This is a genomic window from Streptomyces sp. NPDC043427, from assembly GCF_056436655.1.
In genome coordinates this window covers 49,752-91,127 of record NZ_JBWKCC010000013.1, presented here as the reverse complement: position 1 = coordinate 91,127, position 41,376 = coordinate 49,752, and the positions used below count along the sequence as shown (strand labels likewise).

Annotated in this window: 39 protein-coding genes and 1 tRNA gene; 21 read left to right on the top strand and 19 right to left on the bottom strand. The window is 69.9% G+C overall.

Translation table 11 applies throughout. From position 1 onward, the window contains the following. Positions 1-122 precede the first annotated feature (122 nt). The gene (locus AC067M_RS21745; protein WP_478698656.1) at positions 123-827 is read right to left on the bottom strand and encodes a DUF5324 family protein; all 705 of its coding nucleotides are present in this window, start codon (positions 825-827) and stop codon (positions 123-125) included. A gap of 317 nt (positions 828-1,144) precedes the next feature. Here AC067M_RS21745 and AC067M_RS21740 point away from each other — a divergent pair, with 317 nt between their 5' ends. Further along, a complete protein-coding gene (locus AC067M_RS21740) occupies positions 1,145-1,678 on the top strand; it encodes a peptidylprolyl isomerase (RefSeq protein WP_478698655.1) in 534 nt (177 codons plus the stop codon). Between the two features lie 107 nt (positions 1,679-1,785). Beyond that, complete coding sequence (locus AC067M_RS21735; RefSeq protein ID WP_478698654.1) at positions 1,786-2,694, top strand: rhomboid family intramembrane serine protease; 909 nt, start codon at positions 1,786-1,788, stop codon at positions 2,692-2,694. Between the two features lie 267 nt (positions 2,695-2,961). Here AC067M_RS21735 and crgA read toward each other — a convergent pair whose 3' ends face one another. After that, the gene (gene crgA / locus AC067M_RS21730) at positions 2,962-3,216 is read right to left on the bottom strand and encodes a cell division protein CrgA (protein ID WP_478698653.1); all 255 of its coding nucleotides are present in this window, start codon (positions 3,214-3,216) and stop codon (positions 2,962-2,964) included. 141 nt (positions 3,217-3,357) lie between these two features. Between crgA and AC067M_RS21725 the strand changes: the two genes are divergently transcribed. From AC067M_RS21725 to AC067M_RS21700, 6 genes are read left to right on the top strand one after another with little or no spacing between them, the layout of a single operon-like run. Then, complete coding sequence (locus AC067M_RS21725) at positions 3,358-4,137, top strand: DUF881 domain-containing protein (protein ID WP_478698652.1); 780 nt, start codon at positions 3,358-3,360, stop codon at positions 4,135-4,137. Between the two features lie 20 nt (positions 4,138-4,157). Then, positions 4,158-4,856, top strand: coding sequence for a class E sortase (locus AC067M_RS21720; protein WP_478698651.1), 699 nt, complete (start codon positions 4,158-4,160; stop codon positions 4,854-4,856). A gap of 52 nt (positions 4,857-4,908) precedes the next feature. Then, the gene (locus tag AC067M_RS21715; protein WP_393627480.1) at positions 4,909-5,070 is read left to right on the top strand and encodes a hypothetical protein; all 162 of its coding nucleotides are present in this window, start codon (positions 4,909-4,911) and stop codon (positions 5,068-5,070) included. Further along, positions 5,067-5,705 (top strand): aminodeoxychorismate/anthranilate synthase component II, encoded by a 639-nt coding sequence (locus tag AC067M_RS21710; RefSeq protein WP_478698650.1) that lies wholly within the window; start codon positions 5,067-5,069, stop codon positions 5,703-5,705. The genes AC067M_RS21715 and AC067M_RS21710 overlap by 4 nt, the downstream gene beginning before the upstream one ends. Further along, entirely contained in the window at positions 5,702-6,754 is a 1,053-nt protein-coding gene (locus AC067M_RS21705) for a class E sortase (RefSeq protein WP_478698649.1), read from the top strand. The genes AC067M_RS21710 and AC067M_RS21705 overlap by 4 nt, the downstream gene beginning before the upstream one ends. 13 nt (positions 6,755-6,767) lie before the next feature. Then, a complete protein-coding gene (locus AC067M_RS21700; RefSeq protein ID WP_478698648.1) occupies positions 6,768-7,511 on the top strand; it encodes a class E sortase in 744 nt (247 codons plus the stop codon). A 90-nt stretch (positions 7,512-7,601) separates the two neighbouring features. Here AC067M_RS21700 and AC067M_RS21695 read toward each other — a convergent pair whose 3' ends face one another. From AC067M_RS21695 to AC067M_RS21665, 7 genes are all read right to left on the bottom strand, one after another. Beyond that, positions 7,602-8,534, bottom strand: coding sequence for a restriction endonuclease (locus AC067M_RS21695; protein ID WP_478698754.1), 933 nt, complete (start codon positions 8,532-8,534; stop codon positions 7,602-7,604). Between the two features lie 297 nt (positions 8,535-8,831). After that, positions 8,832-10,826, bottom strand: coding sequence for a Stk1 family PASTA domain-containing Ser/Thr kinase (pknB, locus tag AC067M_RS21690; RefSeq protein WP_478698647.1), 1,995 nt, complete (start codon positions 10,824-10,826; stop codon positions 8,832-8,834). 169 nt (positions 10,827-10,995) lie between these two features. Continuing rightward, complete coding sequence (locus AC067M_RS21685) at positions 10,996-12,471, bottom strand: penicillin-binding transpeptidase domain-containing protein (RefSeq protein ID WP_478698646.1); 1,476 nt, start codon at positions 12,469-12,471, stop codon at positions 10,996-10,998. Next, complete coding sequence (locus tag AC067M_RS21680) at positions 12,468-13,907, bottom strand: FtsW/RodA/SpoVE family cell cycle protein (RefSeq protein ID WP_478698645.1); 1,440 nt, start codon at positions 13,905-13,907, stop codon at positions 12,468-12,470. Before AC067M_RS21680 ends, AC067M_RS21685 begins: the two co-directional genes overlap by 4 nt. Positions 13,908-13,934: 27 nt before the next feature. Next, positions 13,935-15,476 carry a Stp1/IreP family PP2C-type Ser/Thr phosphatase gene (locus AC067M_RS21675; RefSeq protein WP_478698644.1) on the bottom strand — a complete coding sequence of 514 codons (1,542 nt, stop codon included), beginning with the start codon at positions 15,474-15,476 and terminating at the stop codon, positions 13,935-13,937. Positions 15,477-15,616: 140 nt separating this feature from the next. Next, on the bottom strand, positions 15,617-16,129 hold the full coding sequence (locus tag AC067M_RS21670) for an FHA domain-containing protein FhaB/FipA (RefSeq protein ID WP_133928060.1): 513 nt from the start codon (positions 16,127-16,129) through the stop codon (positions 15,617-15,619). Positions 16,130-16,139: 10 nt separating this feature from the next. Beyond that, complete coding sequence (locus AC067M_RS21665) at positions 16,140-17,006, bottom strand: FhaA domain-containing protein (protein ID WP_478698643.1); 867 nt, start codon at positions 17,004-17,006, stop codon at positions 16,140-16,142. 465 nt (positions 17,007-17,471) lie between these two features. On the opposite strand from AC067M_RS21665, the gene AC067M_RS21660 reads away from it, so the two are divergent. Continuing rightward, a tRNA-Leu gene (locus AC067M_RS21660) sits at positions 17,472-17,558 on the top strand. A gap of 94 nt (positions 17,559-17,652) precedes the next feature. Here AC067M_RS21660 and AC067M_RS21655 read toward each other — a convergent pair. The 9 genes from AC067M_RS21655 to AC067M_RS21615 all read right to left on the bottom strand — a co-directional run bounded on the left by AC067M_RS21655 (position 17,653) and on the right by AC067M_RS21615 (position 25,019). Further along, positions 17,653-19,209 (bottom strand): AMP-binding protein, encoded by a 1,557-nt coding sequence (locus tag AC067M_RS21655; protein WP_478698642.1) that lies wholly within the window; start codon positions 19,207-19,209, stop codon positions 17,653-17,655. After that, positions 19,206-19,631 (bottom strand): acyl-CoA thioesterase, encoded by a 426-nt coding sequence (locus AC067M_RS21650; RefSeq protein ID WP_478698641.1) that lies wholly within the window; start codon positions 19,629-19,631, stop codon positions 19,206-19,208. Before AC067M_RS21650 ends, AC067M_RS21655 begins: the two co-directional genes overlap by 4 nt. Further along, positions 19,628-19,981 (bottom strand): holo-ACP synthase, encoded by a 354-nt coding sequence (locus AC067M_RS21645; protein WP_478698640.1) that lies wholly within the window; start codon positions 19,979-19,981, stop codon positions 19,628-19,630. Before AC067M_RS21645 ends, AC067M_RS21650 begins: the two co-directional genes overlap by 4 nt. After that, positions 19,971-20,945 (bottom strand): ferritin family protein, encoded by a 975-nt coding sequence (locus AC067M_RS21640; protein WP_478698639.1) that lies wholly within the window; start codon positions 20,943-20,945, stop codon positions 19,971-19,973. The genes AC067M_RS21645 and AC067M_RS21640 overlap by 11 nt, the downstream gene beginning before the upstream one ends. A 41-nt stretch (positions 20,946-20,986) precedes the next feature. After that, positions 20,987-21,247: a hypothetical protein gene (locus AC067M_RS21635; RefSeq protein WP_478698638.1), complete on the bottom strand. Its 261-nt coding sequence runs from the start codon at positions 21,245-21,247 to the stop codon at positions 20,987-20,989. 64 nt (positions 21,248-21,311) lie between these two features. Then, positions 21,312-21,914: a TIGR03086 family metal-binding protein gene (locus AC067M_RS21630; RefSeq protein WP_478698637.1), complete on the bottom strand. Its 603-nt coding sequence runs from the start codon at positions 21,912-21,914 to the stop codon at positions 21,312-21,314. Positions 21,915-22,042: 128 nt separating this feature from the next. Further along, the gene (locus tag AC067M_RS21625; RefSeq protein WP_478698636.1) at positions 22,043-23,377 is read right to left on the bottom strand and encodes an aminotransferase-like domain-containing protein; all 1,335 of its coding nucleotides are present in this window, start codon (positions 23,375-23,377) and stop codon (positions 22,043-22,045) included. A gap of 3 nt (positions 23,378-23,380) precedes the next feature. Continuing rightward, positions 23,381-24,331, bottom strand: coding sequence for an alpha/beta hydrolase (locus AC067M_RS21620; RefSeq protein WP_478698635.1), 951 nt, complete (start codon positions 24,329-24,331; stop codon positions 23,381-23,383). Continuing rightward, positions 24,321-25,019: a TetR/AcrR family transcriptional regulator gene (locus tag AC067M_RS21615; protein WP_478698634.1), complete on the bottom strand. Its 699-nt coding sequence runs from the start codon at positions 25,017-25,019 to the stop codon at positions 24,321-24,323. Before AC067M_RS21615 ends, AC067M_RS21620 begins: the two co-directional genes overlap by 11 nt. A 157-nt stretch (positions 25,020-25,176) precedes the next feature. Here AC067M_RS21615 and AC067M_RS21610 point away from each other — a divergent pair, with 157 nt between their 5' ends. Continuing rightward, positions 25,177-26,277, top strand: a complete 1,101-nt coding sequence (locus AC067M_RS21610) for an alpha-hydroxy acid oxidase (RefSeq protein ID WP_478698633.1) — start codon at positions 25,177-25,179, stop codon at positions 26,275-26,277. Positions 26,278-26,610: 333 nt separating this feature from the next. Continuing rightward, positions 26,611-27,978: a class I adenylate-forming enzyme family protein gene (locus AC067M_RS21605; protein WP_478698632.1), complete on the top strand. Its 1,368-nt coding sequence runs from the start codon at positions 26,611-26,613 to the stop codon at positions 27,976-27,978. Here AC067M_RS21605 and AC067M_RS21600 read toward each other — a convergent pair. Further along, positions 27,919-28,587 (bottom strand): 4'-phosphopantetheinyl transferase family protein, encoded by a 669-nt coding sequence (locus tag AC067M_RS21600; RefSeq protein ID WP_478698631.1) that lies wholly within the window; start codon positions 28,585-28,587, stop codon positions 27,919-27,921. The two genes, AC067M_RS21605 and AC067M_RS21600, sit on opposite strands and share 60 nt — an antisense overlap. A 30-nt stretch (positions 28,588-28,617) precedes the next feature. On the opposite strand from AC067M_RS21600, the gene AC067M_RS21595 reads away from it, so the two are divergent. From AC067M_RS21595 to AC067M_RS21550, 10 genes are all read left to right on the top strand, one after another. After that, positions 28,618-28,884 carry a phosphopantetheine-binding protein gene (locus tag AC067M_RS21595; protein WP_478698630.1) on the top strand — a complete coding sequence of 89 codons (267 nt, stop codon included), beginning with the start codon at positions 28,618-28,620 and terminating at the stop codon, positions 28,882-28,884. A gap of 195 nt (positions 28,885-29,079) precedes the next feature. Next, entirely contained in the window at positions 29,080-30,729 is a 1,650-nt protein-coding gene (locus tag AC067M_RS21590; protein WP_478698629.1) for a class I adenylate-forming enzyme family protein, read from the top strand. Then, on the top strand, positions 30,726-32,009 hold the full coding sequence (locus AC067M_RS21585) for a beta-ketoacyl-[acyl-carrier-protein] synthase family protein (protein WP_478698628.1): 1,284 nt from the start codon (positions 30,726-30,728) through the stop codon (positions 32,007-32,009). Before AC067M_RS21590 ends, AC067M_RS21585 begins: the two co-directional genes overlap by 4 nt. Beyond that, entirely contained in the window at positions 32,006-33,070 is a 1,065-nt protein-coding gene (hppD, locus tag AC067M_RS21580) for a 4-hydroxyphenylpyruvate dioxygenase (RefSeq protein ID WP_478698627.1), read from the top strand. The genes AC067M_RS21585 and hppD overlap by 4 nt, the downstream gene beginning before the upstream one ends. 72 nt (positions 33,071-33,142) lie before the next feature. Beyond that, on the top strand, positions 33,143-34,060 hold the full coding sequence (locus tag AC067M_RS21575; protein ID WP_478698626.1) for a phytanoyl-CoA dioxygenase family protein: 918 nt from the start codon (positions 33,143-33,145) through the stop codon (positions 34,058-34,060). Further along, positions 34,060-34,956 (top strand): prephenate dehydrogenase, encoded by an 897-nt coding sequence (locus tag AC067M_RS21570; RefSeq protein WP_478698625.1) that lies wholly within the window; start codon positions 34,060-34,062, stop codon positions 34,954-34,956. Before AC067M_RS21575 ends, AC067M_RS21570 begins: the two co-directional genes overlap by 1 nt. A gap of 241 nt (positions 34,957-35,197) precedes the next feature. Beyond that, positions 35,198-37,153 carry an FAD/NAD(P)-binding protein gene (locus tag AC067M_RS21565; RefSeq protein ID WP_478698624.1) on the top strand — a complete coding sequence of 652 codons (1,956 nt, stop codon included), beginning with the start codon at positions 35,198-35,200 and terminating at the stop codon, positions 37,151-37,153. Further along, entirely contained in the window at positions 37,150-38,559 is a 1,410-nt protein-coding gene (locus tag AC067M_RS21560) for a nitrosuccinate lyase (RefSeq protein ID WP_478698623.1), read from the top strand. Before AC067M_RS21565 ends, AC067M_RS21560 begins: the two co-directional genes overlap by 4 nt. A 201-nt stretch (positions 38,560-38,760) precedes the next feature. After that, a complete protein-coding gene (locus AC067M_RS21555; protein ID WP_478698622.1) occupies positions 38,761-40,212 on the top strand; it encodes an MFS transporter in 1,452 nt (483 codons plus the stop codon). Between the two features lie 58 nt (positions 40,213-40,270). Further along, positions 40,271-41,242: an acyl-ACP desaturase gene (locus AC067M_RS21550; RefSeq protein ID WP_478698621.1), complete on the top strand. Its 972-nt coding sequence runs from the start codon at positions 40,271-40,273 to the stop codon at positions 41,240-41,242. Positions 41,243-41,376 lie beyond the last annotated feature (134 nt).

Genomic DNA, 41,376 nt, shown 5'->3' with positions numbered 1-41,376 from the left:
GGGAGGAAAAAAACCCCCCCCCACCCCCCCCCCCCCCACCCCCCCGCCCACACCCCCCCCCCCCCCCCCCCCCCCCCCCCCCCCCCCCCCCCCCCCCCCCCCCCTGTGCGGCACTCCGGGCGTCAGTCGCGCTCGTCGCGGTCCGCTGCCTCGTCCTCGGCCTGCTTCGCCTGGACCTCGGGATCGAGCACGGACGGGTTGCCGCTGCCGTCCACCGACGTCAGCCCGCCGGCCTCGGGCACCTCCGTCGCCGCGGGGGGCTCGACCAGCCAGTCCGGGTTGGCCTGCTTGTCCCACCACTTCCAGGCGGCGAAGGCGCCACCGGCGAGCACGCCCATGGCGGCCAGCATTTTCGCCGCCCGGCCCGCCCGCGCCCGCCGCTTGTGCTTGCGGGCCAACTTCTCGATCTCCTTGGCCGTCACATGGCTGCGCAGTGCGGCCAACGCGGCGGCACCGCGCGTCGCGGCCTCGTCTGCGACGGGCACGGCCACGGCCACCGCCTGCTCGATCCTCGGCTTGGAGTACTCGGCGGCCTGCCGGGCAGCAGCTCGGGTGCGAGCGGCGGCCTCCTGGGCGGCCTGGTCGACCTTCGGCGGCACATGCGAACGGGCCTGCTCCAGACGCGGCGCGACATGCGTGCCGTACTGGACGCGAGCCTGGTCGGCGGCCAGCGACACCTTGGGCGCGAGCCGTACGCGTGCCTCGTGTGCGTAGTGCGCGGCCCTGTCCTTGGCCGTGTCGGCGTAGGGCGCCACCACTTCCGCGGCGTGCAGCACGCTGTCCTTGGCCGAGCCGGTCGCGGCGCGCACGCTTTCGATGCGGGTCACGGGTTTCCTCCTCCTCGGTGGCGTACGGTATTTCGACTTTCCACCCTTTTACGGATCATGCCTGTCGACGAACGCTGGGGCATGCGAGGACGGGCATCCGGGTCATGAGCGTTGAAATAAGGGGCAACGCGAGCTTGTCGTCGACAATGCCACGGATCCTCCCTTCGCGCCCGCAGCCCGACGCCACGCGCCCCGATATCCGCTCGGAATCCGCTCGGATGGGGACGCGACATCCGCTCAGATGAGGTCGCCGGGCGACGTAGGGCGTGGACCGTGCGAGGATCAGGGGGTCACAGGAAGACAACGGAAGGCAGATCGTGGCCGAGCAGCTCTACGCCACCCTGAAGACCAATCACGGCGACATCGAGGTCCGGCTCTTCCCGGACCACGCCCCCAAGACGGTCAAGAACTTCGTCGACCTTGCCCAGGGGCAGCGTGAGTGGACCAACCCGGAGACCGGTGAGAAGTCCACGGCCAAGCTGTACGACGGCACGGTCTTCCACCGGGTGATCAGCGGATTCATGATCCAGGGCGGTGACCCGCTGGGCAACGGCACCGGTGGTCCCGGCTACCAGTTCGAGGACGAGTTCCACCCGGACCTGCGCTTCGACAAGCCGTACCTGCTGGCCATGGCCAACGCCGGCCCGGGCACCAACGGCTCGCAGTTCTTCCTCACCGTCTCCCCGACGGCCTGGCTGAACCGCAAGCACACCATCTTCGGCGAGGTCACCGACGCGGCCAGCCAGAAGGTCATCGACTCCATCGCGACGACGCAGACCAACCCGCGCACCGACCGCCCGCTCAACGACGTGGTCATCGAGTCGGTCGTCGTGGAGACCCGCCAGGGCTGAGCCCCGATTCCGCCTGAGCCCAGGCACCTCGACGGGAACCAAATGCCCCGCTCGTCCGTAAGGATGAGCGGGGCAAATGCCGTGCGTACGACGACTTAGGGGATCTCATGGACCAGGCGCCAGGCAGTCCGAAGGGGCCGGACGACCAGGATTCCCAGCCTGCCCAGAGCCTGCCCGTCTGCTACCGCCACCCCGGACGCGAGACGGGCATCCGCTGCACCCGCTGCGAGCGCCCGATCTGTCCCGAGTGCATGGTCAGCGCGTCCGTCGGGTTCCAGTGCCCGTCGTGCGTCCGCGGCGACTCCGGTACGGGGCACGCGCCGGACGCCTCCCGACCGCGCACCCTGGCCGGTGGCACCGTCACGGCCGATCCCCGCCTCCTGACCAAGATCCTCATCGGGATCAACCTCGCGGTCTTCCTCGTCGGCCAGATCCGCCCGTCGTTCCTGGACGACCTGGTCCTGGTCGGCCAGTGGCCGCCGGCGCCGTTCAACCCCACGCAGGGTGTCGCCGAGGGCCAGTGGTGGCTGCTGTTCACCTCGATGTTCGCGCACGAGGCCATCTGGCACATCGCCTTCAACATGCTGAGCTTGTGGTGGCTCGGCGGCCCCCTGGAAGCCGCCCTCGGCCGGGTCCGCTACCTCGCGCTCTATCTGGTCTCGGGGCTCGCGGGCAGCGTCCTGACGTATGTGCTGGCCAGCCCGAGCAGCGGTTCGCTCGGCGCCTCCGGCGCGATCTTCGGCCTCTTCGGCGCGACCGCTGTCCTGATGCGCCGCCTCCGGTACGACATGCGGCCGATCATTGCCCTGCTGGTGATCAACCTCATCTTCACCTTCGGGGCAAGCAACATCGCCTGGCAGGCCCACATCGGCGGACTGGTGGCGGGTGTCGTGATCGGCTACGGCATGGTCCACGCCCCGCGCGAGCGGCGGGCCCTCGTCCAGTACGGCAGCTGTGCCCTGGTGCTGGTGGCCGTCGTGGTGATGACGCTCCTGAGAACCGCCCAGCTCACCTGAGCGCGCTGTTGTCCACAGCGTGTGCCCGATCTTGTGCACACTGTGCGGGAACAACTGTGCCCCCTGTCACCGATCCGCGTTTGCGCAGGTCAGGCAGGGGGCGCATAGTCTTGTGGCAACCGGTGTGTCAGTCGTACCGGCGTCAACACCCGCTGAGTTATCCACAGATCGTCGTCTTTTCCCCAGGCGGGTGTGGAAATTCTGCCTGGGCTGTGGATAACTCAGCGGATAGTCCTGGGCAGAGCTGTGTTCACCGCCGGGTCGCCCTTACTTCCACTGCGTGGAGACGCCGAATCCCGCCGCGATGAAGCCGAATCCCACCACGATGTTCCAGTTGTCCAGCTTGTCGATGGGCAGCGAACCGTCGGTCACATAGAAGACGACGATCCAGGCGAGCCCGACCAGGAACATGGCCAGCATGACCGGCGCGACCCAGGCGCGGCTGTTCAGCTTGATGGTCGCGGCCTGCTTGGCGGGCGGCGGCGTGTAATCGGCCTTCTTGCGGATACGTGACTTCGGCACGAGGGTCTCTCCTGTCGATGCGCTGCGTGGCCGCGCAGGGTTCTGGGTCGGGCTCGGGGCAGCGTACAAGGGGACACTTAGCGCTCCCCCGGGCGTCCGTTAGCGTAGTGCTTCCGTGGCGCCGAAGGAGATAAGGGTACGTTGAGCAATTCTGCCGACTCCCCCGGGACGGGATCCAGCCCCCCGCGTGGTCGACGCCTGCGACCGGTGCGGGTGCTCACGGCGGGCGTCTTCGCTCTCGCGGGACTCATTTTCTTCACCAGCTTCAACACGGCCAAGGGCACCAACATCCGTACGGACACGTCCTTGCTGAAGCTCTCCGACCTCATTCAGGAGCGCAGCCACAAGAACGGTGCACTCGACGAGTCCAACGCGTCCCTGCGCGACGACGTCGACTCCCTCGCCGAGGCCGATGACGGCAGCACCAAGGCCGAGGACGAGAAGCTGGCGCAGTTGGAGAAGAGGGCGGGCACCCAGAAGCTGACGGGCAAGGCGATCACGGTCACGCTGAACGACGCCCCGCCGAACGCCACCGCCAAGCTCCCCGGCTATCCAGAGCCGCAGCCCGACTACCTGGTCATCCACCAGCAGGATCTCCAAGCCGTGGTGAACGCGCTGTGGAAGAGCGGGGCCAAGGGCATCAAGGTCATGGACCAGCGGCTGATCTCCACCAGTGCGGTGCGCTGCGTGGGCAACACCCTGATCCTTCAGGGCCGCGTCTACTCACCGCCGTACAAGATCACGGCGGTAGGGGACCCGGAGGCGATGCAGAAGGCGCTCGCGGACTCCCAGGCGATCCAGAACTACATGGTGTACGTGAATGTCTACGGCCTCGGCTGGAAAGTCACTGAGGACGGGACGGTGACTCTGCCGGGTTACTCCGGCACAGTGGACCTGCACTACGCGAAGCCCGTGGAGTAGCCCGCTTTCAGGAGCCGCCGGTGCGCGTGATCGTCAGGACGTTCAGCGAACTGTGCATCACCGTCGGCGCCCTGATCGTGCTCCTCGTCGTCTACGTGCTGTTCTGGACCGGTGTGCAGGCGGACCGGGTCATGGACGACCAGATCGACGACCTCCAGGACCAGTGGGCCCGGCAGGACACAAGGCCCGCCTCCGCGCCGAGCGCCGCCGCCCCCCGCGCCACTGCCCCGAGCGTCACAGCCGCATACAGCAGCGGCAAGCCCTTCGCGATCATGTACATCCCACGTCTTGGTTTCACGTGGAACAAGCCGGTTCTGGAGGGCACCACCACCGGCACCCTGAAGAAGGGCCTTGGCCACTACGCGAACACCGCGCAGCTCGGTCAGGCGGGCAACTTCTCCGTCGCCGGTCACCGGCGCACCTATGGCGACCCCTTCAAGGACTTCCCCAGGCTGCGTAGGGGTGACGCGGTGGTGCTGACCGACGGGACCACATGGTTCACGTATCGGATCGACAAAGGGCCCTACAAAACAGTGCCCTCGGACATTGAAGTGATCGACCCTCTGCCACGTAAGTCGGGGTACACACGTCCAGGCCGCTATCTGACGCTGACCACGTGCGATCCCGAGTGGGGGCACAGTCACCGGCTGATCGTCTGGGCGCACCTGGACTCCACACAGCCTGTGGAGGCAGGCAAACCTGAGGCTCTGCGCCGTTAGTCTGGTGCGGTACGGCGTGAGTCTGGTGCCGTGGTGCGAAGGAAGGGACGGCATGTACGGCTGGATCTGGCGGCATCTGCCGGGAAACGCGTGGTTGAAGGCGCTGATCTCGATCATGCTGGTGCTGGCCGTGGTCTACGTGCTGTTCCAGTACGTCTTTCCGTGGGCCGAACCGCTGCTGCCCTTCAACGATGTGACGGTGGACAACCAGTGAGCGCGCGTATTCTCGTCGTCGACAACTACGACAGCTTCGTCTTCAACCTGGTCCAGTACCTGTACCAGCTGGGTGCCGAGTGTGAGGTCCTGCGCAACGACGAGGTCTCGACGGCACACGCCCAGGACGGCTTCGACGGCGTCCTGCTGTCGCCGGGCCCCGGCACCCCCGAGGAGGCGGGTGTCTGCGTGGAGATGGTGCACCACTGCGCCACCACAGGGGTCCCGGTCTTCGGTGTCTGCCTGGGCATGCAGTCGATGCAGGTGGCGTACGGCGGTGTCGTCGACCGGGCGCCGGAGCTGCTGCACGGCAAGACCTCCCTGGTCGAGCACGAGGGCAAGGGTGTCTTCGCCGGGCTGCCCTCGCCCTTCACTGCGACGCGCTACCACTCCCTGGCGGCCGAGCCGGCCACGGTCCCGGCGGAGCTGGAGGTCACGGCCCGTACGCACGACGGGATCGTCATGGGCCTCCGGCACCGGGAGCTCCCCGTCGAGGGCGTGCAGTTCCACCCCGAGTCTGTGTTGACGGAGCACGGCCACCGGATGCTGGCCAACTGGCTGGTGGAGTGCGGCGACCAGGGCGCGGTGGCGAGGTCGGCGGGGCTCGCCCCGGTGGTGGGCAGGGCCACGGCGTGACCCAAGTGCGCCCAGAGCGCGAGGACACCTCCGGCGGAGCGCCGTACGAACCGTACGGCGCTTCGCCGTACGTCCCGCCCCCCGACGAGGAGACGGTGGCGCTGCGGATCCCGGCGCTGCCGGCGCAGACGGTCGGCGGCGAGTCCACAAGCGCCTCTGGCGCCTCCTCCCCTTCGTCAGCACCCCGAACCACTCCGGGTGGGCGGGCGGCCCGTAGAAAGGCCGCCAAGCGCCGTCGTGGGCGGCACGGCGGCACCTCGGAGGCGTCGGAGGCGTCGGAGGCGTCGGCGCGGGGTGACGATGGCGAGAAACCGCGCTCCGCCGATGCGCGGCCCCTCTCCCGAGTGGAGGCCCGTCGGCAGGCGCGGGCACGCAAGCCGGGCCCCGCCGTGGTCGCCAGCCGCGCCATCGGTGAGGTGTTCATCACGACCGGTGTGCTGATGCTGCTGTTCGTCACCTACCAGCTGTGGTGGACGAACGTACGGGCGCACGCGCAGGCCGGCAGTGAGGCGAACAAGCTCCAGGACGACTGGGCGAACGGCACGCGCAACCCCGGGACGTTCTCGCCGGGCCAGGGCTTCGCGATCCTGCACATCCCCGAGCTGGACGTGGTCGTGCCGATCGCGGAGGGCGTCAGCAACAAGCAGGTGCTCGACAAGGGCATGGTCGGGCACTACGGCGAGGACCCGCTGAAGACGGCGATGCCCGACGCGAAGGCCGGGAACTTCGGGCTCGCGGGGCACCGCAACACACACGGCGAACCGTTCCGGTACATCAACAGGCTCAAGCCGGGCGACGCGATCGTCGTCGAGACACAGGACGAGTACTACGTCTACAAGACGGCGTCGATGCTCCCCGTGACGCCACCGAGCAACACGAGCGTCCTCGACCCCGTCCCCCCGGGATCGGGTTTCACCGGACCGGGCCGCTACATCACGCTGACGACGTGCACGCCGGAGTTCACCAGCAAGTACCGGTTGATCGTCTGGGGCAAGATGGTCGAGGAACGGCCGCGCAGCAAGGGCAAGCCGGATGCGCTAGTCGAGTAAGGGCAGATGAACAGTGGCAGCGACCACCGACGGCACCGCAGAGCACACCGACGCGTCCGCGTCCCGGCCCGCACCGCGGCGCCGTGGCGGCCGGATCGCGATGGCGGTCAGTGTCTTCGGTGAACTCCTCATCACGGCGGGCCTGGTGCTCGGCCTGTTCGTCGTCTACTCCCTGTGGTGGACGAACGTTGTCGCCGACCGCGCGGCCGACAAGCAGGGCGACAAGGTCCGCGACACCTGGGCCCACGACTCCGGTCCCGGCGCGCTGGACACCAAGGACGGCATCGGCTTCCTGCACGTGCCCGCGATGAAGAACGGCGAGGTCCTGGTCGAGAAGGGCACCTCGTCCAAGATCCTCAACGACGGCGTGGCCGGCTACTACACCGAACCCGTCAAGGCGACCCTGCCGACCAGCGGCAAGGACGGAAACTTCTCCCTGGCCGCCCACCGCGACGGCCATGGCGCGAAGTTCCACAACATCGACAAGCTGGAGAAGGGCGACCCGATCGTCTTCGAGACGAAGGACGACTGGTACGTCTACAAGGTCTTTGCGATCCTGCCCGAGACCTCGAAGTACAACGTCAAGGTCCTCACCACGGTCCCCAAGGAGTCCGGCAGGACGAAGGCCGGCCACTACATCACGCTGACGACCTGCACGCCGGTGTACACGAGCCGGTACCGGTACGTGGTGTGGGGGGAGCTGGAGCGGGTCGAGAAGGTGGACAGCGAGCGGACGCCGCCGAAGGAGCTGGGGTGACTGAGCTCCTTGCGGGAGCTCAGTCACCTAGCATGGCGGAGGCCCGAAGCCGCAACTTGCTCTTGCGGCTTCGGGCCTCGTGCGTAACGCCTATCCCAGGGCTTTCAGGCGCACTCCGGCGCTCCATGCCTCCACTTCGTCGCGGTTGACGGTGACGACCCCGCTCAGGTCGGCGACGGCCTGCGCTTCGAGGCTGAAATTGGACGTGGAGACGAACAGGGCGATGTCCACGCGGTTGACGACTCGTGCCGCACCGGCGAACTTCTGCATGTCGGCGCTGGGGACCGACCAGCGGCCGGCGCGGTTCTTGCACTGGACGGCGACGGTACGCCCGTCGGCCGTGCGTGCCGTGATGTCGATGCCCCGGTCGGTGCGGGCCTGCCGTACGACGACTTCCGTGCAGCCGTCGCGGCGCAGCAGCTCGGCGACGTGACGCTCGAAGGCCTGCCAGGTCATGGCACTGATGGAGGCCCTGACCTGGTCTGTCGGTGCTTCACCCTCCAGGCTTCGGATGCGCTGGTGGTGCCAGCACAGCTTGCGTTCGACGTTCTGGATGTCCTGGCGGAGTTCGATGAGCTCGCGGCGGTGTTCGCTGGAGGAGGCGATGAGGGCGTTGAACAGGGGGACGACGTTCTTGCCGAGGATGTGGGCGATGCGTCGGTCGATGTGGTCGTCGAGGGAGACGGTGTCCCGGTGGACGGGGTTGTCCACAGGCTGTGCGCGGGCCACGTACTCCATGTCCAGGAGGTACACACGCACCTGTCGTGCGACTTCGCTGTCCCTGAGGAGCATGGCCACGTTGAGGACGGATCGGCGAGAGTAGATGGTGAGACTGCGGCGGGCTTGTGGATAACTTCCCAGCGAGAGTGACATGTTGTCACTCTCGAATTTCCGGAGGTCAGCGCCCCGCAGTACCGCCATGCCGTTGGCTTCCAGTTCTTCGCGATGGCGCTTGGTCAGCTGTCGGACGACTTCGACGGTGACTCCGAAGTACGTCGCCACCATCGCCGTAGTCACGTGCATTCCGTCCGGCAGAAGTGACAGCGCCTTCACCCTGTCGAGTACGCCCGTCCGTTCCAGCACGCTTTCACGCAGGCTCCTGGATTCCATCAGCGCCGATTCGTTGATCACGTTCTGCCCTTCTGTTGGTGGTCGGGCCGTATGGCCGTCAGGGCAGAGCTGTGACACCCCACCCCAATCGATCAACGAGGACTGGCGTGCGAAGACACGTCGGCGAAAGGGCACGCCGGTTCACGACGAGAGCCCCGGTCCCTTGAGTAAGGGAGCCGGGGCTCTCGTCGTGGAGTGCGGTCGGGCGGGTCAGCCGAAGACTCCGCCACCGCCGTCGTTGCCGCCGTCGTTGCCGCCGTTGTTGCCGCCGTTGTTGCCGCCCACGGTGATCAGGTTCACCGCGGTGCCCTGGTCGACGGTGCTGCCCTGGCCCGGGTCGGAAGCGAAGACGAGGGCGTTGTCGTCGTTGCTGCCCTGGATGTTCCCGACCTTCAGACCGACCTGCTGGAGCAGCTGCTTGACGGTCCCCAGGGTCTGGCCCTGGATGTTCGGGACCTGCACCTGCTGCTTCTTCGCCAGCTTGCCGACCTGGATGTTGACCGAGGAACCCTTGTCGGCCTGGGAGTTCGCCGGCGGCGTGGTCGAGATGACCTTGCCGTCCTGGTTCGGGTCCTGGACCTCCACCTCGGTGCAGCTGCCGACCAGGTTGTTCTGGGTCATCTGCCCCTTGGCCTTTTCACAGTCCTGGCCGATGACGTCGGGGACGGTGGCCTTCTCCTCGGCCTTGGCGATGGTGAGGGTGATCGTGGTCCCCTTCTCCACCTCTTCGCCGAGACTCGGGTTCTGGTTCGTGACGGTGCCCGGTGTCTCCGTGGAGACCTCTTGCTTCGTCTCGACGTCGAACTGGTACTTGTCGTCCTCAAGGATCGACTTCGCCTCGGCGACGGTCTTGCCGAGGACGGTCGGCACCGCCACCTTCGGCGCGCCCGTCGAGACCACGATGTTGACCGAGGTGTTCTTCTTGACGTCGGTGCCGGCCTTCGGGTCCTGCTCGCAGACGCTGCCCTTGGGGGTGTTCTCACAGGGCTTGTTGGTCGGTACGAGGGTCAGTTCGGCGTTGGTCGCCAGCTTCTGGGCGTTTGGCAGGGTCTCGCCCACGAAGGCCGGTACCGGCACTGTGTCATTGGCCACACCGTCGCCGTCGAAGGCCCACTTGCCGATCAGGATCGCGCCGACGAGGACCAGGGCGGCGGCGACGACCAGGAGGATCGTCGAGGTGTTGGACTTCTTCTGGCGGCGCCGGTCGCTGCGGTCGCCGTAGCCGTAGCCGCTGTCGTCCGGGGGCATCGGCGGCAGCATGGTCGTGGCGCCGCCGCCCGCGTCGGCGCGCAGGGCCGTCGTCGGCTGGTCGTCGGGGTAGCCGCCGTAGCCGACGGAGCCCATGGCCGCCGTGGCCGCGACGGGCTGGCCGTCGAGGCAGGCCTCGATGTCGGCGCGCATCTCGTCGGCGGACTGATAGCGGTAGTTCGGGTCCTTGACGAGCGCCTTCAGCACGATCGCGTCCATCTCGGGCGTGATCTCGGGGTCGAAGACGCTGGGGGACTGCGGCTCCTCCCGTACGTGCTGGTAGGCCACCGCGACCGGGGAGTCGCCCACGAACGGCGGGCGGACGGTCAGGAGTTCGTAGAGCAGACAGCCCGTCGAGTACAGGTCGGACCGGGCGTCGACCTGCTCGCCCTTGGCCTGCTCGGGCGAGAGGTACTGGGCGGTGCCGATGACGGCCGCCGTCTGGGTCATGGTCATGCCGGAGTCGCCCATGGCGCGGGCGATGCCGAAGTCCATCACCTTGACCTGGCCGTTGCGCGTCAGCATGACGTTCGCCGGCTTGATGTCGCGGTGGACGATGCCGTTGCGGTGGGCGTACTCCAGGCCCTGGAGGATGCCGATGGTCATCTCCATGGACCGCTCCGGCAGCAGCTTGCGGCCGCTGTGAAGAAGCTCACGGAGGGTGGATCCGTCGACGTACTCCATGACGATGTACGGGATCGACACGTTGTCGATGTAGTCCTCGCCCGTGTCATAGACCGCGACGATCGCGGGATGGTTGAGCGAGGCGGCCGACTGGGCCTCCCGGCGGAACCGGGCCTGGAAGGACGGGTCGCGCGCGAGGTCCGCGCGCAGCGTCTTCACCGCCACCTGGCGTCCCAGTCGGGTGTCATGCGCGTGGTAAACCTCCGCCATGCCACCACGGCCGAGCACCGGGCCCAGCTCGTACCGGCCGCCGAGGCGACGCGGCTCTTCCATAGCTTCCTACCAGCCCTCTCCGTCGGTCCCGACCGGCACACGTGTGCGGTCGGAGGCTGCCGTCCGGGCCTACCGTACCCGGCTCGCTCTGTGTGACCTGGCCTAGCCCGTCACCCGATACAGGACCGGTATCGCAACGTGCACCGATGTGAGGGGGACGTGATCGGGGTCACTTCTTGCTGTTGATGACTGCCTCCATCACGCTCTTCGCGATGGGTGCTGCCAGACCGCCACCCGAGATGTCGTTACGGACGGCGTCTTTGTCTTCCACGACCACGGCCACGGCGACCGGCGCGCTGCCGTCGCTGAGCTTGGCGTAGGAGATGAACCAGGCGTACGGCTTCTCGCTGTTGTCGACGCCGTGCTGGGCGGTACCGGTCTTGCCGCCCACGGTGACACCGCCGCCGATCTGCGCCTTCTTACCGGTGCCCTCCTTGACGACGGTCTCCATCATCGACTGGAGGATCTGCGCGTTCTTCTCCGAGAGCGGTTGGCTCATCTCCTCGGGGTCCGTCTTCTCGAGGGTGTCGACGTTCGGGGCCTGGAGCTCGTCGACCATGTACGGCTTCATCAGCTTGCCGTCGTTGGCGACCGCGGAGGCGATCATGGCCATCTGCAGCGGGGTCGCGGCGGTGTTGAACTGGCCGATCGAGGACAGCGCGGTCTGAGAGTCGTTCATGTCGTCGGAGAAGACCGAGGCGGTGGCGCGGACCGGGACGAACTGCTCGGAGGTGAAGCCGAACTTCTTGGCCTCCTCCAGCATCTTCTCGTTGCCGAGGTCGGCGCCGACCTTGCCGAAGACCGTGTTGCAGGAGTAGCGCAGGGCGATGCGCAGGGTGGCGTTCTCGCAGGGGATGTTCCCCTCGTTCTTCAGCGGGGTCGTGGTGCCCGGCATGATCCACGGCAGCGGCGACCGGGTCTTCTGGTCGGCGCTCGTGTAGAGGCCGTTCTCCAGCGCTGCGGCCGCGGTCAGCACCTTGAAGGTGGAGCCGGGCGGGTAGACCTCGCGCAGCGCCCGGTTGAGCGACGGGTCGTCGGGGTTGTTCTTCTTGTCGAGGGCCTTCCACGCCTTCTCGTCCGAGGCGCCGCCGCCGGCGATCGTGGACGGGTCGTACGACGGGTAGGAGGCCAGCGCGAGGATCTTGCCGGTGGACGGTTCGATGGCGACCGCGGCACCCTTGCCGCGCGCCTTCAGACCGTCGTACGCGGCCTTCTGCGCGGCGGCGTTGAGGGTGGTGACGACGTTGCCGCCCTCCTTCTTCTTCCCGGTGATCATGTCGAGGGTGTTGCGGAAGAAGAGCCGGTCGTCGTTGCCGGTGAGGATGCCGTCCTCGATGTTCTCCAGCTGGGTGGCGCCGTAGGCCTGGGAGACGTAGCCGGTGACGGGCGCCCACATCGCGCCGTCCTTGTAGGTGCGCTTGTACTTGAAGTCGCTGCCCGACGTCGTGGTGTGCCCGGTGATGGCCTTGCCGCCGACGATGATGTCGCCGCGCGGGGTGGCGTACCGCTCGATGGCGACGCGGCGGTTGTCGGTGTCGGTGGCCAGGGTGTCGGCCTTGACGTACTGGAGCCAGTTGTCGCGGAGGAGGAGCGTGATGATCAGGAGGCCGCAGAAGATCGCGATCCGGCGCAGGGGCTTGTTCATGACGGGCGGACCACCTGGGTCATCTCGGCGTCGGGGTTGGCGGCGGGAGCGGGCGCCGGGCGGCGCGCGGTGTCGCTGATCCTGATGAGGATGCCGACGAGCGCCCAGTTGGCGATCACGGAGGAACCGCCGTACGCCAGGAACGGCATCGTCATACCGGTCAGCGGGATGAGGCCCATCACACCGCCGGCCACGACGAACACCTGGAGGGCGAAGGCGCCGGACAGGCCGATGGCGAGCAGCTTGCCGAACGGGTCACGGGCGGCGAGGGCGGTGCGTACGCCGCGCTCCACGATCAGCCCGTAGATGAGCAGGATCGCCATGATGCCGGCGAGGCCCATCTCCTCGCCGAAGGTGGCGAGGATGAAGTCGGAGTTGGCGGCGAACCGGATGAGGTCGGAGTGGCCCTGGCCGAGGCCGGTGCCGAGGGTGCCGCCGGAGCCGAACGCCCACAGCGCCTGCATCGCCTGCTCGGAGTGGCCGCCGACACCCTGCCGGGAGAGCGCGTACTCCTTCATCGGGTCGAGCCAGGCCTGGACGCGCTGCTGGACGTGCGGTTCGAAGCTGGCCACGCCGACCGCGCCGGCCGAGGACATCAGCAGACCGAAGACGATCCAGCTGGTCCGCTCGGTGGCGACGTACAGCATGATGACGAACATTCCGAAGAACAGCAGCGACGTACCGAGGTCGGTCTCGAAGACCAGGATCAGGATCGAGATGAACCAGACGACCAGGATCGGGCCGAGGTCGCGGCCGCGGGGCAGGTACAGGCCGATGAAGCGGCGGCTGGCCAGGGCGAGCGCGTCGCGCTTCACCATCAGATAGCCGGCGAAGAAGATCGCGAGGACGATCTTCGCGAACTCACCGGGCTGGATGGAGAAACCGGCGACGGAGATCCAGATCTTGGCGCCGTAGATGTTCTGGCCGAGGCCCGGCACCAGCGGCAGCAGCAGCAGGAACAGCGCGCCGACCATGGAGATGTAGGTGTAGCGCTGCAGGACGCGGTGGTCCTTGAGGAAGATCAGCACCACGATGAACAGGGCGATGCCCAGCGCCGTGTACAGCAGCTGCCGTGGCGCGGCCGTGCCGGCCTGCTGGATGGACTGCAGCAGCTTGGACTGGTCGAGCCGCCAGATGACGACGAGACCGAGCCCGTTCAGCAGCGTGGCCAGCGGCAGCAGCAGCGGGTCCGCGTACGGCGCGAACTTGCGTACGACGAGATGGGCGACGCCGGCCAGGAGGCCGAGGCCGAGCCCGTAGCTCAGCAGGCCGGACGGCACCTCGTCGTTGATGGCGAGGCCCACGTTGGCGTAGGCGAACACCGGGATGGCGACGGCGAACACCAGGAGCGCGAGCTCGGTGTTGCGTCGGCTCGGCGTGCCGATCGAGCCGATCGTGGACGTGTGGTGCGTCGACGGGTTGGTAGTACTGCTCATCGTGTGACGGGGCCTCTCACGGCTTGCCTACTGCTTACCGCACAGCGAGACGACCTTCTGCTCTTCCTCCGAGAGAGTGGGGCCGGGGCTGGGTGTGGGCGCGGTCGGGGTCGCGGACGGGGACGGAGGCGTGGACGGAGATGTCGCCGAGGGACTCGGTGACGCCTTGGACGTGAGGGAGGCGGGTGTGGTTCCCGTGGTGCCGCCGGCCTGGCCCTCGCCGGCCTTGGAGCTGCTCTTTTTCCCGGCGGTGGTGCGTTCGGCCTGCTTCTTGCACGCCGAGGCCTGGACGGCCAGCTCCGTGATCTTCTTCTGGGCGTTGTTGAGGTCGCCCTCGGCGATCGTGGCCTCGACCAGCTTCTGCTGGTACTGCGGCAGGTACTTGAGTTCGATCTCGGGGTGGTCCTTCTCGACCTTCGACAGCGACACCCACGCCAGGTCCTGGCTGATGCCCCGGTACAGCGCGACGTGCTCGTCCTTGGTGCCGACGTAGTACTGCGACTGCGTCCAGCGCCAGCCGCCGTAGAGGCCGCCGCCGATGACGGCGAGCGCGAGGATGCCGTAGAAGGATCTCTTCAGCCACCTGCCGCCCTTGCGGGGCTTGACGAAGTCGTCGTCTCCGTAGTCGAGGGAGCCGCCGAATCCCCCGGCGGGGACGTAGCCGGTGGTGTCACCGGAGCCGGGCGGGCCGAACTCGCCGCCGCCGTGGCCGTGCCGGCCGAGGCCCGAGGCGCGGCCCGCGGGGGTCTGCATGATGCCGTTGTCGTGCAGCTGGAGCTGGTTCTCGGCGACGGCGCCGACCACGACCGGGGTGTCGGACAGCTGCCCGGCGAGGGTGTCGCCGGTGTCGAGGTCGAGGACGTCCGCGACGATGACGGTGATGTTGTCGGGGCCGCCGCCGCGCAGCGCGAGCTGGATCAGCTCCTGCACGGTCTCCTGCGGGCCCTGGTAGCTGGCGAGGGTCTCCTCGAGCGTCTGGTGGGAGACGACCCCGGACAGTCCGTCGGAGCAGATCAGATAGCGGTCGCCGGCGCGGACCTCGCGGATGGAGAGGTCGGGTTCGACGTGGTCGCCGCTGCCCAGCGCGCGCATCAGCAGGGAGCGCTGCGGGTGGGTGGTGGCTTCCTCCTCGGTGATGCGGCCCTCGTCGACCAGCCGCTGCACCCAGGTGTGGTCCTGCGTGATCTGGGTCAGCACGCCGTCGCGCAGGAGGTAGGCGCGCGAGTCGCCGACGTGCACGAGACCCAGCCGCTGGCCCGTCCACAGCAGCGCGGTGAGGGTGGTCCCCATGCCTTCGAGCTGGGGGTCCTCCTCGACCATCGAGCGCAGCTGGTCGTTGGCGCGCTGGACGGCGATGCCGAGCGAGGTGAGGACGTCGGAGCCGGGGATGTCGTCGTCGAGGGCGACGATGGTGGAGATCGCCTCGGAGGAGGCGACCTCGCCGGCGGCGGCACCGCCCATGCCGTCGGCGATGGCGAGCAGGCGCGGACCGGCGTAACCGGAGTCCTCGTTGCCCTCCCGGATCATGCCCTTGTGCGATCCGGCGGCGAAGCGCAGTGACAGGCTCATGCGCACCTCGCCAGTCGGCTCCGGGTACAGCCGGTCGTGTCGAGCCACACTGCCCACCCTCCGGTCGGGAGCGCGCCGGGGCCCGGGGTGCCGGCCGCCGCTGCGTGCTCGCTCCGCTCGCGCTCACTCATGATGTAGCACTACTTCCGAAGCTCGATGACGGTCTTGCCGATGCGGATCGGCGCGCCCGGCGCGATCGGCGTGGGCGTCGTCAGCCGGTTCCGGTCGAGGTACGTGCCATTGGTGGAGCCCAGGTCCTCGACGATCCACTGGCCGTCTCGGTCCGGGTAGATCCGGGCGTGACGGCTGGAGGCGTAGTCGTCGTCCAGCACGATCGTGCTGTCGTGCGCCCGGCCGAGCGTGATGGTCTGGCCCTGGAGCGCGACCGTGGTGCCCGTGAGGGTGCCCTCGGTCACCACCAGCTTGGTGGGGGCGTTACGGCGCTGGCGGCCGCCGCCGGACTGCTGGCGTTGTGGCGGTGGGGCCTGGCGGGCGGCCTGCTGCTGCGGGCGCGCGGCCTCCCGGCGCGCGCCGCGCTGGGTGACGCGCGTACCGAACAGGTCGCTGCGGATGACCTGCACGGCCACGATCACGAACAGCCACAGGACGGCCAGGAAACCCAGCCGCATCACCGTGAGGGTCAGCTCTGACATTGCCCCCGCTTCACCCTTCGGCTTGCCGGTAAATGATGGTGGTACTGCCCACGACGATCCGCGAGCCGTCGCGGAGCGTAGCGCGGGTGGTGTGCTGCCCGTCCACCACGATGCCGTTGGTGGACCCGAGATCCTGGATCGTCGAGGGCGTTCCGGTCCGGATCTCACAGTGCCGACGCGAGACGCCGGGGTCGTCGATCCGCACGTCGGCGTCGGTGCTGCGGCCCAGCACCAGCGTCGCGCGGGAGATCTGATGGCGTGTGCCGTTGATCTCGATCCAGTGGCGGGTGCGTCCGCCGGCCGCGGGCGCGGCCGGGGGTCGCTGGCCGCCCGCGGGCTGCGGGTAGCCGTACCCACCGGGCCGGGCGCCGGCCGGCGGCGCGGAAGGCATGGGGGGAGCGGCCGCGGGGGCGGGCCGGGCGGACTGGCCCTGCGGCGGGTAGCCGTACCCGCCGCCGCGCCCACCGCCTGCCGCCGGGGCGCTCTCGGGGCTCTGGCTGCTGGAGGAGGCGAGCGTACGGCTGCGCACCCGGTACAGGCCGGTGTCGAGGTCGTCCGCCTTCTCCAGGTTGACCTTGATCGTGCCCATGAAGGTGTAGCGCTGCTGCTTGGCGTAGTCGCGCACCATGCCGGCGAGCTCGTCGCCGAGCTGGCCGGAGTAGGGGCTGAGCCGCTCGAAGTCCGGCGTGCTCAGCTCCACGATGAAGTCGTTGGGGACGACCGTGCGGTCGCGGTTCCAGATCGTGGCGTTGTTGTCGCACTCGCGCTGCAGCGCTCCGGCGATCTCCACCGGCTGGACCTCGGACTTGAAGACCTTGGCGAAGGTGCCGTTGACCAGACCTTCGAGACGTTGCTCGAACTTCTTCAGGACTCCCATGAGGCACCTCCCTGGTCGTTGTCGTCCTGTGTACTGCTTCTTCTGCTTCTTCTGCTGCCTTGCGTACTGCTTCTTGCCTGGTACTGCTTACTGATCGTATCCACGCGCCGGTGAATCGGCTGGTTCCCCCTGTCGGCCCGGTCGACCGGGTGTCGAGGCCCTCCTCGACCCCTTACCCCGAAGCTCGCCCGTACGTACTCCTGCCCAGGATCGTAGAGGGGGCCGCAGACCAGTGTCCCGCACCTGACTGTGGACCTCGAACGGCTCCTGGGCAGATGGCCGGGACCGGTACGAGGTTGATACGTGAACCGGCCCCCGTTGATACGTGGTGGGGGCGCCGGCGTCTCCGCGGGGGCCCGGGGGCGGCGAACAAGCGATGTGAATCCTCCCCGCCCAGCGTGCTAATGTTCTGCATGTCGGAAGGCGCCAGCCCCACAGGGGAAAGAGCCCGAGGACACACCCAATGCGCGGGTGGCGGAATAGGCAGACGCGCTGGATTCAGGTTCCAGTGCCCGCAAGGGCGTGGGGGTTCAACTCCCCCCTCGCGCACCAGCGGAACGGGCGGCATCGTGATCACGGTGCCGCCCGTTCTGGTTTGTCGGGATCCCACTGTTTCTGTGCGGCCGTTCTCTCTGTGAGGAACGTCTCAGGGGTGGGCGGTCGTCGCCACCTGCGGGAGCAGTCCTCCTTCTTCGAGTCGGGCCGCCATGTACGTGCGTGCCGGTTTGCCGCTCGCGGTGCGCACGACGGCGCTGTGCGGGACCTCGATGACGCTCTCCGGGGCGACGGCGAAGTCAGCGGTGACGCGGGCCGCGACGCGGTCGGTGTCGATGTGCAGGCCCCGCTCCGGTACGACCACGACGGCGAACGAGGCGCCGTGCGGGAGGACGACGCACTCCGCGACGCCCGGTTCGGCCGCCGCCACCTGTTCCACGTCGGCGGCGAACACGTTCGTGCCGTTGACGGAGACCCGGTCGGAGCGCCGGCCGCTGAGGTAGAGCAGGCCCGCCTCCAGGCGGCCCAGGTCGCCGGTGTCGAACCAGGTGGTGCGGTGGTCGGTGGCCCCGTCGTACCCGTTGAACAGGGTGTCCCCGCGCAGCTGGACACGGCCCGTCTCCGCGTCGGCGCAGGGGCGGCCCGACTCGTCCACGACGCGCAGGTCGAGGCCGGGCACGGCGGTGCCGAGGCAGGCGGTCGCGACCGGGCCCCGGCCACGGAATCCCGTACTGAGGTCCCGCAGGCGGTGCGAGGTGGCCATCAGGACCGCTTCGGCGAGGCCGTAGCAGAACACCAGCGCCGAGGGGTCGAAGCCCCAGGGGGCGGTGGTGTCGAGGAAGGTGCGCACCGATTCCCTGCGGATGGGTTCCGCGCCGCAGTAGACGGTGCCCCAGGCCCGTAGCAGCTGGGAGTCGGGGGCTTCCTTGTCCGCCGCCTCCGTGATCCGTGCCGCCAGGTAGCGCAGCATGAAGTCGGGGAAGGCGCTGTGGACGCGCTCGGCGTCCCGTACGAGGCGCAGGGCCGCCATGGGTCTGCGCAGGAAGGTGCCGGGATCTTCTAGGACCACGTCGGCGCCCTGGACGAGCGCGGTGAGGGTGCCGATCAGGCCCATGTCGTGGTGGAGCGGCAGCGTCATCAGGCCGACGTGGCCCGGCCGCATGCCGGACACCCCGCGGATGGCCTCGATGTTGCCGAGGACCGCGCGGTGACTGAGCGGGATCGGGCGGGGCATGCCGGTGGAGCCGCTCGTGTACTGGATGAACGCGAGGTCCTCCGTGGCCCCCGGCGCGGGCTCGGGCGCCCGGCCCGGGCGCGGGTCCAGCAGCAGTTCGTTCAGGCCGTGCCCGGCGATCCGGAAGGCGTGGCGGGCGTGCTGCTGTCGGGTCACCGCGGCCAGGTACTGCTCCACGACCGCCCCCGGCACGCGCGGCTTCACGGAGACGGGGACCGCGCCCAGGTGCATCAGCGCCAGCAGGGCGAGCACGCTCTCGCGTGAGTTGCCGATACGGAGCATCACCCGGTCCCCGGGGTGCACCCCCTGCGCGGCGAAGCCCCCGGCCGCCGCCGCGATCTGCTCCGCGAACTCGGGGTACGTCAGGGTCTCCCGCCGGGCGGAGGTGCCGAAGGTGACGGTCGCGTCGGCGCGGTGGGCCTGGGCGGCGAGGGCGTGGGGGAGGGTGGGCGCGAGGGGTGTGATGTCTGTCATGTCGCGCTCCCGGGGGCCTTGAGCATCGCGTCCAGGTTGACCCGGTGGATGCGCTTGGTGTGGCGGTCGACGAGGCCGAGACGGACGCGGCCCCGGGCCACCACCGTGCCGTCGGGCCGTTCGACGTCCTGGGCCAGGGTGAAGCTGTAGGCCGACTGTTCCGCGAGGGACGTGCGGACGACGAGGCGGCCGACCGGGTCCCAGTCGACCGACTGGAGGTAGTCCAACTGGAGTTGGAGCACCATGGCGACCACGGAGTCCTCGCGGGCGTCGACGCCGTGGGCGAGCCCCCACTCCCAGCGGCCGGTCTCCAGGAGCTGGACGTACACGCTGTTGTTCAGGTGCCCGGCCCAGTCGAAGTCGTTGGGGCGCAGGGCCACTTCACAGGTGTGTTCGAGGTCCGGCGGTGTGACGGTTGTCATGAGGGATGGCCTCCGCTCGTCGTCGGCTCGGCCAGGAGGACGACCACGGCACCGGCCATGCCGCCGGTGTGGCTGATCGACACCTCCGCCGAGATGTTGCGCTCCTGGCACCAGCGGGCGACGTCTCCGTGCAGCCGCAGCAGGGGCTGCCCGGCGGGGCCGTGCCCGACCTCGATCTCGGGGAAGGTGCACTCCGGTGCGCCTTCCACCGAGCTGAGGGTCATCGAGCTGAGGGCCTTGATGAAGGCCTCCTTGGCCGACAGCAGCCCCGCCAGGGACGCGTCCGGGTCGGGACGGGAGCGGCAGTGCGCGCGCTCCCCCGCGGTGAAGACCGCCCCGCTATCCCGCAAGTGCCGCCTCTGAGCGAGCTCCGCGACTGACTGCAGATCGAATCCGGTCGACATCGTTCGTCCGGAGGCTGGCGAAGTAGGCACGCTTCAGGTCCTCGTAGGATCGGGTCTCGATGCCGGTGACTTCCCGTACGAGTGCGAACACGCTGCTCAACTTGCGTGAGTGCACCGACCCTTCGTGCAGCGCGTCGTCGCCGAGGGCGAAGTCGTCCTCGTCGGTCCGGATCCGCTCCCACCAGTTGACGAAGCCCTGCCGCTCGGTCTGGGCCTCGCGGGTCGAGCCGAAGGTCTCGCCGCCGTCGGGGCGGATCCAGGTGTACGCCATCGACAGGACGTCCTTGACGGGGTAGACCCCGGACTCGATCAGGGCCTTGGCGAAGGCGGCGAAGTACTGCCGGTGCTGCACCTCGTCCTTCATGATCGTGTGGAAGACGTCATGCACGAGCTCGTCGCCGCTCGTGCGGGCCGCGTGCTGGTAGGAGACACAGGCCTCGATCTCCACGCAGGCCTGGAGGATGCAGACGCGGGCGTAGTTGTCGGTGGGGAAGGCGCCGCGGTGCTCGACGACCTCCTCCACGTCGATGGGGTCGATGTCCGCCATCTCCATCAGGCGCCCGAAGGAGACCTCGTGGTGGGCCTCCTCCTCCAGCCAGTAGCGGGCCGACCAGGCGGCGGCGACGTGCAGGACGTCGCTGCCCAGCGGGTTGGACTCGCGGATCTCGTTGGCGAGTTTGACGCCGTCCACGGCGAGCCGGATGCCGGCCGGCTGGGTGGTGAGCTCGGCCCGGGCGGCGTGCCACAGGGCGGCCTTGTCGCTCTCGCCGGGACGTGTGAGGCGGCGGCCGTCGAAGAGTTCGTCGGACGACCAGCGGCGCTGTTCGTGGTAGCTCTGCTGGGCGCGCAGCACATCGGTGATGGTGGCCCCGGAGCGGAGTTCCTTGACGATGTCGGTCATGATCAGCATGTGTCTCGCCTTCCGTTCAGGAGGAGCTGAGGAGCTTCCGTTCAGGAGGAGCTGGCTGCGAGCTGCTTGCCGAGGGCCTGGACGACGTCCTCCGCGGTGTGGTCGAGGGTCATCGTCGGCAGTTCGACGTCCTCGTCGAAGCCGGTGTCCGCGAGTGCGCCCGCGAACGCGTCCAGCAGGTCGATGGAGTTGATCGCGGTCGGGGACGCGACGAGGACCGCCGACAGCGGCTGCCCGGCGAACACCTCCTCCTCCGTCAGGTTGAGGCGCCGTGCGACATGCTGCTTGAGTTCAGTGAGCAAGGTGTCTCCCTGTGCGTGTCGGGCGTGGGACGTTTACGGGCCGTTGACGTGGGCGGGCCGGTGACTACAGCGCCGCCGCGGCGGACCAGTCGGGGGACCTGCCGAGCGTCGTCAGGACGAGGTCGAGGGAGCTCGCGCCGGGTGCCGCGGGCAGGGCGGGGCGGAAGAGAGGTTCGGGTACCAGCCTGCGTTCGTCGTCCGGCACACGCAGGGCGAAGGCGAGGGCGGCCTCGGCGATCTGCTCGTCGAGGTCCAGGGGCACGCCGAGCGTGCGGGCCACGTCCCAGCCGTGGACCACGTAGTCCAGGAAGTGGAACCCGATCGCGACCGAGGCCGGGAAGCGCCTGGTGGTGCTGATCTCGGGGAGCGTGAACTCCCGGGTCAGGACGCTCGGTCGGGCGAAGGCGTCGATGGCGGTCCAGGCGGCGTCCCGGTAGGTCGTCGACGGGTCGTCGCCGAGGGTGCTCGGTTGCCATACGGCGAGGTCGTCACCGCTTCCCGCGGCGGCGGCCGCGAAGCCGTGGTGCTGGCCCGCCATGTGGGCCACGAGCTGACGGAGCGTCCATCCGGCGCAGGGTGTCGGCAGGTCCCAGTCCGTGGGGTCGGCCTGCTGCACGAGGCGTACGGTCTCCAGCACAGCCGTCCGGTCGAGTTTCCGGATATCCATGCGGGCCCTTTCGCGAGTGGGTTGTCCGGGCCAAGACATTAGCACGACCGTGCGTTCAGTTTTGAGATCATGGAGGGAAAAAGGGCCCGCCCGAAGTCCGGTCGGGCCCTCGGCGTCGTACCGCTTCGTCAGGGGCGTTCGGCCGCTTCGGCGGCCCGGGACTCGATGAACCGCGCCAGTCTGCGGACGCCCTCGACGATCTGGTCGGGCGTCAGGGCGCTGCAGGAGAGCCGGAGTCGGTGCTCGCCGCCGCCCTCCGCGTAGAAGTCGCTCATCGGCGTCCACAGCACGCCGAAGGTGCGCGCGGAGTCCTCGAGTGCCTTGGTGTCGGCGACGAACGGGACATCGACGACGAGGAAGAAGCCGCCCGTCGGCTCGTTCCAGCTCAGGCCCAGCTCGCGGCGCCGGTCCTCGGGGAAGTGCCGCTCCAGCTCGCCGAGCAGGGTGGCCAGGTTGGTGGCGTAGTAGGCGATGGCCTCGGCGTTGGCCTCGCGCAGCCGGCAGTCGCACTCCACGAGCAGTCCGCCGATGACGGCCTGGCCGATGGCGGAGGTGTTGACCGTCGTCATGCTCTTGATCTTGGAGAGCTCGTCGGCGAGCAGGGAACGCCTGCCGTCGGGGCCGACGACCTCCTGGTCGGCGACGACGTAGCCGACGCGGGCGCCGGGCAGCGCGGTCTTGGCGAACGATCCCAGGTGCAGCACCCGGCGTTCGCGGTCCATCGACTTCAGCGTGGGGCGGGCTGATCCGGTGCGGACGAAGAACCCGTAGGGATCGTCCTCCAGGATCAGCAGGTCCTCCTCCGCCGCGATCTGCAGCAGCCGTTCGCGCGCGGCCAGGGTCATGCTCGTGCCCGACGGGTTGGCGAAGTCCGGCACCACGTACACGGCGCGCGGCCGCCGGCCCTCCTGCCGCAGCCGGCGGGCCGCGGCGAGGAACGCCTCCGGGTCCGGGCCGTCGGTGCCCTCCGGCACGGGGTGGGTCGCGATGTCGAGCAGGCGGGCCGCTCCGGTGATGCCGACGTAGCAGGGCGAGCTGACCAGGAGGGTGTCCTCCCTGGCCGCGAACAGCGCCCGCAGGGTGAGCAGCATGGCCTCCTGGCATCCGGTCGTCACGACGATCGACTCCGGGGGCACGTGGATCTGCTCGTCGTTGGCCAGGGTGCGGGCGATGAGCTCGTGGATGATGCCGTTGGTGCGCCCGTACTGGAAGAGGTGGGTGCGCACCTTGTCCTTCGACCAGCCGCGCGCCTGCTCCAGGTGGTCGGTGTAGGAGCGCAGGTGGCGGGCCAGGTCGTCGGTCTCGAAGGTGCCCTCCGAGGGCCTGCCGGGTGCGAAGGAGAGGGCCTCGGGGAAGCGGGCGACGACCTCGTTGAGGAAGTTCATCGCGTCGAGCACCGGGTCGGTGAGCGAGGCGTGCAGGTCCGTCAGGGCGAGCGCCGGGGCGGCGGTGGTGTCCGTCACGGGTCAGCCCTTCGTGGTGGCGTCGGCGAAGGCGGTGCGCAGGTGTGCCGCGGCCTGCTCCACGGCACGGCGGGCCGCGTCGAGCGTGCCGGACATGGTGAAGAAGCCGTGGGCCATCCCCCGGTAGCGGATCGCCTCGGCGGGCACTCCGCTCTCCCGCAGCCGCTCGGCGTAGCTCTCGCCCTCGTCGCGCAGCGGGTCGTACTCGGCGGTGATCACCAGCGCGGGCGGCAGACCGGAGTGGTCGGCGGCGCGCAGCGGGGAGGCCAGGGGGTGGGTGCCGTCGTCCGGGGTGGTGAGGTAGTTGTCCCAGTACCAGTGCACCGACTTGTCGTTGAAGAGCAGCGGGTCGGTGTTCTCCCGGCGGGACGGGGTGTCCGCCAGGTAGTCCGTGTTCGGGTAGACGAGCAGCTGGGTGAGGATGTCCGGGCCGCCCGCGTCCCGGGCCATGAGGGTCACGGCCGCGGCGAGGTTGCCGCCGGCGCTGTCACCGGCGACGGCCAGGCGGTTCGCGTCCCCGCCGAACCGGCCGGCGTGCTCGGCGGCCCACCGTACTCCCGCGAAGCAGTCCTCGGGGGCGGCGGGGAACTTGTGCTCGGGGGCCAGGCGGTAGCCGACGGCGACGGTGAGGCAGCCGACGGAGTTGGTCAGGTTCCGGCAGAGCGCGTCGCTCGTGTCCAGGGAGCCCAGGGTCCAGCCGCCGCCGAAGAAGTAGACGAGCACGGGCAGCGGGCCCTCGCCCGACGGGCGGTACACACGTACCGGCAGGTCTCCGCCGGGGCCGGGGATCGTGAGGTCGTGCACCTCGTGGACCGGCTCGGGGGTGCCGGCCTCGGCCTGGATGGCCGCGAGGTCGGCCGCCCTCGCCTCCTCCAGCGTCATCGTGTACAGCGGGCTGACGCCCTCCGCCGCGCGCCGGTCGTACAGGGTCTGCAACTGCGGATCAAACGGCATGATGCCTCCGGTCCAGGCCCGCGAGCTCTGCGGTCACGGGCGGTTCAAGGGTGTCGGGCAGCAGCGACAGATCCGTCGCGACGCCGCGCAGCCGACTGGCGATGCCGTCGGCGGCCCTGCTGTAACAGGTGAAGTTTCCGTGCAGTACGGATTCGGCGTTGGCCATTTCCAGGAGGGCGACGAGCTCGAAGGCGAGCTGGGCGGAGTCGGTGGCCGTGCAGACCTCGCCGACGTCCTTGGCCTCGTCGATCGTCTGCTCCATGAGGGTGAACCAGTTGCCGTGCGCGCTCGCCACGGCGTCGTGCACCTTGCCCTGGCGGGCGTCGTACTCGGCGGAGACGGAGTAGAAGAAGCATCCGCCGGGGAAGACGCGCTGCGCCGAGTAGGCGAGCCAGTTGCCGCACAGACACTCGAGCCGGCCGAGGCCGGGGGGCAGGGCGCGGGCCGGCTGCACCACGTGCTCTATGAAGACCTTGATGGCGGCGCGCACGGTGGCGAGCTGCAGCTCCTCCTTCGATCCGAACAGGGCGAACACACCGCTCTTGCTGAGGTCGAGCTCGCCCGCGAGGCGACCGAGCGACAGGCCCTCAAGGCCCTCGACCGACGCGATCCTGACGGCTCGTTGGAGGATCGCGCGCCGGGTCTGGTTGCCGCGTTCGATGCGTCCGTCCGTGCCTGTCCTTGCCAAGGAACACCTCCTCGATACCTCCCGTCGGGGGACGTCCGCGGTCGTGACACGCCGGTGACAGCATTATGTGGACGACCGTGCGGACATGTGGGAGAGTTCGGTTAGTGTACGCCCGTGCGGTTAGTTGGGGCACGGTTCGAACGCGCAAGAGCGAGCTATGAACACGGGGGTGTTCGCGGTGGTGTCGTTGGCGCTTCACGAGTACGAGACGGTGGCCAGAGAGCGGCTCTCCGGCCCGGTGTGGGACTTCCTGGCGGGGGGCAGCGGAACCGAGTCCATGCTGTCGGCGGGCCGGGAGGCCCTCGACCGGATCCGGCTGAGGCCACGCTGTCTCGTCGACGTCTCGGACTGCGATCCCCGCACCTCGCTGCTGGGGGCCGACCTCGCGGCACCGCTGGGCATCGCGCCCATGGCCTACCATCAACTTGCCGACTCCGATGGGGAGTTGGCGACAGCGCGGGCCGCGGGCGACGCCGGTGTGCTCTTCACGGTCAGCATGTTCGCGAGCCGTAGTCTGGAGGACATCGCCGCGGAGGCGACGGGCCCGCTGTGGCTCCAGCTCTATTGGCTCAAACGGCGCGAACTGATGATCGATCTTGTTCGAAGGGCGGAGGCGGCCGGGTACCGCGCGCTGGTGCTGACGGTCGACGCCCCGAGAGTCGCCCACCGTCCGCGGGACGCACGCAACGGCTTCGCCGTCCCGGCGGGCATACGCGCGGTGAACGTCGATTCCTCCGTCATGGCCGCCTCCCATGTCGACGCAGCCGGCGAGTCCGCCATCGCGCGGCATTCCCGGGAGCAGTTCGACGCCTCCATCACCTGGGAGGACCTGGCGTGGCTTCGGGAACGCACGTCGCTGCCGCTCGTATTGAAGGGCTTGCTCACCGGAGAGGATGCCGAGCTCGCCCTGAAACACGGGGTGGACGGCATTGTCGTGTCCAATCACGGGGGGCGTCAGCTCGATTTCGCCCAGACCGCTGTGGAAGCGCTTCCTGAGATTGCCGAGGTTGTCTCCGGGCGATGTCCGGTGATCCTGGACGGTGCGGTACGGCACGGCGCCGATATCGCGAAGGCGCTCTGTCTCGGCGCGGATTCCGTTTTTGTCGGGCGTCCCGTTCTCTGGGGGCTCGTGCATTCCGGCAGCTCCGGGGCGACTGCGGTGCTCCGCGCCCTCATGGAGGAGTTCGAAGAGGTCATGGCCCTCATGGGTGCTCCAAGTGTCCGGCTTTTCGGCCCCTCGGGGGTTACTCGGAAGTGAATTAGTTTCGACCCGCCGGGTCGCCGCTCATTCATCTTTTTATCGCTGGATGAATGGGCGCTTCGGCGTGCCCGAAAACAGCTTTACGGGCGTTTGGAGACGTGCAATAGCTCACTAAAACTTCGCTTGATTACTCGCAGGTAGTGAGTAACGATGAACATGCCGCTACAGGGGAGCGAGGACGGCGGCAAGCCCGTTCCAAGTTTTTGATTGGTGGGGATTCCAGTGGGGGACGCGGTGCCGAAAAGGGCCGTTTGTGTAGAAGGCGCCTGGATCGACGACATATTACTCGAGGGGGACGGCCGAAAAACCGCCCTCCACCTGGGCAGGCCCGTGAGTCTCGAGGAGCTGCGCCGGCTCGTCGCCGACGAGCAGGAGCGTCTGCGGGCCGCCGGCCTGGTGACAGGGGGCACGCTCGCCGTACGGATGCCCCCTTCCCTGGCCTGTATCGTCGCCATGCTCGCGGGGTGGCGTACAGGAGCCCAAGTCGCGCTGCTGGACCACCGCTTGACCACCTACGAGGTGGGCAAGGCGGTCGCGCGGCTCACGCCGCAGCTGGTCGTCGAGCCGGTCGAGGAAGTCACCGGGCGCCTGCGCGGATTCTTCGACGTCAGCACCCGCATCACCCCGCTGCACGGCGGCCGCCCGGCCGCTTCGCCGCACGCACTGCTCCAGCTCAGCTCCGGATCGACCGGCCCCTCCAAGGTGATCGGCCGCACGGTCGGCAGCCTCCTGGAGGAACTCGACCGGTACGCCCGGCTCGACGGCTTTCCCCGCAGGGGCGAACGCACCGTCGTGCTGGCCTCGATCATCCACGTCCTCGGCCTCGTCGGCGGACTGCTGCACGGACTCGCCTCCGGCACGGAGGTCGTCCTGCCCGGCACCCAGACCGTCGACGGGATCCTCAAGGCCGTCGCCGCGGGCGACGAACCCACCACCATCCTCGGAGTCCCCTCCCAGGCGGCGCTCCTCACCGCGCCCCAGACGCCGCCCCGTCTTCCCCAGCTGCGCCGGATGATCGTCGGCGGCGAACTGGTCAGAACGGATGTTTGGGAACGATTCACCCGGAACTACGGTGCCGATCTGGGCGTCATGTACGGCATGACCGAAGCCGGCGTCATCGCCACCGACCTCTCCGGAACCAACCGCCCCGGTCTCACCCCGGCCCCCGGCATGAAGGTACGCGTCGAGGACGGGCAGATCCTCCTGGGCCTGCCGGACACCCCGTACGTGGGACCGGCCGACCCGACCCGCTTCGTCGACGGATGGCTGCGCACCAAGGACGCGGGCAGCTTCGACGAGGCCACCGGCCTGCTGACGGTCCACGGAAGACTGGACTCCCAGGTCTCCATCGGCGGACTGAAGGTCGACCTCGCCGAGGTCGAACAGGCCCTCATCGCCCTGCCGGGGGTCACCGACGCGGTGGTCGTCCAGGGCACCGGCATCGAGGCCTTCGTGACGGTGGCGGAGCAGCAGGTCTTCGACGGCCTCGCCGCCCTGCTCGCGGCGCGCCTCGCACCGTACAAACGGCCCCGCACGCTGCACGCCCTGCCAGAACTCCCACGCACCGTCACCGGCAAACCGGTGCGCAACGCCGAGACCCTCCGGGCGGCCCTGCGGTCCGCGGCCCCGGCCGCGGAGTCAGATCCGGGTGCCGCAGGAGATCCGGCGCACCTGGACGCGGACACCGCCACCGTCTGAACCGTCCCCGGCGTCACCGTGCAGCGCGACGCCGACGACATGGCGGCCGTCATCCACCATGACCGCGAAGGACACGACATCGTCGACGCCGGGCAGGGGGCAGGGGACCGACGGAGTGCGCGGGCCGGGAGGCCAGTGCTCCGGAAGCGGCATACAACGGCTCATGCCCCCGCCGCGCAGTCCCCGGCCCAGTGCCTTGCCGACCGCTTCCTTCTGCGTCCACAACCACAGGAAAGCAACTGAGCGTTCCTGCTCGGGCAGCCCGCTGATCCAGGCCGCCTCTGCGGGATGAAGCCACGCCCGGGCCATCGCCTCGGCGCGTAGCTCTCGTACCCCTTCCACATCGACACCCACCGGAGCCCTGCCCGTGAGGGCGATCGCCAGTGCTCCGCGCGTGTGGGCCACGCTCACGCGCAACGCCTCGCCGGCCCCGCCGAGATACGGGCGGCCGCCGGGCTCGTGCTCCACCCAGACCTCGGACTCCGCGACGCCGAGCATTCCAGCCGCGTTCCGCAGCAGCAGGGAGCGTGCCGTTCGGCGCTCGTCTCCGTCCGTGGTGCACCACAGCACCGTCACCGTGTCCGGGTCCAGCCCCGGGTGCCCATCCACGAACCCATCCATGAACCAGGAGTCAATCAAATGTCCGCTGAGGTCGAGAAGTTCATCATCGAGGCGCTGAAGAACATGAACTACGACGTTTCCGAGGTCACCGGCGACACCCCGCTCGGCCCGGCCGGCCTGGACCTGGAGTCCCTCTCCGTCGCCGAGATAGCCATCCAGGTCGAGGACACGTACGGAGTGAAGTTCGAGGAGGACGAGATGGAGACCGTCGCGCTCCTGACCGTCTCCGGTCTCGTCAAGGAGATCGTCGACCGGGCCTCCGCCGCCGCTGCCGCGGCCAAGTGATCCCTCGGCCGGAAACGGCCTGACCTGCGCGCACCCTCCCGGCCCGGCCGCCCCGGCGGCGGGCGGGAGGGGCGGCAAAGCCGTACGCGAAGACCGGGACGGGACCCGCCGTACGCGAAGTACGCGGCGAGTCCGAGACGGCGATGCCGTACGCGAAGACCGAGACACAAGGCCCGAAAGTAGGGGACCCCGGGAATGAACCCGAAGAACGAGCGCGCGGAACTCGCGGCCGATCAACGGCTGGGCGTGGGCAACGTGCTGACCACACTGATCGAGCGGGGCACCGGCCTCGACACTCCGACCCTGACCTTCGACACCGAGGTGGACGGCCATCCGGCCTGGCAGGCCCTCACCCTGGCCCAGCTCGGCGAGCGCGTCGCCGCCCGGGCCTCCGCGCTGCACGGCCTCGGGGTCAAGCCCCGGGACCCGGTCGCCGTCTGGGTGACGGACGGCGCCGACCAGGTCCTCAGCTACCTGGCGCTCGCCCGCCTGGGCGCGATTCCCGCGCTCATCAACGGCAGGCTGCCCGCCGAGCAGGCGGCCGAGTACATCAGGCGGCTGCGGGCCGTCGGGGTCATCGCCGACGTCCCGCACTGGGACGGGCTGTCCTCGGCAGGCAACACCACACCGCTGCTCGCGGACCCGGCCGACCTGGGCAAGGGCGACCCCGCCGAGGCACCCAAGCCCTACCGGCACCACGGCAACGAGCCCGTGGTCATCACCCACTCCTCCGGTACGACCGGCCTGCCCAAGGCCGTCACCCACTCCCACCACAGCCTCTTCGCGGCCATCCGCCACCGGCTGTCGCTGCCCAAGGGGCAGGGCCTGGACCGGATGCTGGGTGCGCTGCCGTCGGCGCACGCGGCCACCGTCATCGCCGTGAACCTCGCCCTGACCAACCGCGCCCAGCTGGCCGTGGTGTCCCGGCAGACCGGCTCCCTGGTGCTCGACGCCATCGAGTCCTGGCAGCCGGCCAGCGTCCTCGGCTTCGCCGCCACCTGGTCGGAACTCGCCGGGGAGGACCTGTCGAAGCGCGATCTGGCCTCCGTGCGCACCTGGTGGAACACCGGGGACTGCGCGCACGAGGCGCACATCCGCAAGCTCATCGCCACCGGCACGCGGGAGTCCGTCACCGCGCGGGGGCGGGTGCAGACTCCCGGCTCGTTCTTCGTGGACGGCCTGGGCTCCTCGGAGATGGGGCACTCCCAGTTCCACATCACCCACACCCTCGACACCAGCCGCTACGGCCGCTGCATCGGCAAGCCGCACGCCTTCTCCGACGTGGCGGTCGTCGACGACGACGGCGAGAAGCTCGGCGTCGGCGAGGTCGGCCAGCTCGCCATCAGCGCGCCGACGCTGTCGCTGGGCTACTGGAACGACTCGGTGACCACGTACCGGACCCGCCGGGACGGCTACTTCCTCACCGGCGACCTCGTCTTCCGCGACGAGGAGGGCTACTACTACCACGTCGACCGTCTCGTGGACGCCGTCGACCTCGGTGACGGCCACCGCCTCTACACCATGCTCTGCGAGGAGCGCGTCCTCGCCGACTGCGCCGACGTGCTCGAGTGCACTGTCGTCGCCGTGCCCAAGGACGGCCGGGTCGTCACCTCGGTGCTGCTCATGCTGGACCCGGCGGCGGACCAGGAGGCCGACCGCACGGCCGAGGTGCTCGCCGCGCTGGACCCGCACGTCGCCCGCACCGTCGAGCGCGTGGTCGTGGTCAGCCCGGACCGTATCCCGCTCGGCGCGACCGGCAAGGTCCGCAAGTTGGTGCTGCGCCAGCGCTTCCTCGACGGCGAACTGCTCGGCCGGGAGGCCTCCGCGAAGCAGGTGGCCGTATGACCGCCGCGCACTCGGGCGCCGTCATCACCGGGCTCGGTACCTTCACCCCGCTCGGCCGCGGCGCCGCCGACACCTTCGACGCCCTGTGCCACGGCAAGTCCGGTCTGCGCAGGCCGCCGGAGGGGCATCTGCTCGACGGCACGGTGGGCACCGCCGGCATCGCCCCCGGCATCGAGGCGCGGGAGGTGCTGCCGCCCAGCGAGGGCCGGCTCGTCGACCGCTACGCCCTGATGGCCCTGGCCGCCGCCGACGACGCCCTCGCCGACGCGGGGCTCGTGGTCGGCCGGGACGCCGACCCGGACCGGGTCGCCGTGGTCGTCTCCAGCGGCGCCGGCGGCCTGACCACGTACGAGGCGCAGACCCACGAGCGGGTCCAGCGCGGCCCGACGGCGGTCAGCCCCTACCTGCTGCCCGGCATGCTGCCGAACATGGCGGCCGCCCGGATCGCCATCAAGCACGGCATCCGGGGCTGGAGTTCGGCCATCGCCACGGCCTGCGCCGCCGGTGCCCACGCCGTGGCGGAGGCCGCCCGGCTGATCCGGTACGGCGAGGCCGACGTGGTGGTCTGCGGCGGAGCCGAGGCCCCGCTCAACCCGACCTCCGCGCTGGCGTTCGCCCACGCCCGGGCGCTGGCCAGCGGCTGGGACGAGGACCCGGAGGCGGCCAGCCGCCCCTTCGACCGCCGCCGCAACGGGTTCGTCCTGGCGGAGGGCGCCGGGGTGCTGGTCATCGAGCGCGCCGAGCACGCGGACGCCCGCGGCGCCGCGGGCTACGCCGACCTCCTCGGCTGGGGCGCCACGACCGACGCCTTCAAGCCCACCGCACCGCGCCCGGGCGGCGAGGGAGCCGCCCAGGCCATGCGCAAGGCCCTCACGACGGGCGGTCTGACGCCCGACGACATCGGCTACATCAACGCGCACGGCACCGCCACCAAGCTGGGCGACGTCGCCGAGACCAAGGCCGTAAGGGCCGTGTTCGGGGACCGCTCGCCCGCGGTGAGCAGCACCAAGTCCATGACCGGGCATCTGCTCGGCGGCTCCGGCGCGGTGGAGGCGGCCATCTGCGCCCTCGCCATCTCGCGCGGCGCGCTGCCGCCCACCCACAACCTCGACGAGGTGGACCCGGCCTGCGACCTCGACCATGTGCGCGGCGAGGCGCGGCGCACCCCGGTCGAGGCCGCCATCTCCAACTCGTTCGCCTTCGGCGGCCACAACGTCAGCCTGCTGTTCGGCACCGCCAGCACCCGCACCAAGCGACAGTTAGAGGGAGAGAGCACGTGAACATCGGAGCCGTGGACCACGTCGAGTTCTACGTCGGCGACGCCCAGCAGTCCGCGTTCTATCTCTGCACCGCGTTCGGCTTCCGGGTGCGCGGCCAGGCGGGCCCCGAGACGGGCCAGGCGGACAGCCGGTCCCTGCTGCTGCGCCAGGGCGGCATCGACGTCGTGCTGACCTCCGCGCTGACCCCGGACCACCCGGCGGCGCAGTACGTCTCCCAGCACGGCGACGGCGTGGCCAACATCGCCTTCGAGGTGTCCGACGCCGCCAAGGCGTTCGAGACGGCGGTCGAGCGAGGGGCGACCGCCGTGGAGGAGCCCGTCGTGCACAGCCGGTGCGGCACCGAGGTCGTCACCGCCGCCGTGCTCGGCTTCGGCGACGTCGCCCACCGGTTCGTGCAGCGCACCGGCGACCGGGACGACTTCCTGCCCGGCACGATGGACATCTTCGTCGCAGACCCCGACGAGAGCGAGCAGCTGCTCCACACCGTCGACCACGCGGCGATCTGCCTGCCGGCCGGCGAGCTGCGGCCGACGGTCGCCTTCTACGAGAAGGTCTTCGGGTTCAGCCAGATCTTCGAGGAGTTCATCGAGGTCGGCGAGCAGGCCATGGACTCCAAGGTGGTCCAGAGTCCGTCCGGCAAGGTCACCTTCACGCTCATCGAGCCCGTGACCGACCGTCAGCCCGGCCAGATCGACACCTTCCTGGCCCGTCACGGCGGTGCCGGCGTGCAGCATCTCGCCCTGCTCACCGACGACATCGTCACCACCGTCCCGGCCATGGAGGAGCGCGGCGTCACCTTCCTGGACACGCCCGGCACCTACTACGACGAGCTGGCGGAGCGTCTGGACAAGCCCGACCTGCGCATGGAGGACCTGCGGCGCACCAACGTCCTGGTCGACCAGGACCACTGGGGCCAGGTCTTCCAGATCTTCACCCAGTCCATGCACGTACGGAAGACCTTCTTCTGGGAGGTCATCGACCGGCACGGCGCCCGCACCTTCGGCAGCGGCAACATCAAGGCCCTCTACGAGGCCGTGGCCCGCGAGAAGGCGATGGCCTGACGCCGTAACGGCATTTCACGCCCTCGCACCCCCGCCCTACCCTGCCCGCGATCGCAGTAGTTGAGGAAGACCGTGACTGTTCACGACACCGCACTGTTCACGCTGACCGACGAGGAGCGCGCGCTCCTGCCCACCGACGAGGAAGTCGACTCCTACCTCGAGCACGGCTGGTACCTGTCCAAGAAGCTGTTCACCGACGAGGAGATCGACCTCCTGGAGTCGGCCAGCGAGCGTTTCTACGCGGGTCACCGTGACCGGACCCTGCCGGTGCGCCCGCCCAAGCTCGCCTACTGGGAGCCCGGACACGGCAAGGTGCAGCGGCACAACGACTACATCCACTACGAGGACGACACCATCGGCCGCATCCTGCGCAAGCCGCTGCTCGGCGCGGTGGCGGCGCGGCTCGCCGAGGCCGAGGAGATACGGGTGTTCCAGTCCACCCTGATCTACAAGCCGCCGGTGGCCGGGGAGCAGTCGAACATCGTGCCCTGGCACTTCGACCGGCACTACTGGGCCACCTCCACCTCCGAGCGGATGCTGACCGCGTTCATCCCCTTCCACGACTGCGGCGAGGAGATGGGCACCATCACGATGGTGGACGGCAGCCACCGGTGGAAGGAGACCGCCGCCAACGACGCGACCTCCCTGCACTTCGCCGAGCGCGACCGCAGCGAACTCGACCAGATGCTGGAGGAGAACGCCGCGTACAACGGCGTCGAGGTGCGCAAGATCCCGATGGAGATCCCCAAGGGCCACGTCAGCTTCCACCACTGCCGCACCTACCACGGCAGCGGTGCCAACGTGAGCGACCGGCCGCGTCGTGCCATCTCCTTCCACCTCCAGGACGGCGAGAACCGCTACCGCGCCTTCCGCCGCTCCGACGGCACCGAGGTCTCGTACAACCACGACGTCGTGGTGCGAAAGACCGCCCAGGGGACGCCGGACTACGCGGACCCCGAGTTTCTCCCCGTGCTGTGGCGCACCCGCTGATGCGCAGTGTCGCGGTGGTCGGAACGGGTCTGATCGGCACGTCGATCGCCCTGGCCCTGCGGGGCCGGGGCATCACCCCCTACCTCCTCGACGAGAACCCCGAGGCGGCGCACACCGCGGCCGACCTCGGCGCGGGGGTGGTGGGGGCGCCCCGCACACCGGTGGACCTGGCCGTTCTCGCCGTACCACCGCAGCATGTGGCGACGTCCCTGCACCAGCAGCAGTTGCGGGGGCTCGCCCACGACTTCACCGACGTCTCCAGCGTCAAGGTGCGACCGCAGGCTGAGGCGGCGGAACTGGGCTGCGACCTGGCCCGCTTCGTGGGCGGGCACCCGATGGCGGGCCGGGAGCAGTCCGGCCCGCTCGCGGCCCAGGCCGATCTCTTCCAAGGCCGGCCCTGGGTGCTGACCCCGGCGGAGAGCGCCGGTGAGCGGGCGGTCGGCCGGGCCACGGCACTCGCCGAACTCTGCGGGGCGCGGCCGGTGGTCATGGAACCCTCCCAGCACGACCGGGCGGTGGCCCTCGTCTCGCACACCCCGCACCTGGTCGCGAGCCTTCTCGCGGCCCGGCTGCTGCACGGCGACGAGGACCACCTCCAACTCGCCGGGCAGGGGCTGCGCGACGCCACCCGGATCGCTGCGGGCGACGCCGACCTGTGGACGGACATCCTCAGCTCCAACGCGGCCGCGGTCGTGGAGGTGCTGACGGATCTGGCGCTGGAGCTGGGCGCGGCGGTGGACGCGCTGAAGGAGCTGGCCGAGGCGCCGTCGGCCCACGGCCCCTCCGGCAGGGCCCACCTCAACGACGCCCTGGCCCGCGGAGTGCTCGGGCGTGGCCTGATCCAGGGGCGGGCTCCCGAGGGCCTGAGCCTGAGCGGTGCGGCCGCGGGGAAATGAGGCGCCGGTGCCTCAGGGCCTCGCGTTCGGATCACGCCGGGCTCGCGGGTCCCGGTGCCGCGCCCCGGCGCGATGTCGTCGGCTGGCAGGGCTCCGCCCTGCCGCCCTCCTCCGCCTTGCGACGCACGGCACCGGACCCCGCCCCCTGATCCGGCCTGATCCAGACGAAAGACCCCAGCCGTCACCCGTTGGGCGGCCGACCGGGCCCACGACGACTTCCGACCCAGTGGAGAGAGTGACTATGACCAGCCGACGGCTCGACGTCTGCGTGATCGGTGCCGGGCCCCGCGGCCTCTCGGTCCTCGAACGGCTGTGTGCGAACGCCGCTGCGGCCGCGGACGACACCACGATCACCGTGCACGTGGTCGACCCGTATCCGCCGGGCGCCGGGCAGGTGTGGCGCACCGACCAGTCCGAGCACCTGCTGATGAACACGGTGGCCTCCCAGGTCACGATGTTCACCGACGACAGCGTGCGCATCGAGGGGGCGCTCGTCCCCGGGCCGAGCCTGTACGAGTGGGCGCGCTTCCTCACCCTCATCGGCCCCATGGACGGTCGGCAGCACGACGAACGGGTCCTCGGCGAGGCACGCGCGCTCGGCCCCGACTCCTACCCCACCCGGTCCTTCTACGGCCACTACCTGGAGTGGGTCTTCCAGCGGGTCACGAAGACCGCGCCGAGCGGCCTGACCACCGTCGTGCACCGCGCCCGCGCGGTCGCGCTCGACGACGAGCCCGACGGCACCCAGTGCGTGCGGCTCGACGACGGCACGTTCGTGAAGGGCCTCGACGTCGTCGTCCTCGCCCAGGGGCACCTGCCGGTACGGCACTCCCGACGCCAGCGCGACCTGGGCGACTTCGCCGCGGGGCACGGGCTCGGTTATGTCACGCCCGCCAATCCGGCGGACGTGGACCTGACGAAGGTGGCGGCGGGCGAGACGGTCGCGTTGATCGGGCTCGGGCTCAACTTCTTCGACTACATGGCACTGTTCACGCTCGGGCGGGGCGGGCGGTTCGAGCGGCGGGGTGACCGGTTGGTGTACCTGCCGTCCGGCCAAGAGCCCCGGATGGTCGCGGGCTCCCGCCGTGGTCTGCCCTTCCACGCGCGGGGCGAGAACCAGAAGGGCGCGCACGGGCGGCACGAACCGGCCGTGCTGACCGTCGAGATGATCGAGGAGCTGCGGGCGCGGTCCCGGCGGCGGGGCGGGATCGACTTCCGTGAGACGGTGTGGCCGCTGGTCTCCAAGGAGGTCGAGACCGTCTACTACACGGCGCTGCTCACGGCCGCCGACCGGGCGGGCGACGCGCGCCGGCTGCGCGAGGCCTACCTCGCGGCGGCGCCGGGCAGCCGGCAGGAGCGGGACCTCCTCGACGAGTTCGGCGTCGCCCCCGCCGATCGCTGGGACTGGAACCGGATCGCCCGACCGTACGAGGGACGGGCCTTCGTCTCGCCGGAGGACTTCCGGGACTGGCTCGTCGGTCATCTGCGGGCGGACCTCGTGGCGGCGCGCACCGGCAATGTCGACGGTCCGCTCAAGGCCGCGCTCGACGTGCTGCGTGACCTGCGCAACGAGCTGCGGCTCGTCGTCGACCACGGGGGTCTCACGGGGCGCTCGCACCGGCAGCATCTGGAGGGGTGGTACACGCCGTTGAACGGGTTCCTCTCCATCGGTCCGCCCGCCAGCCGGATCGAGGAGGCGATCGCTCTGATCGAGGCGGGGGTGCTGCGCGTGCTCGGGCCCGACGCGCGCGCCGAGGCCGACGAGGCGGGCGGGGTGTTCGCGGTCGAGTCCCCCGCGGTCCCCGGCTCCCGGACGTCGGCCACCACGTTGATCGAGGCCCGGCTGCCGGAGATCGACCTGCGCACCACCGCCGATCCGTTGCTGCGGATGCTTCTGGAGTCGGGACAGTGCCGGCCGCACGAGGTCGCCGACCCCGAGGGGACGTCGTACGAGACCGGTGGCCTCGCCGTCACCGACGCGCCGTTCCGGCTGATCGACGCCGAGGGGCGGGCGCATCCGCGCCGCTTCGCCTTCGGCGTGCCCACGGAGTCCGTGCACTGGGCCACGGCGGCCGGGATACGGCCCGGGGTGAACTCGGTGACGCTTCAGGACTCGGACGCGATCGCGTGTGCCGTGCTCGCGTCCGCGGCGGCCCTTCGACCTGACAACGAGATGATGGGGGAGCTGACGCGGTGAGCGTCCTCGACATCGACGCCGGGCTGCTCAGCCCCGTGCGCGCCGGTACTCCCGCGGAGGAGGCCACGTCCGATCTGGCGTGGCTTCAGGCGATGCTCGACGCGGAGGCGGCGCTGGTGCGCGCCCAGGCGGGGCTCGGCAACGTGCCCGCCGACGCGGCGCGGACGATCAGCGGGCTGGCCCGTGCCGAACAGCTGGATCTGCGGGAGCTCGCCGTGCTCAGCCGGGGTGCGGCCAATCCGGTCGTGGCCGTGGTGCAGGCGTTCACCGCGTTGGTGGCGGCCAAGGATCCTGAGGCCGCGGACTATGTGCACCGGGGGTCGACCAGTCAGGACATCTTCGACACCGGGTTGATGCTCGTGGCCGCCCGGGTGCTGGACCTGCTGTTGGCCGACCTTGACGCTGTGGCCGGTTCGCTGCGGGCTCTGGCCGGTGCGCACACCGGGACGCTGATGGCGGGGCGGACGCTTGCGCTGCATGCCGTACCTACGACGTTCGGGCTCAAGTCCGCCGGGTGGCTGGTGGCCGTGAACGGGGCGGCGGAGCGGCTGCGGCGGGTGCGGGCGGAGGGGCTTGTCGTTCAACTCGGCGGGGCGGCCGGCACGTTGGCGGGGTACGTCGAGTACGAGCGGCTGCACCGCGAGGAGCGGGGGGAGCCGATGGCGGATGCGTACGCCCGGCGGTTGACGGAGCGGTTCGCCGAGGAGACCGGTCTGCGTGCGCCGTTGCTTCCCTGGCACAGTCACCGTGCGCCGGTCGCCACCCTGGCCGGTGAACTCGCTGTGGTCACCGGGGTGCTGGGCAAGATCGCGGTGGATGTGCAGTCGCTGGCGCGTACCGAGACGGCCGAGGTGGCGGAGCCTGCCGCGGCCGGGCGGGGGGTCTCCTCGGCGATGCCGCAGAAGCGCAATCCGGCGTTGGCCACGCTGATCCGTTCGGCCGCTCTTCAGGTGCCCGCGTACGCGAGTGTGCTGACGCAGGCGATGCTCTCCGAGGACGAGCGGTCGGCCGGGGCCTGGCATGCGGAGTGGCAGCCGTTGCGTGAGTGTTTGCGGTTGGCGGGTGGGGCCGCGTACACCGCGCGCGAGCTGGTGGGCGGGCTGGTGGTGTCGGCTGAGCGCATGCGGGCCAACCTGGGGCTGACCGGCGGGTTGATCGTCTCCGAGCGGCTTGCGGCGGTGCTGGCTTCGGCGCTCGGCAAGGCGACGGCGAAGGAGGTGGTGAGCCGTGCGTCGGCGGAGAGTGCCGCCACGGGGAGCTCCCTCGCAGAGATCCTCGCCGGCCGGCCTGAGATCGCGTCCTTGTTCGGTGCGCGCGAACTTGAAGGGCTGTTGGACCCGGCCGCCTACACGGGGGCGGCGCAGGAGCTGACGGAGCGGGCTCTCGGTCCGGGCGCCCGCGCGTGAATACGTGGGCGGGGTGGGTGGGTCGGGGCCGTGGTCGTGCGGCTGCCCGCCGAGCACCTTTCGGCCAGCGATGGGTCTCATCGCGCCTGAATCGGTGTGTGCCCCCTTTTAAATGTACGCACGGTCGTTTAGTTTTGTGTGGCGGGTGCGGCCGCTGCGGACCGGGCGACGGCGGCGCATCAGACGAAGGGATCACCTCGCATGACGACCGCCTCACCCCACTCGTCGGACGCCGGTCCGGCCAAGACAGAGCAGTCGGAGGACGCCGAGCAGGCGCGGACCTCCGCTGCGGCCGCGGCCTCGGCCAAACTCGCCCTGCTCGTCGCGTCGGGCGCCACGTTCCTCGCCGTGCTCGACACCACGGTCGTGAACATCGCCTTCTCCGATCTGCGTGCCGACTTCCCCGATGCCTCGCTGTCCCAGCTGACCTGGGTCGTCACGGCGTACACCGTCGTGTTCGCGGCGCTGCTGGCGGTCGCCGGCCGGGTCGCCGACGTCATCGGACGCAAGAAGCTGTTCCTGGTGTCCACGGCCGTGTTCATCGTGGCCTCGCTGCTCAGCGGGCTCGCCTCGGGCGTGCCCATGCTCATCGCCGCCCGTGCCCTCCAGGGCGTGGGTGCCGCCGGGCTCATTCCCTCGGCACTCGGACTGGTCCTCCAGCACACGCCCCCGGCCCGCCGTCAGGTGGCCATCGGCGTCTGGGGCGCGGTCGGCAGCATGGCCGCCGCCGTGGGTCCGAGCCTCGGCGGACTCCTGGTGGACGTCTGGGGCTGGCGCAGCGTCTTCCTGATCAACCTGCCGATCGGGCTCGCGATCCTGGCCGGCGCGGCCAAGCTCGTCGGTGACGCGCCGACCGGGCGCAGGCTGCCCGACCCGCTCGGCACCCTTGCTCTGGCGCTGGGCGTCGGCGGTGTCGTCTTCGGCGTGACGCAGGGCACCGAGTGGGGCTGGGGCAGCGGTCGTGTGCTCGGCCTGCTGATCGGTGGTGCGGCGCTCCTGGCGGTGGCTCTGGTGCTCTCCAAGCGGCACTCCGCGCCCGCCCTCGAGCTGGACCTGTGGCGCAGCCGCTCCTTCGCGGCCACCAATGCCACCTCGCTGCTCTTCGGCGCGGCCATGTACTCCTACCTCCTGAGCTCCCTGCTCTTCCTGAACGCGGTGTGGGGCTACTCGGAGCTGAAGGCCGGTCTCGCGGTGACGCCGGGTGCGTTCGCCGCCGCGATCGGGGCCATGATCGTGGGCCGCCGGGTCGGTCCGGCCAGCCAGTGGCTGGCGGTCGTTATCGGCTCGGCGCTCTTCGGTGCCTCGTGCGCCGCGATGTACCTGCTGCTCGGGACCGAGAAGCAGTACGCGGCGGTCTGGCTGCCCATCGGCATCCTGGCCGGCATCGGCATCGGTGCGGCGCTGACCGCGATCTCCAACGCGGCGACGGCCTCGCTGCCGCCGCAGCGCTTCGCCTCCGGCACCGGTCTGCTCATGACGACCCGCCAGATCGGTGGCGCCCTCGGTATCGCCGCCCTCGCGGCCATCCTCGAGCGCCACAACGTCCTCGACGACGAGGGCTATCTGCAGGTGTTCCTCGCCTGCGCCATCGGGGCCGTGGCCGCCGCCGTGGCGGCGCCCGCGATCCGGTCCCGGTCCGCACAGAACCCGTAACCGTCAGGTCTGCGCCGGGAGTCGACGGCTCCCGCGACGATGTGAAGAAGAGAGCACGATGCCACCCATCGACCGATCCGACCGCTTTGTCGCGAGAGCCGAGCACTCCTTGCTGGCCGAACTGCAGCCGGTTGTGGAGGACAACCTCCACCGCCATCTCGGCGTCGCCAAGGAGTGGTTTCCGCACGAGTACATCCCGTGGAGCGAGGGCCGTACGTTCGACGGCCGCCTCGGCGGGGAGGCGTGGACGGAGGAGGAGGCCACGCTGCCGGAGGTGGCCCGCACCTCCCTGGTGGTCAACCTCCTGACGGAGGACAACCTGCCCGGCTACCACTTCGCGGTGGCCGAGTTCGGCAAGGACGGCGCGTGGGGCACGTGGGTCGACCGCTGGACGGCTGAGGAGGCCAGGCACGGCACCGCGCTGCGCGACTACCTCCTGGTCACCCGGGCCGTCGACCCCAAGGCCCTGGAACGCGCCCGCATGGTGCACATGTCGGGCGGCTACGACCGGCCCGACAACTTCAGCGCGCTCCACGCGATCGCCTACGCCGCGTTCCAGGAACTCGCCACGCGCATCTCCCACCGCAACACCGGGCAGGTGAGCACGGATCCGCTGTGCGACGCGCTGCTCGCGCGGATCGCCGCGGACGAGAACCTGCACATGGTCTTCTACCGCAACCTCGTCGAGGCCGCGTTCGAGCTCGCGCCGGACACCGCCATGCAGGTCGTCCGGGATGTCGTCGTCGGCTTCGAGATGCCCGGCTCCACCATCAAGGACTTCGGCCGCAAGTCCGCGGAGATCGCCATCGCCGGCATCTACGACCTGCGCCTCCACCACGACAGCGTCGTCATGCCCATCCTGCGCAAGCTGCGTGTCTTCGAGCGGGACGGGTTCGGCGCGGAGGGCGAGGCCGCGCGGGAGGAACTCGCCGCGTTCATCGCCCAGTTGGACAAGAAGGCGACGTCGTTCACGGATCGGCGTGAGGGCATCAGGGCGGCGCGTGCGAAGCGGGAGGCTGTCGCGGTCTGAGGGATGGGGCATGGAATCGGGGGCGGCCGGAGGTTCGGCCGCCCCCGACGCCGTTTCGCCCCAGGGACTCGCCTTTTGACCCCGTCCGGTCCCCCGAGTTCCGGGACCCTTCTTGCCCCCAACGAAAAAAAGCC

Excerpts from the sequence above, each read along its gene's own strand:
- AC067M_RS21675 (WP_478698644.1), bottom strand. The coding sequence starts at position 15,476 with ATGAGCCTGTCACTGCGCTTCGCCGCCGGATCGCACAAGGGCATGATC.
- AC067M_RS21735 (WP_478698654.1), top strand. The coding sequence starts at position 1,786 with ATGGACCAGGCGCCAGGCAGTCCGAAGGGGCCGGACGACCAGGATTCC.
- AC067M_RS21715 (WP_393627480.1), top strand. The coding sequence starts at position 4,909 with ATGTACGGCTGGATCTGGCGGCATCTGCCGGGAAACGCGTGGTTGAAG.
- AC067M_RS21650 (WP_478698641.1), bottom strand. The coding sequence starts at position 19,631 with ATGACAACCGTCACACCGCCGGACCTCGAACACACCTGTGAAGTGGCC.
- AC067M_RS21620 (WP_478698635.1), bottom strand. The coding sequence starts at position 24,331 with ATGCCGTTTGATCCGCAGTTGCAGACCCTGTACGACCGGCGCGCGGCG.
- AC067M_RS21555 (WP_478698622.1), top strand. The coding sequence starts at position 38,761 with ATGACGACCGCCTCACCCCACTCGTCGGACGCCGGTCCGGCCAAGACA.
- AC067M_RS21695 (WP_478698754.1), bottom strand. The coding sequence starts at position 8,534 with ATGCACGTGACTACGGCGATGGTGGCGACGTACTTCGGAGTCACCGTC.
- AC067M_RS21595 (WP_478698630.1), top strand. The coding sequence starts at position 28,618 with ATGTCCGCTGAGGTCGAGAAGTTCATCATCGAGGCGCTGAAGAACATG.
- AC067M_RS21570 (WP_478698625.1), top strand. The coding sequence starts at position 34,060 with ATGCGCAGTGTCGCGGTGGTCGGAACGGGTCTGATCGGCACGTCGATC.
- AC067M_RS21565 (WP_478698624.1), top strand. The coding sequence starts at position 35,198 with ATGACCAGCCGACGGCTCGACGTCTGCGTGATCGGTGCCGGGCCCCGC.
- AC067M_RS21640 (WP_478698639.1), bottom strand. The coding sequence starts at position 20,945 with ATGCTGATCATGACCGACATCGTCAAGGAACTCCGCTCCGGGGCCACC.
- pknB (WP_478698647.1), bottom strand. The coding sequence starts at position 10,826 with ATGGAAGAGCCGCGTCGCCTCGGCGGCCGGTACGAGCTGGGCCCGGTG.
- AC067M_RS21665 (WP_478698643.1), bottom strand. The coding sequence starts at position 17,006 with ATGGGAGTCCTGAAGAAGTTCGAGCAACGTCTCGAAGGTCTGGTCAAC.
- AC067M_RS21630 (WP_478698637.1), bottom strand. The coding sequence starts at position 21,914 with ATGGATATCCGGAAACTCGACCGGACGGCTGTGCTGGAGACCGTACGC.
- AC067M_RS21685 (WP_478698646.1), bottom strand. The coding sequence starts at position 12,471 with ATGAACAAGCCCCTGCGCCGGATCGCGATCTTCTGCGGCCTCCTGATC.
- AC067M_RS21680 (WP_478698645.1), bottom strand. The coding sequence starts at position 13,907 with ATGAGCAGTACTACCAACCCGTCGACGCACCACACGTCCACGATCGGC.
- AC067M_RS21655 (WP_478698642.1), bottom strand. The coding sequence starts at position 19,209 with ATGACAGACATCACACCCCTCGCGCCCACCCTCCCCCACGCCCTCGCC.
- AC067M_RS21585 (WP_478698628.1), top strand. The coding sequence starts at position 30,726 with ATGACCGCCGCGCACTCGGGCGCCGTCATCACCGGGCTCGGTACCTTC.
- AC067M_RS21590 (WP_478698629.1), top strand. The coding sequence starts at position 29,080 with ATGAACCCGAAGAACGAGCGCGCGGAACTCGCGGCCGATCAACGGCTG.
- AC067M_RS21550 (WP_478698621.1), top strand. The coding sequence starts at position 40,271 with ATGCCACCCATCGACCGATCCGACCGCTTTGTCGCGAGAGCCGAGCAC.
- AC067M_RS21670 (WP_133928060.1), bottom strand. The coding sequence starts at position 16,129 with ATGTCAGAGCTGACCCTCACGGTGATGCGGCTGGGTTTCCTGGCCGTC.
- AC067M_RS21610 (WP_478698633.1), top strand. The coding sequence starts at position 25,177 with ATGAACACGGGGGTGTTCGCGGTGGTGTCGTTGGCGCTTCACGAGTAC.